Annotated in this window: 47 protein-coding genes (1 of these 47 running past the window's edge); 30 read left to right on the top strand and 17 right to left on the bottom strand. The window is 44.4% G+C overall.

The features are described from left to right. The 4 genes from ACYQ0Y_RS06085 to gndA all read right to left on the bottom strand — a co-directional run. Positions 1–1297, bottom strand: partial view of an APC family permease gene (locus tag ACYQ0Y_RS06085; protein ID WP_407884406.1) — the 5' portion only. The gene continues 8 nt to the left of window position 1, outside the view; 1297 of the gene's 1305 nt are visible here — the first part of the coding sequence; the start codon lies at positions 1295–1297; its stop codon lies off the left edge, out of view. A 215-nt stretch (positions 1298–1512) separates the two neighbouring features. Beyond that, positions 1513–1785, bottom strand: coding sequence for a branched-chain amino acid transport system II carrier protein (locus tag ACYQ0Y_RS06080; protein ID WP_459935473.1), 273 nt, complete (start codon positions 1783–1785; stop codon positions 1513–1515). Positions 1786–1931: 146 nt separating this feature from the next. Further along, on the bottom strand, positions 1932–2462 hold the full coding sequence (locus tag ACYQ0Y_RS06075; RefSeq protein ID WP_407884408.1) for a histidine phosphatase family protein: 531 nt from the start codon (positions 2460–2462) through the stop codon (positions 1932–1934). Between the two features lie 120 nt (positions 2463–2582). Further along, positions 2583–4025 carry an NADP-dependent phosphogluconate dehydrogenase gene (gene gndA, locus ACYQ0Y_RS06070; protein WP_407884410.1) on the bottom strand — a complete coding sequence of 481 codons (1443 nt, stop codon included), beginning with the start codon at positions 4023–4025 and terminating at the stop codon, positions 2583–2585. Positions 4026–4330: 305 nt separating this feature from the next. Between gndA and ACYQ0Y_RS06065 the strand changes: the two genes are divergently transcribed. The 4 genes from ACYQ0Y_RS06065 (at position 4331) to ACYQ0Y_RS06050 (ending at position 9447) form a co-directional block, all read left to right on the top strand. Further along, a complete protein-coding gene (locus tag ACYQ0Y_RS06065; protein ID WP_407884412.1) occupies positions 4331–5512 on the top strand; it encodes a thiolase family protein in 1182 nt (393 codons plus the stop codon). 269 nt (positions 5513–5781) lie between these two features. Continuing rightward, on the top strand, positions 5782–6006 hold the full coding sequence (locus ACYQ0Y_RS06060) for a hypothetical protein (RefSeq protein WP_407884414.1): 225 nt from the start codon (positions 5782–5784) through the stop codon (positions 6004–6006). A 168-nt stretch (positions 6007–6174) separates the two neighbouring features. Further along, on the top strand, positions 6175–6744 hold the full coding sequence (locus ACYQ0Y_RS06055) for a TetR/AcrR family transcriptional regulator (RefSeq protein ID WP_407884416.1): 570 nt from the start codon (positions 6175–6177) through the stop codon (positions 6742–6744). A gap of 120 nt (positions 6745–6864) precedes the next feature. After that, on the top strand, positions 6865–9447 hold the full coding sequence (locus ACYQ0Y_RS06050) for an efflux RND transporter permease subunit (protein WP_407884418.1): 2583 nt from the start codon (positions 6865–6867) through the stop codon (positions 9445–9447). A 156-nt stretch (positions 9448–9603) separates the two neighbouring features. On the opposite strand, the gene zwf is transcribed toward ACYQ0Y_RS06050, so the two are convergent. Both zwf and glpK read right to left on the bottom strand, forming a co-directional pair. Continuing rightward, positions 9604–11085, bottom strand: a complete 1482-nt coding sequence (gene zwf / locus ACYQ0Y_RS06045) for a glucose-6-phosphate dehydrogenase (protein WP_407884420.1) — start codon at positions 11083–11085, stop codon at positions 9604–9606. A 265-nt stretch (positions 11086–11350) separates the two neighbouring features. Beyond that, a complete protein-coding gene (gene glpK, locus ACYQ0Y_RS06040; RefSeq protein WP_407884422.1) occupies positions 11351–12874 on the bottom strand; it encodes a glycerol kinase GlpK in 1524 nt (507 codons plus the stop codon). Between the two features lie 1178 nt (positions 12875–14052). Here glpK and ACYQ0Y_RS06035 point away from each other — a divergent pair. Then, complete coding sequence (locus tag ACYQ0Y_RS06035; protein WP_407884424.1) at positions 14053–15402, top strand: FAD-dependent oxidoreductase; 1350 nt, start codon at positions 14053–14055, stop codon at positions 15400–15402. 121 nt (positions 15403–15523) lie between these two features. Here the strand turns inward: ACYQ0Y_RS06035 and ACYQ0Y_RS06030 are convergent, their stop codons facing one another. From ACYQ0Y_RS06030 to ACYQ0Y_RS06020, 3 genes are read right to left on the bottom strand one after another with little or no spacing between them, the layout of a single operon-like run. Then, positions 15524–15820 carry a PTS sugar transporter subunit IIB gene (locus tag ACYQ0Y_RS06030; protein ID WP_407884426.1) on the bottom strand — a complete coding sequence of 99 codons (297 nt, stop codon included), beginning with the start codon at positions 15818–15820 and terminating at the stop codon, positions 15524–15526. A gap of 27 nt (positions 15821–15847) precedes the next feature. Next, positions 15848–17179: a PTS galactitol transporter subunit IIC gene (locus tag ACYQ0Y_RS06025; RefSeq protein WP_407884428.1), complete on the bottom strand. Its 1332-nt coding sequence runs from the start codon at positions 17177–17179 to the stop codon at positions 15848–15850. A 23-nt stretch (positions 17180–17202) separates the two neighbouring features. Continuing rightward, positions 17203–17658 carry a PTS sugar transporter subunit IIA gene (locus ACYQ0Y_RS06020; RefSeq protein WP_407884430.1) on the bottom strand — a complete coding sequence of 152 codons (456 nt, stop codon included), beginning with the start codon at positions 17656–17658 and terminating at the stop codon, positions 17203–17205. A gap of 153 nt (positions 17659–17811) precedes the next feature. Between ACYQ0Y_RS06020 and ACYQ0Y_RS06015 the strand changes: the two genes are divergently transcribed. Both ACYQ0Y_RS06015 and ACYQ0Y_RS06010 read left to right on the top strand, forming a co-directional pair. Continuing rightward, a complete protein-coding gene (locus tag ACYQ0Y_RS06015) occupies positions 17812–18867 on the top strand; it encodes a PucR family transcriptional regulator (protein WP_407884432.1) in 1056 nt (351 codons plus the stop codon). A gap of 86 nt (positions 18868–18953) precedes the next feature. After that, positions 18954–20582, top strand: coding sequence for a hypothetical protein (locus tag ACYQ0Y_RS06010; protein ID WP_407884434.1), 1629 nt, complete (start codon positions 18954–18956; stop codon positions 20580–20582). Between the two features lie 441 nt (positions 20583–21023). On the opposite strand, the gene ACYQ0Y_RS06005 is transcribed toward ACYQ0Y_RS06010, so the two are convergent. After that, positions 21024–23207 (bottom strand): Tex family protein, encoded by a 2184-nt coding sequence (locus tag ACYQ0Y_RS06005; RefSeq protein WP_407884436.1) that lies wholly within the window; start codon positions 23205–23207, stop codon positions 21024–21026. Between the two features lie 305 nt (positions 23208–23512). On the opposite strand from ACYQ0Y_RS06005, the gene ACYQ0Y_RS06000 reads away from it, so the two are divergent. The 5 genes from ACYQ0Y_RS06000 to sfsA all read left to right on the top strand — a co-directional run bounded on the left by ACYQ0Y_RS06000 (position 23513) and on the right by sfsA (position 27776). Then, complete coding sequence (locus tag ACYQ0Y_RS06000) at positions 23513–24253, top strand: VTC domain-containing protein (RefSeq protein ID WP_407884438.1); 741 nt, start codon at positions 23513–23515, stop codon at positions 24251–24253. Continuing rightward, on the top strand, positions 24235–24912 hold the full coding sequence (locus ACYQ0Y_RS05995; RefSeq protein WP_407884440.1) for a DUF4956 domain-containing protein: 678 nt from the start codon (positions 24235–24237) through the stop codon (positions 24910–24912). Before ACYQ0Y_RS06000 ends, ACYQ0Y_RS05995 begins: the two co-directional genes overlap by 19 nt. A gap of 101 nt (positions 24913–25013) precedes the next feature. Further along, positions 25014–25607, top strand: coding sequence for a TetR/AcrR family transcriptional regulator (locus tag ACYQ0Y_RS05990; protein ID WP_407884442.1), 594 nt, complete (start codon positions 25014–25016; stop codon positions 25605–25607). Position 25608: 1 nt separating this feature from the next. Continuing rightward, positions 25609–26988, top strand: a complete 1380-nt coding sequence (locus ACYQ0Y_RS05985) for a CotH kinase family protein (protein WP_407884444.1) — start codon at positions 25609–25611, stop codon at positions 26986–26988. 44 nt (positions 26989–27032) lie between these two features. Continuing rightward, complete coding sequence (gene sfsA, locus ACYQ0Y_RS05980; RefSeq protein ID WP_407884446.1) at positions 27033–27776, top strand: DNA/RNA nuclease SfsA; 744 nt, start codon at positions 27033–27035, stop codon at positions 27774–27776. Between the two features lie 87 nt (positions 27777–27863). Here the strand turns inward: sfsA and ACYQ0Y_RS05975 are convergent, their stop codons facing one another. Beyond that, a complete protein-coding gene (locus ACYQ0Y_RS05975; protein ID WP_407884448.1) occupies positions 27864–28628 on the bottom strand; it encodes a flavodoxin family protein in 765 nt (254 codons plus the stop codon). Between the two features lie 311 nt (positions 28629–28939). On the opposite strand from ACYQ0Y_RS05975, the gene ACYQ0Y_RS05970 reads away from it, so the two are divergent. Further along, positions 28940–29395 (top strand): VOC family protein, encoded by a 456-nt coding sequence (locus ACYQ0Y_RS05970; protein ID WP_407884450.1) that lies wholly within the window; start codon positions 28940–28942, stop codon positions 29393–29395. A gap of 134 nt (positions 29396–29529) precedes the next feature. Here the strand turns inward: ACYQ0Y_RS05970 and adhP are convergent, their stop codons facing one another. After that, the gene (gene adhP / locus ACYQ0Y_RS05965) at positions 29530–30552 is read right to left on the bottom strand and encodes an alcohol dehydrogenase AdhP (protein WP_407884452.1); all 1023 of its coding nucleotides are present in this window, start codon (positions 30550–30552) and stop codon (positions 29530–29532) included. Between the two features lie 365 nt (positions 30553–30917). On the opposite strand from adhP, the gene ACYQ0Y_RS05960 reads away from it, so the two are divergent. Next, a complete protein-coding gene (locus tag ACYQ0Y_RS05960) occupies positions 30918–32126 on the top strand; it encodes an MDR family MFS transporter (protein ID WP_459935472.1) in 1209 nt (402 codons plus the stop codon). 112 nt (positions 32127–32238) lie between these two features. Here ACYQ0Y_RS05960 and nrdI read toward each other — a convergent pair whose 3' ends face one another. Next, positions 32239–32697: a class Ib ribonucleoside-diphosphate reductase assembly flavoprotein NrdI gene (nrdI, locus tag ACYQ0Y_RS05955; RefSeq protein ID WP_407884454.1), complete on the bottom strand. Its 459-nt coding sequence runs from the start codon at positions 32695–32697 to the stop codon at positions 32239–32241. Positions 32698–32841: 144 nt separating this feature from the next. On the opposite strand from nrdI, the gene ACYQ0Y_RS05950 reads away from it, so the two are divergent. Then, positions 32842–33654 carry an HAD family hydrolase gene (locus ACYQ0Y_RS05950; protein WP_407884456.1) on the top strand — a complete coding sequence of 271 codons (813 nt, stop codon included), beginning with the start codon at positions 32842–32844 and terminating at the stop codon, positions 33652–33654. A gap of 113 nt (positions 33655–33767) precedes the next feature. Then, positions 33768–35183: a 4-hydroxyphenylacetate 3-hydroxylase N-terminal domain-containing protein gene (locus tag ACYQ0Y_RS05945; RefSeq protein ID WP_407884457.1), complete on the top strand. Its 1416-nt coding sequence runs from the start codon at positions 33768–33770 to the stop codon at positions 35181–35183. Positions 35184–35290: 107 nt separating this feature from the next. Here ACYQ0Y_RS05945 and ACYQ0Y_RS05940 read toward each other — a convergent pair whose 3' ends face one another. Continuing rightward, positions 35291–36664, bottom strand: coding sequence for a hemolysin family protein (locus tag ACYQ0Y_RS05940; RefSeq protein WP_407884459.1), 1374 nt, complete (start codon positions 36662–36664; stop codon positions 35291–35293). Positions 36665–37000: 336 nt separating this feature from the next. Between ACYQ0Y_RS05940 and ACYQ0Y_RS05935 the strand changes: the two genes are divergently transcribed. The 8 genes from ACYQ0Y_RS05935 (at position 37001) to ACYQ0Y_RS05900 (ending at position 46023) form a co-directional block, all read left to right on the top strand. Then, complete coding sequence (locus tag ACYQ0Y_RS05935) at positions 37001–37858, top strand: aminoglycoside 6-adenylyltransferase (protein WP_407884461.1); 858 nt, start codon at positions 37001–37003, stop codon at positions 37856–37858. 12 nt (positions 37859–37870) lie between these two features. After that, positions 37871–39016 carry a low temperature requirement protein A gene (locus ACYQ0Y_RS05930; protein ID WP_407884463.1) on the top strand — a complete coding sequence of 382 codons (1146 nt, stop codon included), beginning with the start codon at positions 37871–37873 and terminating at the stop codon, positions 39014–39016. A gap of 134 nt (positions 39017–39150) precedes the next feature. After that, positions 39151–40002 carry a recombination regulator RecX gene (gene recX / locus ACYQ0Y_RS05925; protein ID WP_407884549.1) on the top strand — a complete coding sequence of 284 codons (852 nt, stop codon included), beginning with the start codon at positions 39151–39153 and terminating at the stop codon, positions 40000–40002. Between the two features lie 91 nt (positions 40003–40093). Next, positions 40094–40771, top strand: a complete 678-nt coding sequence (locus ACYQ0Y_RS05920) for a DUF975 family protein (protein WP_407884464.1) — start codon at positions 40094–40096, stop codon at positions 40769–40771. Positions 40772–41255: 484 nt separating this feature from the next. After that, the gene (locus ACYQ0Y_RS05915) at positions 41256–41582 is read left to right on the top strand and encodes a bacteriocin immunity protein (protein WP_407884551.1); all 327 of its coding nucleotides are present in this window, start codon (positions 41256–41258) and stop codon (positions 41580–41582) included. Positions 41583–41797: 215 nt separating this feature from the next. Beyond that, on the top strand, positions 41798–42322 hold the full coding sequence (locus ACYQ0Y_RS05910; protein ID WP_407884466.1) for a DUF1836 domain-containing protein: 525 nt from the start codon (positions 41798–41800) through the stop codon (positions 42320–42322). Positions 42323–42668: 346 nt separating this feature from the next. Then, complete coding sequence (gene adhE / locus ACYQ0Y_RS05905) at positions 42669–45305, top strand: bifunctional acetaldehyde-CoA/alcohol dehydrogenase (RefSeq protein ID WP_407884468.1); 2637 nt, start codon at positions 42669–42671, stop codon at positions 45303–45305. A gap of 136 nt (positions 45306–45441) precedes the next feature. Beyond that, positions 45442–46023 (top strand): hypothetical protein, encoded by a 582-nt coding sequence (locus tag ACYQ0Y_RS05900; RefSeq protein ID WP_407884470.1) that lies wholly within the window; start codon positions 45442–45444, stop codon positions 46021–46023. A gap of 698 nt (positions 46024–46721) precedes the next feature. Here the strand turns inward: ACYQ0Y_RS05900 and ACYQ0Y_RS05895 are convergent. Further along, positions 46722–47018: a hypothetical protein gene (locus tag ACYQ0Y_RS05895; protein WP_407884472.1), complete on the bottom strand. Its 297-nt coding sequence runs from the start codon at positions 47016–47018 to the stop codon at positions 46722–46724. Between the two features lie 106 nt (positions 47019–47124). Here ACYQ0Y_RS05895 and ACYQ0Y_RS05890 point away from each other — a divergent pair, with 106 nt between their 5' ends. Further along, positions 47125–47805, top strand: a complete 681-nt coding sequence (locus ACYQ0Y_RS05890; protein WP_407884474.1) for a CPBP family intramembrane glutamic endopeptidase — start codon at positions 47125–47127, stop codon at positions 47803–47805. Here the strand turns inward: ACYQ0Y_RS05890 and ACYQ0Y_RS05885 are convergent. Beyond that, the gene (locus ACYQ0Y_RS05885; protein WP_407884476.1) at positions 47788–48615 is read right to left on the bottom strand and encodes a sugar phosphate isomerase/epimerase family protein; all 828 of its coding nucleotides are present in this window, start codon (positions 48613–48615) and stop codon (positions 47788–47790) included. The genes ACYQ0Y_RS05890 and ACYQ0Y_RS05885 overlap by 18 nt on opposite strands. Before the next feature lie 224 nt (positions 48616–48839). On the opposite strand from ACYQ0Y_RS05885, the gene ACYQ0Y_RS05880 reads away from it, so the two are divergent. Next, positions 48840–49814 (top strand): DMT family transporter, encoded by a 975-nt coding sequence (locus tag ACYQ0Y_RS05880; protein WP_407884478.1) that lies wholly within the window; start codon positions 48840–48842, stop codon positions 49812–49814. A gap of 1146 nt (positions 49815–50960) precedes the next feature. On the opposite strand, the gene ACYQ0Y_RS05875 is transcribed toward ACYQ0Y_RS05880, so the two are convergent. Next, on the bottom strand, positions 50961–51767 hold the full coding sequence (locus ACYQ0Y_RS05875) for a Cof-type HAD-IIB family hydrolase (protein ID WP_407884480.1): 807 nt from the start codon (positions 51765–51767) through the stop codon (positions 50961–50963). Positions 51768–51952: 185 nt separating this feature from the next. On the opposite strand from ACYQ0Y_RS05875, the gene ACYQ0Y_RS05870 reads away from it, so the two are divergent. From ACYQ0Y_RS05870 to ACYQ0Y_RS05855, 4 genes are all read left to right on the top strand, one after another. Then, complete coding sequence (locus tag ACYQ0Y_RS05870) at positions 51953–52840, top strand: PPK2 family polyphosphate kinase (protein ID WP_407884482.1); 888 nt, start codon at positions 51953–51955, stop codon at positions 52838–52840. A 15-nt stretch (positions 52841–52855) separates the two neighbouring features. After that, the gene (locus tag ACYQ0Y_RS05865; RefSeq protein WP_407884484.1) at positions 52856–54385 is read left to right on the top strand and encodes a Ppx/GppA phosphatase family protein; all 1530 of its coding nucleotides are present in this window, start codon (positions 52856–52858) and stop codon (positions 54383–54385) included. A gap of 11 nt (positions 54386–54396) precedes the next feature. Beyond that, a complete protein-coding gene (locus tag ACYQ0Y_RS05860) occupies positions 54397–56565 on the top strand; it encodes an RNA degradosome polyphosphate kinase (protein ID WP_407884486.1) in 2169 nt (722 codons plus the stop codon). Positions 56566–56655: 90 nt separating this feature from the next. Continuing rightward, positions 56656–57585 (top strand): Ppx/GppA phosphatase family protein, encoded by a 930-nt coding sequence (locus tag ACYQ0Y_RS05855; RefSeq protein WP_407884553.1) that lies wholly within the window; start codon positions 56656–56658, stop codon positions 57583–57585. Positions 57586–57671: the final 86 nt, after the last annotated feature.

Below are 57671 nucleotides of genomic sequence, written 5' to 3'. Positions count from 1 at the left end.
GCGCATGTTGCTCACCCTTACGAAAGATTTGTTGGTCAACAACGTATAACACCAGGCCGATCACGATGCTGATGCCACCAAAGGCCCACGTTTTTAAAGGTGCGCCAGCTAGAATGTAGATCGAAAAGGCAATTGCTAGAATGGGGATGACCGGGCCGAGTGGTAATTGCCAGCCATCATCTCTGGCGTCTGTATCTCTTTGCGATTTAATCGTCGCTAGGGCAGTGGCCAGGTATTGAATGATCGCGATGATCACGACGCAAGAGGTCAGAAAAAGGTAATCGCCGCTGAACAATAAGGCAATGCTAGCCAAAGTTGTCAGCAGGATGGACATCCAAGGGGTGCCATTTTTCGTCTTTTTACCAATAATTGCGGGCAATAATTGTTCTTCGTTAGCCAATGAGGAAGCGACAAACGGCGTACTGAACGAAACGGAAATGGCGACCCCTAAAATTGAGACGAGCATGCCCAGCAAAATAACGAGTTGACCCGATTGCCCCAGTACTGTGGCGAAAGCAGCGGCGACCGGGGTTGTTCCATTAATGATGTTTGGTCCGAGAAGGCCAATGACAACTAGTTGGGCGGCACCGTAAATGACCGCCACCAGTACAGTCACCACAATCATCGCGATGGGGAGATTACGTTTGGCATTGGCCATATCACTAGCGGCAATCGGCAAAAAGGAAAAGCCGGCGAACATATAAAAGATGATATTAAAAGCCTGACTATAATTGCCAAAGTTATAATGGCTAGTTTGAACGAAGTTACTACCTTTCATGACCCAAATTCCAATCAGAATAAACGCGCCAAGGACTAGCAACTTAGCCACTGAGGAAATGTTGTCGGCCAAGCCAGACAGTTTATCGCCGGCAAGATTAATTACCGCCAACACGATGATTAGCACTGTACCGAGAAGATTGTATGGAAGCGTTTGTTTCAGCGAGGGCATAAAAAATTGCAAGGTATTCAATAACGCCGCAATTTCTGCCGCGATCGTAATGATGCCTTGAATCCACGCTAAAAAACCGATGATAAATCCGGGAAAGCGACCGAAAGCATGATAGGTGTATAGCCAAGCGGCTCCGTTACCTGAAACACGACTCGCCATATCCGCAAAACATAAGGCGATGGTTAAGGTCGCTAGTGCAGCCAGTAAAATGAGCACTAAACTAAAGTTACCAGATAATTTATACATTTTGCCCGGCAATAGAAAGATACCGGAGCCTAAAATGCCATTTAAACCAAGCAGGATCACCGCGCCAAGTCCTAATTGAGTTGCCTTTTTTGGATGAGTCATATCTTTCACTCCCATATGTGCGTCTAGTTACACCTAGAGTAGCGATAATGACTCAACTGAGGCAAATAATATTCCTCTGAATTAATGAGGGTCGCCGATGTTGGTGTGCCTTAATGTGTCACAATCGTAAACAGCCAGCTGCCGCCTAAACTGACTAGTATAAATGGGAAGCAGTCCAAGTTAACCTTGAACAAGGGGATGATGGTGAGCATGGTCTAGGCGTTGATCGTTTTGAATAGCGAAATGTTAATCAATAAAGGTGGTAAGGTATGGATCGCGTCTAAGAGTTCTAGGATAAAGGTAAGGCCGAGGGTGGTTTTATAAATCAATGGATTTTTGCCAATTAATGGCCGTAATAATCCGAGGAAAATAAGCAACGTTTCTAATGGATAGATGAAACTTAATAAAGGGGACGAATACAAGATGATGTGATCCAAGCCAAAGGTGGCTAGTCCCCAGTTATAATCACTAAGTTGGCTTGGTTGAATTGAGAAAATTAAGTTACCTAGCCCTAATGTTTACTCTGCTATGCATCGTTTTTATCTGTTATTTTGATGGTGTGAAGCTTACTCGGTTTAAAATGAGATGCCAATAATAAAGTAAGAATTAAGCTCATTTTTCGAATGTAATACACTTACTCAAAGAGGTGAATCGTTTTGATTTCACAATACTTGATCTGTTGCCAATCTCCAAATTGGCGCATCACTTCACCATGGGTGACACAGGCAAGACAATGATACTTTGAATAGGCCGACAGCACCTTTAGCGCTCGTGCTCTGACCTCTGTGGATGTTTCATAATCCCAATAGTTATCGTTTGTTCGTTGTCCATGATTTTTTTTATAAATTAACCAAGCATCGTAGGCTTGATTGCCGTTTTTTAAATAGCGGTCAGTTCGATCTGGACGCCATTCGTGTAAACCCAGTTCAATGTGTAGCGGGATATTATTGAAACGAACGATTTCGGCCGCAGTTGCTAGCGCCCTAGTATATGGTGAAGATAGAATTAATTCAACATTTTTAAAAATCGGTGATTGGGCGCATTGTTGAGCTAAGCTAATTCCGTTTGCAGATAAACTGCTTAAATCACGGCCAAATCCCGAAAATCCAGCTTCGGTTACCGCGGTATAGTCTGGCTCTGAATGGCGAATTAAAAAAACTTTCATCTAGTATTCCTCTTCTTTATGATTGTGTTTTTAATTGAAGTTAACATACTAAACAGAGATTGATCTTCAATTCAAACAAAAAAGCCGCGCAACTGCACGACTTTTCCCAAATCAATAAAATTATTGTTCTTTATACCAAGTGTAGTGGAAGTTACCAGGACGGTCAGTCCGTTCATAAGTGTGAGCGCCAAAGTAGTCACGTTGTGCTTGTAACAAGTTGGCAGGTAACACTTCAGCACGGAAGCTGTCATAGTAAGTGATCGCAGCAGAGAAGCTTGGTACAGGAACCCCAGCCTGAACGGCCATCGCAACTACATCACGAACGGATTCTTGATACTTCGTCGCGATGTCTTTGAAGTAGTCGTCGAACAGTAAGTTCGTCAGCTTAGGATCTTTGTCGTAAGCGTCCGTGATGTTTTGTAAGAAACGAGCGCGGATGATACAACCAGCACGCCAGATTTGTGCTAATTCGCCGAACTTCAAGTCCCAGTTGTAGGCTTCTGAAGCGACGCGTAGTTGTTCGAATCCTTGTGCGTAACTCATTAACTTACTGAAATAGAGGGCTTGACGAATCTTTTCGACAAACTCTTTCTTGTCGCCGATGTTAGCTTTGCCTTGGTTAGCAGCAGCTGGCAAGGACTTAGAAGCTTTAACCCGTTCGTCTTTCATCATAGAAATGTAACGTGCGTAGACAGATTCAGTGATCACGGATTGTGGTACTTGGATGTTCAAAGCATCTTCTGAACTCCACTTACCAGTTCCTTTGTTGTTCCCACGGTCAAGGATCATGTCAACAATTGGCTTGTTCTTGTCATCACCGAGGTCATCTTTACGCGTCAGAATGTCAGCGGTGATTTCGATCAGGTAACTGTCGAGTTCGCCTTCATTCCATTCTTTGAAGATGTCAGCCATTTCGTCAACGGAGATACCAGCAACGTTGCGCATGATGTTGTAACTTTCGTCGATTAGTTCTTCATCACCATATTCGATTCCGTTGTGGACCATCTTAACGTAGTGACCAGCACCATTAGGGCCGATGTAAGTGACACAAGGCTTGCCATCTTGGGGTGCTTTAGCGGAGATTTGTTCCAAGATAGGTGCAACCAAATCATAAGCTTCTTTTTGACCACCGGGCATCAAGGAAGGTCCTTGTAAGGCACCTAATTCACCACCAGAAACACCCATGCCGATAAAGTTAATACCAGACTTATCAAGTTCAGCATTACGGGCCATGGTGTCATGGAAGTTCGTGTTTCCACCATCGATCAACACGTCACCCTTATCGAGTAATGGTAATAATTCTTGGATAACGGCGTCCGTTGGGGCACCAGCTTTAACCATCATCAGAATCCGCCGTGGCGTTTCCAAGGAGTTCACGAAGTCTTCAATCGTGTAGCTTGGGATTAATTTCTTCTCACTGTGATCTTTCATCATATCGTCAGTTTTTGCCCGTGACCGGTTGTAAACGCCCACAGTGTAACCGCGACTCTCAATATTTAGGGCAAGGTTCTTACCCATAACTGCTAAACCAACAACACCAATTTGTGCTTTTTGATCTGCCATGATTAACCTTCCTCGTTATGTTTTTTGTGAAAATCATTATCATTATGAATCCGATGCTAAGCACAACGACAATGTTTCACAAGTGTGTGAAATTAAACACTAATACAGCTATCATGTTAGTTGATTCGCTGATTATTTTCAACCGGAATCACTTTTCAAAAGCAGTTAACGGTGAAATAAATTTACGAATTGATTTGCTAAGACTCAATTACATTATGGCAAGCAGCCAGCAAAATAATTGCTCGACTAAAGAAACTCGGGTACACTTGGTTTTTATTGCGAGATGGATAGAAAGAGGGCTCATCATGGACGACGTTGTGATTGTCAGTGCTGTGCGGACACCGATTGGAAAAATAGGTGGTCAGCTGGCTAGTTTCAGCGCGGTTGAATTGGGGATTTTGGTGGCTAAGGCAGCAATTGAACGGGCACAAATTGACCCGGCTGTTATCGACCAAACAATTTTTGGGAATGTCTTACAAGCAGGTTCTGGTCAAAATGTCAGTCGGCAGATTGGAATTCGGGCAGGCGTGCCCGAGCATAGCCCGGCGATGACGATCAATGAAGTTTGCGGATCAGGGCTTAAAGCGATCCGTTTAGGGCAAGCAGCCATTGCGATGGGGGACGCCGACACTGTCTTAGTTGGTGGCACCGAAAGTATGAGTCAGGCGCCCTATTTGGCGACCAACATGCGGTTTGGGACTAAATTTGGTGATACGACGTTAATCGATAGCATGGAACATGATGGTTTGACGGATGCCTTTTCCGGCGTTCCAATGGGTATGACAGCGGAAAATGTTGCCGAAGTTTACCATGTATCTCGTAAGCAGCAAGACGAATTTGCATTAGCGTCCCACCGTAAAGCGGCGGCAGCTAGTGACAACCACCGATTCACGGCTGAAATATTACCGATAACCGTCGAGTCTCGCCATGGGGAAAAGACCCTAACGCGTGATGAAACGATTCGTGAGGACACGAGTTTGGCGCAATTGGCGAAGTTGAAAACGATCTTTAAAGTGGATGGTACGGTCACAGCCGGTAATGCTGCTCCATTGAATGATGGTGCATCTGCGTTGATTCTGATGCGGCGCAGTAAAGCGACATCATTGGGATTATCCCCATTGGCAACCATTACGGGTTATCAAGAAGTCGGTGTTGATCCACAGTTGATGGGCTACTCACCAGTAACAGCGATTACAAAGTTATTTGCCAAAACAGGCCAACAAATCGCAGATATTGATTTATTCGAGATTAATGAAGCTTTCGCAGCGCCCAGTGTGGCCGTGGCGCGCGACTTGCAGATCCCGATAGATAAGTTAAATCCCAATGGTGGTTCGATTGCCATTGGTCATCCAATTGGTGCAACTGGTGCACGGTTGATCACGAGTCTGATTTACGCGTTAAAACAAACGCAACAGCAGACCGGACTTGCAAGCATGTGTATTGGTGGCGGATTAGGAATGGCGATGACGCTCAAAGTTGAATCGTAAGAATTAAGCAGATGGAGAGCTCGGCGCAAAATGCGCTCGAGCTTTTTTGTTGTGCAAAAAAACCTCATCGCCAAGATGGTCCTGCTAGCGTTACGTTTTCGAAACAAAAACGTATTGTTGCATAAGCTTAAGCTTGGGTAATGATTTAACCATCTAATTGCACTAACATACTGTCGCCAAGTAGAATTTAATCAGAGTGAGTTGACATTGATGGGTTAGCGATATGAGTTAATTTGAGCAAAAGTCACGGTTTAGGTTAGGAGGCAAATGTGAGACAGAGACATTTACAGGCATCATGCAGCCAGTCATTACAAGGACAAGATGATCAATTGGGGGCTTATGAAATTGATGTCACTGAATTAGGGAGTGGTTTTTATCAATTTGATGTACACAGTCCAGAATTCACAGGTTCAATTGTTGAGGCTCGCCGACACGACGGTTTATTCGCAACCGTCATTGATGGGAAACAACGAACAATCAAATTAGTTGATTAAGCGAAAAGAAGGCTAAAGTTAACCAATAGGATCGCTCGGGTTGCAAATCGAGGTGGCTAAGTGATTGATCATTATTGCGACAGATTCTTCAATTTGTTGCTCGTCAAGACAAGTGTTGGATGGTAGAGTGGATGCCAGACAGAGAGATGAAGATTGGAGAATCTACCGATGGTCATGTCACAACAAAACATGCGTATGCAACGACACTTAGCCTTGACCTTGATTAACTTACTTCAAAAAAAGCCGTTGGAAAAAATTACAGCAGCTGATTTAGCTGAAGCTGGTCAGGTCAATCGGAGCACATTTTATCGTTATTTTCATAATAAATTTGATTTGCTTAGTGACGCACTTAGTGAGTCATTATGGCAATCATTTGAGACCACGGAAAATATGACGGCCGATGACTTGATTGACGGACTAGTGGAGTGGGTCAATAATAATCGCCGGGTCATTAAGAACATCTTGATGAATAATACCAGCTTTAATTTTTACCAAGAAATTATCCATGAATTAACCGCAATGCTAGACAAACAGGACGACTGTGATTTTGTCCTTGATTTTGTGGCCATCCCCCTTGAGTCGGCGCCTAATCCGGCCTTTGCTAAAGAAGCGTTTGCCTCTTCGATTGTGGGAATGTTGATGACTTGGTTAAATCATCCCGAAATTGATGAAACTGATTTTAAGGCCTTTTTAAAAGCTGGACTGGCGGTTAAGGGTCCCATAATATCGAATTGGTAAGAGACGGATTGGCGAATCCGTCTTTTTTTGCGGCAATCGAGCTATTTTGATGCTGTCTATTTTAAGGCCAACTTTCTATACTGGTTCAGGATTCATTGCAACATTAGGAGGGAAAGCTAGATGACAGATTTGTTTAATCGTATTGGGCACTTCATTCATGATCATGCGGGACTAATGATGATTGTGACAGTTGTGTTGACAATATTGGTGGGGTTAGGGTTGCCACGGGTAACCATGAACACAGATAACAGTATTTTTGTGTCCAAATCCGCTAAACTAAGTCGTGATTCAACAAAATATGAGCGGCACTTTGGTGGTAGTACCTATTTAATTGATGTTTCAAATCAGGGTAAACGTGTCACGACACCCGCCACTTTAAAAAAGGTGGCCCGTTTCACGTCGGCCATTGATAAAGAACACGGCGTACATGCGACCACCAGTGTTGTCGATGTCTTGAATGCGTCACTGAAAGTGCAGCAGGCGAATCAGGGTCAACAGCAGGCTAATCCACAGTTGCAAAAAGCGATGATGGCACAATTGTCAGCCAAGCAACACGCTAAGTTGCAACGCCAATTAGGTCAGGCACTGTCGGCGACGCAACAACAGCAAATCGCTGCCTATACGAAAACGCTATTAACACCGGATCAGCAACAGACCTTAGCTACCAATCCAAGCGCAATCGCTGATCCGACAAGCATTACGGCAGTATTGACCACCGTCCAGCAGCAACAAGTACAGGCTTATACGCTCCAACAACTTTCACCCTTACAGCGAAGTCAATTTGCCAAGCAGATGTTAACCATGTTGCCCCCAGTGCAGTCGATGTCTCAGGCGCTGATCAATCAACTTGTGTATCGTGACCAGGGTAAAGTGCCACAACAAATGCGTCAATTATTACCTAAAAATGGCAAACATCTGCTGATTACGGTGACATTAAACGGGGATGTTAATCAAAATTCCTTTGCGCGGTACACCCGTAAAATCAACCAGCAATTAACGAAAGCTGGTCTTAAGCAGGGTTCGATGAATAGCGAGATTGACGGAATGCCAGCGATTTCCGCTTCGATTATGTCCTTAATGTCACAGAGCATGGCGATTATGTTAGTTGTCGGCGTGCTGTTGATGATTGGTATCTTACTGTTAGTCTTCCAGGTTCGCCGGCGTTTATTGCCGCTACTATTTGTTTTATTCGGTTTGATTTGGACATTTGGGCTAATGGGTTGGTTCGGGATCGAATTAACCATGGCGACGATGGCAACTTTACCAATTATTATTGGGTTAGGCACAGATTTTGGGGTTCAATTCTTGAATCGCTATGAAGAAGAGTTTGCTCATGATCACGATGGTATGCAGGCGACTACTGCAACCATTACGCATACTGGGCCGGCCGTTGGGACCGCTGTTATTGTGATGGCGCTGAGTTTTCTGACGATGCTGATCTCACGGGCGCCGATGATGCGCAATTTTGGGATCACGTTGGCAATGGGAGTCGTTATTTGTTACGTTGTTGAATTGGTCTTGATGTTCGCAACGCTAACGGTGTTAGATCGACGACAACTTGCCCGCGGACGCGTAGCTAAAGTGGCTGCCACAAATGATTCTTGGTTGTCACGTGGGTTAGTCCGTTATGGTGCATGGGTGACCGAACACAGTTTAATTATTATCACGCTGGGAGTTATTCTCGGCGGAATTGGTTTCTTTTTTGAAAGTCGTATTAACGTTGAGACTGATATGATGAAGATGGTTCCACAAGACATTCCAGCCTTGAAACGGACCAATCGATTAAGCGATATGGTTGGTTCAACGACTAACTTGACTTACTTAGTTTCATCCCCAGATACTCGTGACAAAGCGGTCTTAGCAAAAGCGAATACCTTTGGTCAGCAAGAGCTTCATAAATATGGTCATGGAAAGCTGCAAGCGGTGACCTCATTAGGCACGACCATGCATCAAAATGGCAGTGGTCAATTGAAGCAAACGCAAGTCAATGCCACGATTAAAGACATGCCCCAAGTCATGAAATCTACCTTAATTAGTAACAATCATAAATTTGCGACAATTTCATTTAAAGTGAATCCGCACTTAGATTCCGACGAAATGCTGCATTTGATGAACCGCATCTCCAATGATGCCAAACAGATAAATAAGCCAAGTGGCATGACAATTGTTGCCGCTGGCAGTCAGGCGATGATGCTGCAGGGGATTGATAATATGACGGCTAATCACGAACTAATTATTGTCGTTGGTTTGGTGATTATCGCATTAGTGTTATTGCTCGTTTATCGCAATTTACGATACGCACTATATCCATTAGTGCCGATCATCATTGTCTTAGGACTGTCACCCATGACCCTGGCAATTTTGGGCATCAGTTACAATCCAGTCACGATTGCCTTGAGTTCATTAGTCCTAGGTATCGGAACGGAATTTACGATTTTGATTTTGGAACGGTACATTGAAGAACTACGAACCGGACAGTCCACTATTCAAGCGATCGAAACGGCGATGGGTTCTGTCGGCAGGGCGATTACCGTTTCTGGTTTGACCGTAATTGGAGGTTTTTCGACACTGCTGTTTGTTCATTTTCCAGTTTTAAATTCATTTGGGTTAATTACTGTTTTAGATACGACCTATTCACTGATCAGCGCACTCACGATTTTGCCAGCAATGATGTATGCGTTTAGAAATCGCTCATTAGATTAGATTCAAAACAGTAAGCTGCGAGGAAACCAAGGCTGATCGTGAATGAACTGTGACAATTGAAGTCTAAATAATGAACAAAAAAATCTCTCCTAATCGTTTAGGAGAGATTTTTTACTGGTATTAAATTCTTATTTCTGAGTGCTTTAAAGCGAGTTATTATCGATTCAAACGGTAGATCCATGAACGGTGATCCCGTTGTAACAGTTCATCTGAAGCGGCAGGCCCCATTGAACCAGAGACATAGTTCGGGAAGTCAGGCGTTTCTGAATCCCACAACTTCTGAATCACATCGACAAATTTCCAGGCGTAAGAAACTTCGTCCCATGAAGCAAAGTTCGTTTGGTCGCCTTTTAAGGTGTCGTGCAATAAACGTTCATATGGTTCTGGTGTTTCTTCTTTTTGCGCAACATCTTGCTGGAAGTCCAAATGAATGGGTTCCGTTTCAAAGCCTTGACCAGCTGTTTTAGCGTTTAATTGTAAGGAGAAGCCTGAATTTGGTTCGACATAAATCGTTAAGACATTTGGTGCTAATGAGTTGTCTCGGTTCTGAGGGAAAGCAAAGATGTCGATCAATGGCTTTTTAAAGACCACGTCGATACGTGTAAACTTATCGGCTAGTCGTTTCCCGGTACGAACGTAGAATGGTACACCAGACCAGCGATAGTTGTCGAATAATAATTTACCGGCAACAAATGTGTCATTAGCGGAATCCTTAGGCACATTTGGTTCATCACGGTAAGCAGGTTCTGTATCATTAGCGCCATACTGACCACGGATGAAATTCTTGGCTGCTTCTGCGGGGCTGTACACCCGCAGTGAACGGAGCGCTTTGATCTTTTCAACACGGACATCAGAATCAGTAAACGATACGGGTTGTTCCATTGCCAATTGAGAGACAATTTGCATGATGTGGTTTTGGACCATATCACGTAAAGCACCTGCCGTGTCATAATAACCGGCGCGATCTTCAACCCCTAGCTTTTCACTTAAGGTAACCTGCACGTTGTCGATATAACGGTTGTTCCACAAGGATTCAACTAGCGTATTGCCAAAGCGTAAGGCTTGAATGTTTTGAACCATTTCCTTGCCGAGGTAGTGGTCGATGCGGTAGATTTGTTTTTCTTCAAATGCACCGGACAACTGCTCGTTCAACGTCTCAGCAGTGGTAAAGTCGGTCCCAAATGGTTTTTCAATGACTAAACGGTTTGAGCCGTCTTCTGACAATAGACCTTCGGACTTCAAGTTCAGGGCAACTTCACCAAAGAAACGTGGTGCCATTGACAGATAGAAAATTCGGTTGCCTTTTAAGCTATATTGTTCATCTAGCTTTTCAACTAGATCTTTCATAACAGCATAGTGGGCTTTATCAGTGACATCGTGGGCGAGATAGTAGAAGTGCGTGACAAAGACACTTGCGGCGTGCATATCTGCATCTGGTTGATCCTCGCGAATCGATTGAGTAACGACCTCACGAAATTGGTCATCACTCCAGCTATCACGGGCAGTCCCGATGACAGCAAAGTGTTCACCAAGATTTCCGCGAACATAAAGTTTAAATAATGATGGGTAAAGTTTACGTTTGGCCAAGTCACCAGTGCCGCCAAAGAACGTAAACAATGAGCTATATTCTGTTGCCACGTTTTTCACTCCTTAAATGCCTTAAGATGTAGGTTAAACGCAGTGTTACAAAGGCGAATTCCTTTATAACGTTGCCGAGGTTCATTATATAACAATATGAAAGCTGTTGCACCGCCTTACGCAACCGTTTACATTCATTTTACAAGTACGATTTTCAGTGAAAACGTATTAAATCAAGCTTTGCCATTGGTCTGGTCCATTAAAAAGAAAATTAAATTTTTTTCATGAATTAGATTTGTACCTGAAAAAAGTTTCCATTGCTTAGTTAGCCGTTGTTGTCTGGTGGTAGCTTAAATAAAGTCGTCGCTTTAACGGCCAGTTGCCAGCCTTGGTACAAACGTTGTCGTTGAGATTGTCCCATAGTGGGTGAAAAGGTTTTGCCGGCCTGATAAATTTTGGCTAAATCATCGATGTTATCCCAGAAGCCGACCGCAAGTCCTGCCAGATAAGCGGCCCCTAGCGCCGTTGTCTCTTCATCGGCAGAACGGTCAATTTCCATATTTAAAATATCGGCTTGAAATTGCATCAGGTAAGTATTGCGTGAGGAGGCACCATCTGCCTTAAGTCGCGGAATGGCAAGTTGGGTATCTTTTCGCATGGTTTCAATGACATCACGTGTTTGGTAAGCAATCGACTGCAAGGTGGCTTTGACAAAGTCATTTTGTGTGGTGCCCCGCGTGATGCCATAAACGGCGCCCCGAGCGTCCGGATCCCAGTAAGGGGCTCCTAAACCAGAAAAGGCAGGAACGACATAAACTTCATCATCGTCTGTAGAAGCTAGTGCAGCCCGTTTAGCAGCTGGCTCGTCAGGAATCATTTTCATTTCATCATGAAGCCAACCAATCGCCGAACCAGCGACGAAGATGGATCCTTCTAAGGCGTACTTAATCGTTCCGTTGGCACCGTAAGCAATCGTTGTGAGCAGGCCATTGTTTGAAATTAAGGGCTCTGTTCCGGTGTTCATTACGATAAAGGCACCTGCACCATATGTGTTCTTGATGACCCCTTTTTCAAAGCCCATTTGGCCGAACAGGGCGGCCTGTTGGTCTCCAGCTAAGGCAGCAATGGGAACTTCAGCACCAAAAAACTGATAGTTTTGGGTATGCCCATAGACTTCGGCCGAAGATTTAACGGCTGGCAACATCACACGGGGGATGTTCATCAGTTTGAGAATCTCGTCATCCCAATCTAACGTATGGATATTAAAGAGCATGGTCCGGCTTGCATTGGAATAATCGGTCACATGCAGAGCTGACCCTGACAATTTCCAGGCCAACCAAGAATCAACCGTGCCAAAACACAGTTCACCACGTTCGGCTCGTGTTTGAGCACCATCGACATGGTCTAGTAACCAGCGAATCTTGGCAGCTGAAAAATATGAATTTATAAATAGACCTGTTTTTTCATGAATCATGTCGCCATAGCCATCTGCGATAAGCTTTGGCGTGGTACTGTCAATTTGCTTGGACTGCCAACCGATAGCCGGGGCAATTGGTTCCCCAGTTTGGCGATCCCAGATAATGGTTGTTTCCCGTTGCGTAACGATGCCCACGCCATCAATTTGATCAGGATGAATACCGGCGTTGATCAGCACAGTGGAAATGACCGATTGGACCGAGTTCCATAGCAAATTGGGATCATGCTCAATCCAGCCAGGATGTCGGTTGATTTGTGGTAGTGGTTGTGAAGCCGCGGTAACACGCCGACCATGTTGGTTAATGACAACTGCCCGTGAGGCGGTGGTCCCTTGATCGACGGCTAGAATGTAGTGTTCAGTGACAAAAGCCATGTAAATAACCCCTTTAAGTAGTGAATGAAAACGGTTACTAATGCCGCTAGTATACCGAATTAGTGGGTGGACAACAAGCAGAGAGTGCGAGCAAGACCGGGTGATCTTGAGCACCAACGGACAGGCACGAGTGGGTGGATTTGGCCCAATTGTGCTTGTTGGTTGGGCACAGGGATCAGGTCTTGTGAGCACGTTTAAGAAAGAGATGAGCAAGACCGACATCTACTCTTTAGGTTTAGATTGGCTCGTTACAGTGTTATGCACTGCCGGCCAACCTGAACTCCACGGACATTCGGCTGGAACGCCGTGAGCCTGCTCTGAACCCGGAAGTGCACCGGTTTCACAGTCAGGCCTTATCGTAAGCGAAGCCCGCTAACGATAACGACACAGGCTGAGCCGATGCCCGTTACGTCCAGGTGGGCCTACTTTTCGGTTCACTCATTTTATATTTTAAAGTTGTGTGTGATCCCTTCTTGCCATAATTGAAGACGTCCTTGATCCCGTGAAACAAGCTGAGCACTGGGGCGAAAGTGAACCCCAACTGGCAATCGTAATTGGACGGTTTTAGCCCGTTTACGATCCTAGGGTGGGCAGTTTAGATTAGCATTAGTGTACTTAGATTGGCTGGTTACACGCTTGTTCACTGCCGGCCAACCTGAACTCCACGGGCATTCGGCTGGAACGCCGTGGGCCTGCTCTGAACCCGGAGGTGCACCGGTTTCACAGTCAGGCCTTATCGTAAGCGAAGTCCGCTAACGATAACGACACAGGCTGAACCGATGCCCGTTACGTCCAGGTTGACCTAATTAGCCTGCTAGTGACTACTAGCAAGCGACTCTTAAAATCCTTGCGTCTTCATACCATGTTATGGTGCTCGACTCTGGATTGAACAATCTATCGTAGACTGGATTTGGGACCGTGTTTATGTCCCTTCCTAAAATTGCGCCCGCAATGGCTGATTAATTAATCGGGTACTTCGGGTTCAACTGTACCAAGCATGCTATCAGGTTATAAATAAAAATTTCACAATCTTTTGCGATGCCATCGGGTGACGGATGATCGTCTAGTGAAGGCATTGAAGAGGTATGACAATAGCATTGACAGCGGTTTCTAAATCGATAAACTGTGGTTGTACACAACTTGATTTTACACAACCGTTTTTGTGAAGGAGTAGACTTATGAAAGTAATCATCGTTGGTGCCACGCATGCTGGAACTTTTGCCGCGCAACAAATTTTAACAGATCACCCAGGCACACAGGTGACTGTCTACGAAAAAAATGACACGGTGTCGTTTCTTTCTTGTGGGATTGCATTGTGGGTTGGTGATCATGTCTCTGATCCTGAAAAAATGTTTTATTCAAGCCCTGAGGCCTTAACTGGGCTTGGTGCCAACATGAAGATGAAACACGAGGTTACAGCGATTAATCCGGAAACTAAGACTGTTACGGTGACTGACTTAACCACGAATCAGGTGGCCACCGATTCTTATGATAAATTAGTGGTTACTACTGGTTCAGCACCGATTATTCCACCAATTGAAGGTATCGATAATCAAAACGTTTATCTGTGTAAGAACTGGGATGACGCAAAGAAGTTACAAGCGTCAGCGAAACAGATTAAAAGTGCAATCGTGATCGGTTCAGGTTATATTGGGGCCGAATTGGCAGAGCAATATAGCCTGACAGATAAAGAGGTCACCTTAATCGATGCGCTACCACGAGTATTGGCTAAGAATTTTGACCGCGACATTACTGACCAAGTTGAACAGGAATATCGTGATCATGATGTTAAATTAGCGCTTGGCGAAAAGGTCGTCAGCTTTAGCGGTGAGGATCAGATTACCGTCACTACTGACAAGGGTTCGTACACAGCTGATATTGCTGTATTGTGTACTGGTTTTCGGCCACGGACGGAATTGATGAAGGGCAAAGTGGACATGTTGCCAAATGGTGCTATTATCACGGACGATTACATGCGCTCTAGTAACCTAGACATTTTTGCGGCAGGGGATTCTGCAGCTGTTCATTACAATCCAACTGGTAAAAATGATTACATTCCATTGGCAACTAACGCAGTGCGTCAGGGGATTCTTGTGGGCCACAATTTGGTTGCACCGACCGAAAAATATCTCGGGACCCAAGCAACTTCTGCTGTTGAATTATACGGGCAAACGATTGCAGCATCAGGCTTAACTGCTGAAGGAGCGAAGGTTCGTAACGTTGATTATGAAACCGTCACGATTAAGCAAGATTACCGACCAGACTTCATGTTATCGACGACTAGTATTTTGTGTACGTTAACGTGGGATCCAAAGACTCATCAAGTCTTAGGTGGCGCGTTCTACAGTGCGCATGATGTTTCTGTTTCCGCTAACGTGATTTCTTTGGCAATTCAAACCAAGATGACAATCGAGACGTTGTCGATGGTCGACATGTTCTTCCAACCTAACTTTGATCAGCCATTGAACTGGATCAATGCATTGGCGATGGCGGCAGTTGCTAAGGAAGCTGAAAAGGTGACGAACTAAATCCTAAAAATCATCTTATAAGTTAGTAAAGCAAACGAAAAGATAGCTCCTCGATTAGGATTAAAACGCTAATCGTGGGGCTATCTTGTTTAATAAGTTGTTAACCCAATTTCACCAGCAATCAAGCTTCAACTTCTTTTTTGATTTCCTCAAATACGGAGTCGATGCCAATACCAGTTAACAAAGGCACACCTGAAATCACCTTGTCTTTGATGTTGCTTGGCACCATGGTGGTTGAAACGACAATATCGTAGTCACCATTGTCAATATTAGCGACTTCATCGGCAATCTTGGATTGGTGGAAGACAACTTGATCAATCAGTCCTTGATCTTCCAAATAGTCTTTGATTTTGCCAGTTGCGACCGTTGACGTTGCAATCCCAGTTCCACAGACAACCATTAAATCTTTCTTTGCCATAATTTGGTTCTCCTTTTATTTTAAAAACTAATCTACATTTGTTTGTTTATGAAATTTGTTGAGCCAGATCATTAGGGCCAAAGCAATTATACCCAGTCCGATAATTCCAAGCCACAAGAAACTCTTACCGAGGCCAACAATCATCCAAGTCGTCCACGCACCACCATCGGACAGGATTGAAATGCTGGAATTGCCTTTCATATTGAAGTGCGCTGTTTTTGCCACAGCGGTTAATAGTGGGGCGGCCCATGAAGCGATGAGTAACGAGATAACCATGTCAACGATGCCACCGATGACGATTCGGAAAACATTTCCGTTAAAGACGGCAGCCATAACCGCGATCATGAACGGAATGGTGGCCAAGTCACCAAATGGTAACACGGTGTTACCAGGTAGAATAACGGCGATAAGCAAGGTCAATGGAACTAAGATCAGTGATGCAGATAAGACAGCTTCTTGACCAACAGCTAAGGCTGAATCCATCCCAATATATAGGTTCCGTTCTGGAAAATGCTTTTGAACCATTTTGTTAGCTGCTTCAGAGATCGGTGTTAATCCTTCCATTAGCAGCGACACCATGCGCGGCATCAAGATTAGCACGGCCGCAGTTGAAACACCTAAGTTCAAGATCTTGGCAACTGGATATTCAGCTAAAGCACCAATGATAATCCCAATGATTAAACCCATCACCGCCGAATCGCCAAAGATCCCAAGTCGTTTTTGAATTCGTTCAGGGGTCCATTCGATGTTTTTGACCCCAGGAATGCGGTCTAATAACCAGTTAATTGGCAAAGCCAAGACAAATCCAGGTGCAGAAGCCCCTTGAGGAAATGAAATGCCAGCTAAGCCATAGTGACGTTGAATGGTTGGCGCAGCTAGATCGGCCAAGAAGTAGATCCACATGAGGTGAACGACCATCGTGACTAAACCAAGTGCAAAGTTTTGCGTAGCAGCGTAGACGAGTGAACCGGTAAAAGCAATGTGCCAGTAGTTCCACAGGTCAACATCCAGTGTCTTGGTTAAACCAACGACTAACAAGATGACGTTAGCCGCCACTCCAATTGGAATCGCCAAGCTCCCCAAAACCGTGCCGTATGAAATTGCCGAAGCAGCTGGCCAACCGACGTCAATCGTAGAGAGATGTAAGCCAAAGTTCTTGACCATCGCTTGAGCAGCTGGTCCTAAGTTAGATGTTAGTAATCCGATGACTAAGTTCAAACCAGTGAAACCAATCCCGACGGTTAAGCCCGCTTTGAAGGCCTTACCTGGCTTTAAGCCTAAGAGTAATCCGAAGATCAATAATAAAATTGGGAGCATTACCGTGGGTCCGGCGCTCAGTAACCATTTAATAACTGCCATTTTTTTGAAATACCCCTTTTAAATTAGTTAATGTTGTTCTCGTTTAAGATTGCTAAAACCGCGGCGGAAGTTTTTGCGTGGATCAGTTGACTCATAACCTCCGTGTTTTGAAACATGGTCATCAAATTTTGGAGCATAGTTAACTGGGCGTGTGGTTCCTTTAGCGCCAGCATAAAGATCATTTCAACTGCAACGGGTTGCCCATCACCCATTTGTTGAAACGTCACCGGCTGTTGTAGTCGGGCAACCGCGATTTTAGCAGTATTGACGTGTTCAGCGTCAGTATGCGGAATTGCCACTCCGATTGTCGCAGTTTGCAGGCCAGTGGAAAAATTTGCCTCACGGTTAATAATGGCATCGCGATAACTAGCTTTGACGAAACCATCTTTGTGCAAATGTTCAGCAATCTGACTGAGGGCGTCATTGCGATCAGTTGCTTGTATATCTAGTAGAATCAAATTCTCTTCAATCAATGCCATGGTAAACCATCCTCATTATCGAAATCATCACGGTTAAATTAAGCGCTTTCATTTAACTATGAGTTTATTATCAGGCCTGTGGTAGAATTATGCCATATACAGATAGACGGAGTTTATTGTGCATATGCACAATTTAAACAGGGGAGCGCGATTATGCTAAAACTAGCAGGTGATAGCCTGACTCGACTGATTAAGACCATCCAGATTGATTTACCGTATGAGTTGCAACTTTTTGATCATGATGGGAAAAATCTTCGGACACGAAAGCGCAATTCGGCTGCAGTGGAGGCGATCACAACCAAGACAACGACCGTTGATGATTGGGATGCTGCCAAAATGGGTGTCATTGCTCCCGTGCGAGTCAACATTAACGTGGGTGCCGTAGAAGTTATGGGTGAACCGACAGTCGTGGCACCATTCGTGCGAATCATTGTGGATAGTTTTGAATTTTTAGTTCAATCAGAAATTGAACATCGGCAGCAACAAATTGACTCCGAGGAACGTTCGATCTTCTATCATCAGTGGTTATTACTGAGTTCCTTGGATGATGCAGATCAACATTTTTTAGACACTGCGCGTAAATTAAAAATTGATTTATCACGAAAATATCAAGTGGCCTTGATTCGGATTCCCAATGATGAACATCAACGCCAAGAGCTAGCGGCGGTGTTGGCTCATTCAACCCTCTCGTATTTAACGTTTACTCATTTGGAATACATTATCTTTACGGATGATTTACGGGAGTTAGACGAAATCTTGAAGCAAGTACGACATCATGAGCAATGGCAAATGGGAGTCGGCAATGTTCGACAATCATTACATGACTCACTTCATGAAGCGATGCGAACCATTTTGATTGCCAAATATTTGCATTATACGGATATGTATTTTTATCAACAACTGGTCGAAGTCGACGAGTTGATGCAAAGCAATGTTGATGTTAGCGAAATTACGGACGCTATGATCGCTTTAGCGGCTGTGAATAATGGTCAGGTACTTTTACAAACCTTTTGGACATTTACGCAACTGAATGGTGATAATTCGTTAACGGCTAAGACACTACACATTCATCGCAATACGTTACGTTATCGCCTAGATAAATTTAGCGATGCGATTAACGTTGATCCACGTAACCTGTCAGAATATCCGCGCGTTTACATTGCCTACTTAAAATATATTCGACAGAGTTTTATTGGCAATCTGATTTAAAAGTCGGTCAATTCTGTCTCGTCACTAAAGTGGTCCTATGGTACGATACGTTCGTTATTTAAAATTAGGAAAATGGGTGAAACACGGTGGATTATCGAGCTTCTTTGGCACAACAGCAGCAGGCCTATGTTAAAACGGCCGGCTTTTATGGTTGGCTTCGCCAACATCGGCGGTTGTGGCTGTGGCTGACATTTATTAGCGTTGCCTTAGTGATTGAATTGCCTTTTTTATTAAACAATCAATTATTCGGTGGCTGGGATCAACAATTTCATGTAAATCGAATTGAGGAATTGTATCGGGCCGCACAACAGGGTGCGTGGCATAACGCGATTAGCACGTTTACTTTTCGGCAAGCGGGATTAGGTATTCAGATTTTTTACCCTTATCTTTTCTTGTATCCCTATGCGCTACTACGTCTGCTCGGGGTCCCAGGAATTTCGGCTTTATATTTGGGCAATTTACTTTACATTATTTTAGGGTGCTGGATCGCTTATTGGTGCATGTTGAAATTTTTGCAAGTTCGTCAGGCGCGCCGGCCGATTATGGGCGCTTATCTATTTGCCGTCTTGTACAACTTGTCGGGTTATCTCGTCTTTAATGAGATGGTGCGCTTTGATTTGCCAGAAGCTCAATCGATGATGTGGTATCCTTTATTGTTTCTAGGACTGTATTTGACGTTGAAACGGCATCGTTACGCCTGGTTGCTAACCACTTTGGGCGCTGTGATGTTAGTTTATACCCATGTACTTTCGGCTGCATTAGCCGCGGGGATGGTGATCGTTGTATTGGCCTTAGGCTGGCGTGATTTGCGTGATGGTCGAACGTGGGTCGATCTCACTCTAACTGGCCTAGCAACGCTGGTCGTTAGTCTGCCGGAATTGTTACCGATGCTAAAAACGAGTCAAGCGGTCACGATTGCCTCACCAAAATTAGGTTCCATGGCTGGTCAAGCGATCTCGCCGTTAGTCGCAGTTGGCTATGGTTTTGGCAATGTCACGAAAACTGGCCTGCTGACTCATGGCGTGACCTTAGGGACGATTGTGCTTGTTGCTTTAGTCGCAACGTGGGTTGGTTTTCGCCATTTAGATCGTTTTGGTAGAACGATGACAACCCTGAACACGTTGCTATTTTGGGCGACGACGAAGCTATTTCCGTGGCAGCTATTTGAACACACACCTGTCCGAATTTTGCAGCACCCATGGCGGTTCTACACGTTTATTAGTTTTTTCACACTGGTGGTTTTTGTTTTGATGGTTGATCAGGTCCAACTACGGCAATCTTGGCGCCGCGTTATTGTTGGCGGTGCGATGTTGTTAACGTTAGTAACGAGTATTGCCACCGTAGCCGTGTCTAAGCCAGTTGTGACGGCCAGCGGTTACCACCATTTTGCGACTTCTGCACGATACTTTGACTATGCGCCTAAACGAAGCTTGCCTTATCTGACAGAGATTTATCAGCATCAAGCCGTTATTTCACAGGGAAAACAGGTTATCACCAAAAAGACGGTAACGCTAATGCCACGGCCAGATGGAACCAAAATGGTCATACCAACCATTGCCCAAGGCCACCAAATTGACTTACCATTTTTTAACTATGGTACCGGTTATCGTGTGACAACTGATCAAGGCATTCGGCTTCGGCCGCAGATCTCAAAGCGGGGCACAATTCAAGTTACGCTGCCTCGACAAACTCGTTTCGTAACCATTCAATATTGATCACCATTGATCATCGCAATTGCGACGCTGTTAATGTCTCCAATCACTCAATTTATAAGTAAAAGCGCTTGGTCTAGGTAATATTAAAGCATTACCTAGACCAAGCGCTTTTTTAATGGATTTGGCCAAATTCTTGTTTGATAGTCAATAATTCTGAGCAGCTAGTGCTCAGGTTCAAAGCGGCTGACTGCACTCTGAGTCATTGTCGAGTTCCGTAAGCCTGATCCTTGCGCCTAGCCTGTTGGCAGCAATTGGTAAAGTCCACCAATCACTGCCAACTTGCTAGTACTCAGGTTCAAAGCGGCCGACTGCACTCTGAGTCATTGTCGAGTTCCGTAAGCCTGATCCTTGCGCCTAGCCTGTTGGCAGCAATTGGTAAAGTCCACCAATCACTGCCAACTTGCTAGTGCTCAGGCTCAAAGCGGCTGACTGCACTCTGAATCATTGATTCGGATCCAACATCGTCAGTTGAATGCGTTGCCGTTTTTGGTCAATTTCTTCAACCCAAACGGTGACAATATCGCCAACGGAAACAATTTCAGCGGGATTCTTAACAAAGCGTTTGGTTAATTTAGAAATATGCACCAGGCCATCATGTTTGACACCAATGTCAACAAAGGCACCAAAATCAATCACATTACGGACGGTTCCTTGTAACTTCATCCCCGGCTGTAAGTCTTCAATGGTCAGTACGTCATGGCGTAGTAATGGCGCTGGCATGTCATCACGTAAATCACGACCTGGTTTGAGTAAACTCGCGATAATATCAGTGATCGTTTCGACACCGGCCTTTGTTTCAGCTGCTAGTGCTTGCTGATCAAGGGTCCGCATCGTTTTAATAAACGTTGGTTCGCCGAGATGCGTCACGTCAAAACCGGTTTCGGTCAAAATTTGGTTTGCAGCTCGATAGCTTTCAGGATGAATATCAGTATTATCGAGTGGGTTATCGCCACCGATAATGCGTAAAAATCCGACCGCTTGTTCATAAGCTTTTGGACCAAGCCGGGGGACCTGCTTTAATTGACGTCGATCCGTATAACGGCCGTTTTCATTTCGAAAAGTGATGATATTGGTCGCAATGGTTTGGTTTAAACCAGAAATATGAGTTAACAGTTCGGCACTGGCCGTGTTCAGATTGATGCCGACTTGGTTAACCGCCGTTTCAACCACTGTATCTAATTGTGCCGTTAGGTCTTTGTTAGGCACATCATGCTGGTACTGGCCAACGCCGACACTTTGGGGATCGATTTTGACTAATTCAGCGAGTGGATCCTGCAAGCGCCGACCAATACTGATGGCACTACGTTCTTCAACGTGTAGGTCAGGAAATTCATCCCGGGCCGCCTGACTAGCGGAGTAAACGGAAGCGCCGGCTTCATTAACGATGACGTATGAAATGTCACGAGGGATGCCGCGTAATACTTCCGCGACAAACGTTTCTGATTCCCGCGAGGCGGTCCCATTACCGATTGCAATCATCGTGACTTGGTATTGTTCCAGTAAATCATGAAGTTGGCCTGCAGCGGCTTGACGTTTGGAGGTTGGCGCCGGCTTATGGGGATAGATGACTAATTTAGTCAAAAATTTACCATTAGCATCGATGACGGCAAGTTTACAGCCAGTGCGATACGCCGGGTCGAATCCAAGGACGACCTGGCCTTTCATGGGTGCCTGCATGAGAAGGTGATAAAGGTTTGTGCCAAAAACTTGGATTGCATGTGTATTGGCCGTGTCAGTCAGTTCACGCCGCAATTCGCGCTCAATCGCTGGGCCGATAAAACGCTTGTACGTATCGGTGTAGGCTTCGGTAACCAATGGAACGGCAGGGCCTTGATGATGACCGACAATTCGAAAACGTAAAAAGTTGAGAATCGCTGATGAATCAACAGCGATGTTAACTTTTAGAATATCTGTTTTTTCACCGCGATTGATCGCTAGTGTCTGGTAGGCGGCCATCTTGATCAAGGGCTGTTCAAAGTCGTAATACTGTTGATAGACGCCGTCCTCGTCGAGAGTGGCTCCTTTGGGTTTTACCGTGACGACGAGTTTTGCATGGGAGCGAGTATAGTCACGAATAAACGCGCGAAAGCTGGCCTCTTCGCCAAAGGCTTCTGCGAGAATCTCGTGGGCACCGGCGTAAACATCGGCCAGTGTAGCTAAGCCTTGGTCAGGTGCCAGATAGGTTGTTGCTACTTGATCAAGCGGTTGGTTAGCAAAAGTTAGCAACCACTTGGCGAATGGCAATAATCCTTTTTCTTTAGCAATGGTGGCCTTTGTACGCCGCTTTTGTTTATACGGCAGATAGAGATCTTCAACGGCTTGCAAAGTGGTTGCCGCAGAAATTTGCTGGGCAAGTTTAGGGGTCATCGCCTGCTGTTCGGTGATTTGTTTGGTGACCTCAGCCTTTCGAATGGCCAATTTTTCGAAATGTTGCCAGGTGTCTTGGATGGTTCTGATTTGAACTTCATCTAGGCTACCAGTCATTTCTTTTCGGTACCGGGCCACAAACGGAATGGTGTTGCCGTCATTTAATAACGACAAGGTGGCCGTGAGTTGGTGCTGAGTAATGTCAGATAAAGCGTCGTTGACTTGATGTAATAAGGTTGGATCTAATTCGCTGGCCATAGTACCTCCTAATTCGTGCAACTATAAAAAGTTCTTTAATCATTATACGTGAATTTCCCATTGCCTGTGGCAAGGATTCTTTTATCGCACAGTGTTCGATAGATTTGTAACAGTATTGAGTGTTTTAGTGATAATTATCAATTTAATTAGGCGGGCTAATCATCAAAAACATATAGATTGCGATTAGACCGGCGTTTCGACTCATCGAAACATTTGCGCACACTTACCTATTTTTAATGTACAGTGTTCGAGAGCCGTGTTATACTGATTCGGTTTTTAGATCACGAAGAAAGTAGGCAGTCAAAATGATGGCAAGCGTAGCGACAACACCAACCATACCAATGGTGTTTGAGCGACATGAACAAAAATATGTCATGAGTCAGTCCATTTATCAGCAATTATTAGTGGCGCTAGGTGACGAAATTAGCGTGGACCAATACGGACAGCAGACGATTTCCTCGCTGTATTATGATACCGCCGATTATTTATTTGCGCGGCGACAGTTAGATGACAGTAGCTACCGGGAAAAGCTTCGCTTACGGGTCTATGGTAGTCAGATTACGGCAAAACAAGCGGCATTTGTTGAATTAAAAAAGAAAGTCCAGGGTATTACCTATAAACGTCGGATTCAGCTGTCCTACCAGGCAGGCTGTGATTATTTGGGCCATCGAGGAATGCCAATGAGGCCCCAACACGAAATGAATTATCGAGAGATTGATCATTTTGTTCAGCAAACAGCCTTGCCGACGCGGACGGCTGTGATTTACGAGCGCACGGCTTACTCAAGCCAACGGGGATTGCGGGTAACTTTTGATGAGAATATTCGTTGGCGATCCGGCGACATTGATTTGACCACGACTGCACCGACGAAAGCGTTATTAGCACCGGGAATGGTCGTCATGGAAATTAAAATTCCGCAGGCATTACCTTTAGCTTGGAGCCAAGTTTTTGCGAGATTACATCTGTATCCACAACCATTTTCAAAGTATGGCCTAATTTATAAGTACGGTATTTTGGGGGGCAAACAATGCTTATCAGCTATTTAGGAAAGGCTCATCACTTGGTGACCTTTGAACAGATTTTAATTACAACATTAGTGACATTGGTTTTGGGGCTGATCGTGGCTTTTGTCTATATGTATCGAAACCACTACTCGCGTCATTTTATTTTTGCGGTTGCGATGTTGCCCATTCTCGTCCAAGCGACGATTATGATCGTGCATGGCAATTTAGGGGCCGGGATCACAGTTGCCGGTGCGTTCAGCTTGGTTCGATTTCGGTCAGCACCTGGGAATGCGCGTGAGATGGTGACGATCTTCTTTGCAATGGCAATTGGCCTAGCCACCGGGCGTGGCTATTTACTATATGCCATCTTTTTCACCGTGATCGTTAGCCTCGCCATGCTGTTATATACCATGATTGATTTTGGTTCTGGAAACGAGAACGAACGATTGATGAAAATCGTGGTGCCTGAAGACTTAGAATATGAGCACGCGTTTGATGATATTTTTGAGCGTTATACCAAAGAAGTTGCTCTGAATAACGTACGTACGACTAATTTAGGCAGTTTGTTTGAGTTACAATATCGCGTTATTTTGAAACAAGCGGACCAACAAAAAGCGTTTATTGATGAGCTACGTGAGCGAAATGGCAATTTAGAAGTGGCTTTACGAGCAGACATTTCTGACACTAACAGTGCTTTATGAGTGACTAACGGTGTTGGAGATTTCATGAATTGTCGTGCTGTGCCAGCGCTCAGCTCCTTTCGCACTGGTTCCACACTGATTTTAAAAAAGGAGATCACTTCATGAAGCGAACCTTATCACGAGAATTGATCGTTGCCGAAGCGAATAAACTGGCTGAAAAAGAAACCCTGCACAACTTATCATGGCGAGGAATCGCCCGCCACTTACAGGTTCAGCCACAGACTTTATATCATTATTTTCCTAGTCTAGGCGATTTAAAAGCGGCTGTCGCCGAGTATCAGCGCGGGCAACTGGAACGACAACTGTATGCCAATTTAGTGCCAGTGTCCGGGGCGGATGCATTATATGTTTTTGCCGAAACAATCTTCACCTTTGCGCAAAATCATCCCTCGTTTACTGAAATTATGACCGACCAAATTCAGGGGCGAAATTCGTCAGAGTGTGTCACTGACCAACAAAGTACCGTCGTTAAAATTCTCGATGATATTTTGAAACCAATGATTATGGATGATGATAAACGCTTACAGGTGAAGCGCTTCTTACTAAGCTCGTTGTTTGGGTACGCAAAGCTTTCTTTTAGTGGTTTCTTTGCCGAACAACAGGCGACCGCCGATTCTTTAAAAACAATTGTGACCTTTTTAATTCGAGCGATTCCAATTGATGGGCAAACCCCAACTTCTTTACAAGGAGATTAGCATGTTTCAAACCAAAAAGCAGCGACATCGCTGGGCACTAGCCACTTTGATTGTGGTCATTATTGGCTTACTCATTGGGGCGTTTGTCTGGATTAGGGCGACTTCGACGCGCCAGTTACCCTTAGGCACCCCCCAACCCAGCCACAAATTAGCGACGGTTAAATTAACTGGGCCATTATCACAGACGACTGACACACATCCAGTGGCGACCTTTAAAATAACAGATGCTAAAACAGGTATTAAACAAAAGGCCTATGTCAAAATGCAGTGGCAAGGGCAGAGTTCACGGCGTTATGATAAGAAGAATTGGAAGTTAAAGTTCTATCGTGATAAAAAGCTGAAACATAAATTGAAGTGGCGCGCTCAGCCAGGATGGAAGAAGCAGAGCACGTATGTTTTAAAGGCAAATTATATTGATGCCACACAAGCTAGAAATTTGGTGAACGCTAAGTTGTGGTCATCAATGGTGGCAACGCGTGATGGTGCACCCAAGCAACTGGCAGACGCGCAGAATAATGGTGCAGTGACTGGTTTTCCAGTTAAGGTCAAAACTAACGGCAATCAATGGGGTGTCTATACACTTAACACTGCTAAGAATGCTAAGCTATGGCATATGGACAAGCACAATCGCGAACATATGGCATTGTCGAGTAATGGCTGGACTCGTAGTGACTTGTTTCGAGCAGATGATGTCGACTTTAATGCCACGGGGTGGACGCCTGATGTGCCAAAGACACTAAGTACCGCACAAAAGGATGAATTTCGGCGGTTAGTCCACTTTGTCAACACGAGTGATGACCATCAATTTAAAGCAAAAGCTGGCAACTATTTGGACGTTAACTCGGTGATTGATATGTATTTGTTCACCAACTTGATTCATGATCAAGACGGTCTTGGACGCAATTTTGAATTGGTCACTTATAATGGTCAACGGTGGTCAGCGACCATGTATGACATGGATTCAACTTGGGGATTATACGAAAATGGGCGTCATCTATATCCATCTGGAACAGCTGTCTCACATAATTATCCTAATCACGGCGATCTCAAGACAGCGGAAGGCAATCGGTTGATTCAACGGGTCGTTCAGGCCTATCCCCAGCGGGTACAAGCACGCTGGCGACAACTGAGGAAGCAGACGTTAACGCCGACGGTTGTTAATCAGGATTTCACCACGCTGATGACCCAAATTGGGGAGCAAAACTATCAGCAGACGTTTAAATTAACACCTGGAATTCCATCAAAACGACTGACTAGTTTAATGCAAGTGCGACGTTCAATTAAGCGGCAATTTAAAGACAGCGACGCATTGTTCAATAATTACACAAGTAATGTTCAGCACTTAAAGTTTAACTATGTGCCGCCAACGCCAGTTCAGTAAGAAAGCCTACAAGTTACTAAAGTTAGTCAAAGAAGGTGATGGGGATGCTTTATCAAGACTCACAATTAGCCACATATATCGATCGACCAACTCGGTTTACATGTCGAGTGCGATTATATGGCGTGATGCTTGAGACTCATTTAAAGAATACTGGTCGTGGCGCAGACGTGCTCTTAGCAGGGGCGATTGTGGTCATTGTGCCAGCCATCAATTCAACGCGTAAGACGCATTGGGATCTAGTTGCTGTGCGGAAGCAAACAGAACGCGGTAATTTTTGGGTGAATGTTGATAGTTCAGCTCCCAACCAAGTCACCAAAGAAGCGGTTGCGTCCGGATTGCTGAAATTTCCTGGGTTAACTGGCACGATTACTGAGTTTCGCCCAGAGGTAACCTTTGGCGATTCACGGGTCGATTTTAAAGGTAGTACCAGTACCGGAGAGGAATTTTTTGTCGAAACAAAAGGTTGCACCTTGGAAAATCAAGGGGTAGTCGCCTTTCCTGATGCGCCGACGGTCCGAGCAGTTAAACACGTCTATAATTTGGACAAAGCGATGGCGGCTGGGTATCGAGCCTACCTAATGTTTGTAATTCAAATTGATAACATTGATTTATTGACCTTAAATCAGGCAATGGCACCTAAATTAACGCAAGCGATCCGCGACGCACTTCCACAAGGCTTACAAATTATGGCTTATTGTTCAGCCGTTGATGAATTCGGGATTGCGCTGCATCGTCCAACGCACTTTGAGATTGATGCGCCTTTTGTTGATCCTCAAGCGGCTGGCTGAATTTTTCAATCATTAATTGAATTGTTTAAAATAAAACGATCGCATGTCCCAGATGGGCAATGCGATCGTTTTAGGTTAGTTAAAAAATTAGTGACGGCGGTGCACCATAAAGGTGACAACATGCAAAATGATTGCTAGTAAAGTAAAGAAGATGATGACAAAAACCGCCCAGTTGAGCCAAAAGTTCGTTTGGGCAATGACCGGCGCCAAACCAGTCTGGATTCCCATCGTGATTAATGACATGATTGCAATCATCATAAATAGTTCGACATAGCGCTTCATGGTATTGTCATCTCGTTTCGCTTTGTTTGGAAGTTTGACGCCCCATTTGCGACAGGTGTTCAAGGTTTGTTCAGGAATTCGATCGCCATTTTTTAAGGTGCCAGGGCATACGATTTCATGAATTTTGATCAGACCAGCCGCATTCATCACCGTATCAATTTGTCGAAACGTGGCGTCGGTGACACCCGTAAAGAGGTTATCCAGCGGACTAATATAACAATCGGTGATGCTAAGGTAATGCTTATTTTTAAAACGATCAGGGTGCGCGTCACCAACATGATCAATGCGGACTAAGCGCCAACGAAGGCAGTCTAAAAAGTGCTTCATGATTCCTGATAGGCCACCCCAATAGGTGGGTGCTGCAAAAATCCAGACATCACTAGTCAATAATTTTTCAGTTAATGCATCTAAGACAGGATTAGGAATCCCAGTATCGGGGTGGATGTCATAGTCAGCCAAGTAAATTAATTCTGTTTCATGCGGCGCTGGAACACTAGCCAAAGTGGCCGTCAATAATTGCGCGGTGACACCATGTTCTTTATGGGCGCCGAGGATTCCCAAGACTTTCATGAATGACCTCCGACTGCTTTATTTATCTAATGATAAATAAATTTAAAAAATTAACTATGTTTCTAGGATAGCATAAAATATTGGTAGCTGTCGGCTACTTTGGTAGGTGGAAAAGTGGTTTGCATCCCATAAATCTCGACAATGGTTTATCGGCTAATGGTGTGTGAACTCACCCGGTCTGGCTCACGCTCTGTTTTTAAATTGACACTTTTGTCATTTTTCATTATACTTTGTCATGCATTTGAAATGGGGGACCGACTATCGTAACACGTATACATCCTTATATTCACTTCCCCAACGCCAAAGCCGCAATGAGCTACTACCAAGAAGTTTTTGGGGCAACCGATTTATTTCGGATTCCGGTTACGGAAGCAACTGCGCGGGAATTGGACTTAATTGATCCTAATCTAGAAGATTCAACAATTCATGGTGGTTTTCGCGTTATGGGTTCACAGATTCTGTGTGCGGATGATTTCATGGATCAGCCACAGCACGCAACAAATATTGCGATTATGCTGGACTTTAACGCTGACGACAGTGAAGAAGTTGTGCAAGCACAAAAATTCTTTGATCGAGTGGCAAACTCGGGGCGCGTGCGGGTAACTAATTCGTTTAGTGCTGCTTATTTCACTGGCAAACGTGGTGAATTTACTGACGAGTACGGCGTTAACTGGATCGTTAGTTGTCGACCACACAACTGGATTGAACACACTCCGGTGATTTCTGGCGATCAGAGTATTGCCCCAATGCAGGACACGCCTAGTTAGGGCTAACTAAATAAAGCAGAAGCAAAAAGAGAGCGGGACATAAGTCACTTGACTTATATCCCGCTTTTTGACGATTTAGATTGGAAATGAAATTTAGTTTTTGGTTTTGTCCCAGACTCTTTTATAAATGAGCATTAGTTGTTGTGAACAAAGTCAACCACATTACGCCCAACCACTGTGTTGTCCTTTAATTCTTGAATCATATCGTTGATTTCTGATAACTTGCGGGTGCGAACGATTGGGTGAACCAAGCCTTCAGCACCGAATTGGAATGTTTCAGCTAAATCTTGACGAGTCCCAACGAGTGAACCAGCAACGACGATACCGTCGAGCACTGTCTTAGCAATGTTCAATTGCATGTCACCTTGTGGTAAAGCAACGGCAACTAGCTTACCATCTGGGCGCAATGAGTCAACGGCTTGGTCAAAGGCTGAAGTTGTAACGGCAGTCACTAAAGCAGCGTGAACTCCACCGACTTTTTCTTGAATTTGTTCGTCAACGTTGCCATCGTGACGGTTAATTAAGATATCTGCGCCAGCTTGTTTAGCGGCTTCCAACTTGTCTGGGTTCCCATCAACAGCAATGACGTGCGCGCCAAAAACGTGTTTAGCGTATTGGATGGCCAAGTTACCTAAACCACCGGCGCCAACAACAGAGACCCATTGGCCTGGCTTAACGTCAGCCACTTTAATGGCTTTGTACATTGTTACCCCGGCACAAGTTAAGGAGGTGGCTTCCACTGGATCTAGGCCATCGGGCACCTTAACGGCGTAGTTGGCATCCACAATGACCTGTTCAGCCATGGCGCCATCAACGGTAAAGCCTGAATTTTGCACCTGACGGCAGAATGTTTCGCGACCAGTTAAACAATATTCACAATGACCACAGCCCTTGAAGAACCAAGCGATAGAGACCCGATCCCCTACTTTAACGGCGTCCACGCCATCGGCCACTTTAGAGACGATCCCAACGCCTTCGTGTCCAATGATTCGTCCAGGCTTGTCACCGAAGTCACCGGCGGCAACGTGTAAATCAGTATGGCAAAGACCACAATATTCAACATCAACAAGTGCTTCACCAGGTTTTAAATCACGTAAGGTAACATCTTTAACATCGACGAAGCCATCAACATTATCGCGAACAACAGCAGCTTTCATGAATTGATCTCCTTTTGATTAGAACTAATTTTTGCTTTCAACAGTTTAATCATATCAGGAAGACTCTGAAAATTAAAGTGAATTGATGAGCATTTGCAAACTTTTTTCATCATTTATCTGTCTGTGAAAAACAAAAATGTGGATAAATCGTTTTTTTAATCACAATTAGTAAGGAATTTTCATTATCGAATTTGTGAATAACACTTAAAAGACTCTAATCCACAATTGACCAAAGCTTGGTAGATCTGATTATGATTGTCGACCGAAATCGATACGCACCGCTAGTTTTAAGGCCCAAACTAATTATCCGCGACTGGAATGTGTATGGCGTGATAGAATGGCCTTAAGGACGCGAATCGTGCAAAATTAAGGAGCGGATTTTTCTGAAAGTCCAACGCAAAGACATCAAATTTAGTTGGTTATTTGTTGCCTCACTGTTAAACAATGCGGGTGCGAGTTTTCTTTGGCCATTAACGACCATTTATTTACATAACTACCTCCACGAATCATTAACGTTAGCTGGTTGGGTATTATTAGGAATGTCGCTTATGATGATCGTCGGTGACTCAGTTGGTGGATACTTATTTGATCATTGGAAACCTTGGCAGACTGGGATTATGTCGGCGGCGCTAGCGACCCTCGGCGTCGTTGCCTTGATTTTTTGGCACGGCTGGCCCGTTTATGGCTTGCTACTGTTGGTAATCGGGTTCGGTGATGGCGTCAACATGACGATTTTAAACTCTTTGGCAACGTGGGTGACGACAACTTCAACGCGGCACGTGTTCAATATGCTCTATGTTGCGATGAATATTGGGGTGGTGATTGGCACCTTAATCGTTGGTTACGCGATCAAATTCGGCATCACCACGGTCTTTATCATTGCCGCGGTATGCTATGCTGCGTTGACGTTAGTGGTAACGTTACATTTCAATGTAGCGCCTAAGACACACCGTGCTAAAAGCCAAGTTGCAAGCCAACGTCGCACCCAGATGCCTTTACTGGTGGGCCTGATTTTGTTGCTGCTATTGGCAATTAACTTAGCATATTCCCAGTGGGAGAGTGTTATTTCCGTGCACATGACCAATCTGGGGATTCCCGTGTTGAATTACAGTTTACTGTGGACGCTAAATGGCCTGATTATCGTGATCTGCCAGCCTTTTATCACACGGTTTAGTGAGCGTTTCCGCATTGAAAATGTCATTTTGGTAGGAATTACATTATTTGCAGCTTCATTTTTCATGCTGATTTTTGCTCGCAGTTATGTAGCGTTTATTGTGACCATGATCGTGCTAACGTTCGGGGAAATGATTGGTCACCCAGCTTTACCGGCGTGGATTGCGGTCAAAGCCCCCGCTACCGAGGCTGGAAGATATCAAGGCTTCTCTAACATCGCGATTGCTTTTGGCCGGGCAATTGGCCCCTTATTCGGTGGACTTATGCTGGACTATGCGACATTTTCGAAGCTGTTTTTGGCTGTCGGAATTGTTCAAATGATCGCGCTATTTGCGGTCTATGGCCGGGCGCACTTTGAACGGCAACGAAAAACAGATGTGGCTAAGAATGCCCGTGACTAATCAGGTACCATTGAGAGTTAAAAGAAGCTTAGTTTGGATAACGTTAAAATCGCCGCTTCCCCAGTAATAAGGGAGCGACGATTTTTGGCGTTAATTTAATGCAGCGATAGCTTTAAATCTGATTGGTTCGATCAACTAAAACGTTATAAACTCGTTTAACGTCAGCATTAGTACCACGGAGTTCATAATCGGCCAAGAACGGGAAGCCATAATCATTTGCGTATCGACGCGCAGTTAAACAATATTGCTCGTTGAAGTTACGGTTGCCGGATCCAACAACGCCAAGGCAGTGCTGACGATTGTTACCGTAAGCAATGTATTCACCTAGCACGTTGGTCATCAATTCCTTAACGCCGTTATCAATGCCATTTCCACCGTCTAAATAGGTGGGAACAAAGGCAAAGTAAGGCACTGTTTCGTGTGTAAAATCTGTTTGTTCAGAAATTTCTACAGCGTTAACTTCTGGTTGATTAGTGTCGGCGATATGTTGTTGTTTCGCATATTCAGTCAGGTGTTGGATGAAATTGCGTGTATTTCCTTCGATTGAAATGTAGCGAATGTTTAAAGCCATCGTGCCACGCTCCTTTGCAAAAGTTCAGGACTAATTGTTCAAAGTTTACAGCACGATGTTTTTAGAAACCAGTCTTGACGAAATTAAATCCATGGTCAAGTCATGGTCCAGATGGCGTAAACTGGGTGATAGTGGAGGAATGACATGGAACAATATTTAATTGTGACCGATATCGATGGTACCTTGATTCCTAAGACGCAACAAGTCTCTGATTTGACGCAAGCAGTGTTTCGTAAATTACAGGCACAAGGGCATGAGATTTACGTGGCAACGGGGCGGATGTTGGCCTTGGCACGGTCAATCACCGACCAGTTCACGATTCCGATGGGAATCATTAGCGCTAATGGTGCTGTTATCGCCCAGGATAATCAAGTTAAGACGCACTTATTAGGGCAAGCTGCTGCGCTAGCTGCATACGACATCTGTGATCATTTAGATTTAACGATGCGGTTATTTACGTTAACAGATACGTATCACAACTCTCGCGACGAATCAGCATTAGCACACATGCGATTTTTGCGTAAACGGGTGCCAACTTCAAGAATGATTCCACTGAAATCACGCACCGATGTCTTAGTTATTGCTGATCAAGTGACAAACGGTCTGGCGGTCAATCGGGCAGTCGATAATCGTTTAATTCAAGCCCGTCGTGAGTTTATGGAAACGGGCCTATTTTCGTTATCAGCATCAAGTGAAACCAACATTGAGCTGATTCCCAAAGGGATTAGTAAAGCGACGGCGTTAAAACAAGTGCAACAACAATTAGGGATCGACGGGGATCATACGATTGTTTTTGGTAATGGGTTAAATGATGTCCCGATGTTTAAGGCGGCCACGACCAGCGTTGCCATGGCCGATGCGCCACAGGCGGTTTTAGACGCAGCAACTGCCATCACGGAACCGGTCAATCAAGATGGGGTACCGCGCTTTTTGATGAACCGGTTCAAAATGAATTAAGCCCGTAGACGAAATTTATGCAAACGCTGCCATATTTCTATGTCATACTAGTAAGTGAACTACGGCACAAGGCCGTAGAGCGGGTTTAAATATCAACTTGAGAGGTTACAACAATGATTAATCCAACAGATTTAGATGACGGTCGGACGATCTATTTAGATGGCAGACGAGTGGAAAAACCTTCGTCGGTTAAGTTGTTTACTGATACCTTGACCTATGTAAATGCGTATTATCGTTTGCAACAAGAGCAACCAACCACTCATTTATATGATGACCATGGGACGCCAACCGACATCGTCTTCAAGACGCCTAAGACAGCAGCGGATTTAGCCGCTAAACGCCGTGTCTATCAAGAGATCGCCAGCGTTGCCTATGGCATGTTGGGTCGAACCCCAGATTTTATTGACTCAGGAATGGCCACGCTAGCAGCACATAGTGAGTTTTTAGGCCATAATCAATATACGGACTTTGCGGCTAATGCTAAGGCTTACGCGGAGCGGATTAAACGCGATGACGTGTTTGTTTCTCATGCGTTGCAAAACCCACAAATTGATCGAGCCCAGGATTTGCATGAAATTACTCAAGGCGCACCTGGTGTTCATGCCACTGAAGTGACCGATGAAGGAATTTATGTCAGTGGCGCCAAAATGGTAAATACATTGGCTCCATTGTCTAATGAACTATTGATTTTTAATACGCCTAGCTTGGTTACCGGCGATGATGACTATGCTTTGGCTTTCTGGCTGCCAAATAATGCAAACGGTTTGAAGATTGTGTGTCGCAAACCATTTAATCGACCCGGACACAGCACCAAAGACTACCCACTGTCGAATGCATTTGATGAGATTGATGCGTACATTATTTTTGATCATGTGTTTGTACCATGGACGCACGTCTTTGTCTTCCAGAATGTTGCGATGTCAAACAGATTCTTTATTGACAGTGGGCTATTTCAACACACAACGCATCAAGATCAATCACGGGGGGCCGTCAAATTTGAATTTGTCACGACCCTGGCAATTGAATTAGCTCAAAAACTTGGCGTTGACCGTTACTTGAATGTCCAAGAGATGTTAGGCGGACTGACCGCTAATCTAGAATTGGTGCGCGGCGCACTGATTAATTCAGAATTGACAGGGAAGGTTGACGAGGCTGGGTTGTTTGGGCCTAATGTTCAACCGTTACTGGCGATTCGAGCGCAGTTGCCGAAGATGTATCAGGAGGCAATTCTAACGATTCAAAAAATTGGCGCGGGCTCGATGATGGGAGTGCCCGATTTCCGTGATTTTGGCGGGGATTTGGGTGAAACGTTACGTGCTGTCATGGGAAGCCATTTAATGGATGCGCAAACTCGGGCAAAACTGCTCAATTTAGGCTGGGATGTCACCGGTGAAAGTTTTGGCCAACGCCAATTGATGTATGAATACTATCATGGTGGTGATCCTGTACGGATTCGTGCTTCGCATTATCAAGATGAAGATCTCACAAATGGCCGGAAAATGCTAGCTGACGTGATGAAGAAAAGTTAACGTAAGCAAAAAGAGAGCGGGACATAAGTCACTTGACTTATGTCCCGCGTTTTGACTATTTAGATTTTAGTTTTGTCCCAGACTCATTTTCGATTAGTTAGATTAAATTATGCATCATGTTCATCCGTCGAAGAGTCAATTGCCTCACCTTGACTAACCGGCTTTCGAATCACTTCAAACCAATTGATATAGGCGTTCTCGTAATCAAGGGCAGTAAACTGAAAATCACCAATTTGGTAATGATCACCGGCTTTGATATCAGGTTCTTTTTCGATAATGTAGCCGGTCAAAGTGACCACTTCTGATTCTTCAAAAGCTTTGATATCCGTCTGGAAGTAACGTTCGAAATCGTAGAGTGTCATTTTACCGGAGACGTGATAAGAACCATCGTCTTGTTTAAAGATATATTCATCAGAGACATCGTCGATTTCATCATGAACGGTGCCAAACAATTCTTCGTAAATATCTTTGTCTGTGACAATCCCAGAGGTCCCCCCGTATTCATCGACGACGACGACGATTGGCGTCTGTTTGATAATCATTTGTTGTAAAACATCTTGGATCGGCATCGTTTCAGGTACAGTAATAATATTACGTAAAATCTTGGCAACACTGATGCTGTCATCAGCCTGACTCTGTCGAATGAGGTCGTAGTTGTAGACATAGCCTAGGATTTTATCCTTATCGCCGTCCGCAACAACTGGTAGGCGGCTAAATTGCTCAGTTAGATAAACCTGCAGGGCATCTTTAACCGTGTCGGTAACATCAATCACTTCCAGCTGAGTCCGATCGATCATGATGTCGCGGGCCACTTTATCATTCATTTCAAACGCCCGTTGCATGAAGACGTAATCTTCCTGATCTAATTCACCACCCGTGACAGCATTACGCGACAGATTTAAAATTTCTGCCTGGCTAAAGGCTTCATCACTTTCCGATGCTGGTTGCATCCCTAACATGCGAACAATCCCGTTTGCAGAGGTGTTCAATAGCCAGACGAATGGATAGAAGGCGACATGAAAATACCGCAAGGGAGTTACCACCACCATCATGACCTGAAACGGTCGATCGATGGCGATATTTTTGGGGACGATTTCAGTGACGACGACTTCAAAGTATGTCAACAGAATAATCCCTACGATAGAACCAATTGCATGACCAACGGTGGCGTTTAAGCTCAAATGAGCAGCGCCAAATAGATCCATGAGTAGCTGAGCGACGGTTTCTTCACCGATCCACCCTAAGATAATGCCACACAAAGTTGTCCCGACTTGAGTGGTTGATAAGTATTCATTTAAGTTGTGGACCATCCGTGTGGCCACATCAATTTTCTTAGATTTCTTGTCGCGTTTATCTTGCTCTTCTTCGAGGACACTAGGCCGCGTTTGGACTAACGCGAATTCAGCGGCAACGAAGAAGGTGGCAAACACGAATGTAATTAGCATGATGATCAAATTACTAATTATCTGACCACTATCCAACGAATATTCCCCATTTCTTGTTACAAACCATACAACATTATAACGCGCAAGCAGTGTCGTGGCTATCATGTCAGCAATTAAATCGGGTTCGTTTGATTTTATGGTTGAAGGCTAGGTACATATCCACCGGTCGGATGGACGCAATCTGACCGATCATTTGTAAGCGTGCATGATGTGGGCGAGTTGTTTTGATTCGCGTCAGGGGCTAGTTTGACGAGCGTTTGAATCTAAGATAGACCTGATTTTCAGTGGCCTTTCATGCGGGAAAACAGGTTTTGTGCGGTATAATGCCACTAAACCGGCGTGATTGTGGATCAGTAGAAGGGGGTATTGAAGATGCAACAGCGTAGTGCGGCAACCATGATGCACTTGATTCGGCAAGTTGCTGAAGCAGATGAAAATATTCGAGCAGTTGGCATGGAGGGCTCGCGAAATGATCCTCAGGCCCAACAAGATGAATTTTCTGATTTTGACATTACTTATTTTGTCGAAGACCCGACACCATTTCGACAAAGCGATGATTGGCTAGCAGTATTTGGTGAACGAATCATCATGCAAAAGCCCACGGAGGCCATGTTTTCTGGAACCAAACTGCCATGGTATCCCTACTTAATGCAATTTAGTGATGGTAATCGACTGGATTTAAAGATCGCCAGTGTGAATGACAAAGACGCTTATTTAGCTGCAGAGCATTTGAATCAATTGATTTTAGATAAAGATGTTCCAATTGTCGATCAGCCAGATTTGTCAGATTGGGACTTTCATATCATGGCGCCCTCTGAAGAAGATTATCAGAATAGTGTCAACGAGTTCTTTTGGGTCAGTCTATATGTCATAAAGGGGTTGAAACGTGGCGAACTTCTTTACGCAAATCAGTTTTTTGAACGTCCAGTCCGTGAAGAACTGTTGAAAATGTTGGAGTGGTCAGTGGGCATTAATACGAATTTTCAACTTAGTGCGGGAAAAAATGATCGTCAATTACAAAGTGCGTTGTCAAAAGACGATTACGACAAGTTAATCGCGACTTATCAACTTGAGTCATCAGTAGCAACGTGGCATGCACTACAAACGGCAACGCAACTATTTCTCGCCACTGCCCGAGTCGTAGCAGATCAACTAGGTTTTGATTTTCCTGATTACCCGGCTACAGTAATTGCCTACGAAACTAAGCTGATGGCTGAGCGCAGTGAGTGAGGAACATAAGCGATGACAGAACTACGACAACGTCCCGAGGTTACCAATCTTGAGCTGTTTTATGACTTGATTTTTGCTTATGCGATTAGCCGGATTACGACAGTCTTACACCTCGTGCACCATGAGGTGATTCCTGGACGGTATCTTTTAGAATATTTGATTATGTTTTTTATGTTCTGGACAATCTGGACCTATCAAACAGTACTGGTAAACCGATTCTTTCAGGAAAATGTCCAACATAGTTTATTCATGATTTTTGACATGTTTGTGGTCATCATTTTGTCGCAATCGTTGAACCCTAATTTTGAATCGACGCATCCTACATTCGCTGGATCTACGTCGGTATTACTCTTTAGTATTGCGCTCCAGTACTGGCTGCGAGCACGACATTTGCATGATGATAAGCAGTTGGCGGTTGCTAAGGGACTGGCTAGAACGCTGCTTATTAGTGGCATCATTGGTGCGTTGACGATTATTCCTTGGGCTCCATATTTAATTCGCGTCACGGTGTACGTTGGTTCAATGATTTATGCTAATGTTGGCCCAGCCTTTTTAAAACAAGCGCTAACGGAATTTCCAGCGCTCTTTGAACATTTAACGGAGCGTTATTCATTATTTACGTTGCTGTTATTTGGTGAAGCGATTATTGCGGTTGCTAGTATGATAAATGTGCATCGCTTTAATTGGCTAGTGATCCCTTTCTTTTTAACCATCGTGGCACTGTTCTTGGGCTACTTTGCGATGTACCAGCAGGGCATTGATCGTCATCAGAAAACAGCAGGTATTACGTTAATTAACATCCACTACGCCATTTTTGTCGGTTTGGATTTAGTCACGGCATCGATGGATCTCTTTTTAAACGGTGAACTAATTGGCTGGCAGTTCGTTAGCCTAGTTACGTTGGGATTATGGGGATTTAGCGGCGGTGTCTTAGTGGTTCTGGCCACGTATCCGAAACATGGTTTACAAATTTCTCTAGGCAAGGCGCTTAGTTTGCTGACGGTCGGATTAGTGTTGCTGGGCGGCGTCTTGATGTTAATTAAAGCGCACGTGGCAGTTACGATGGTCTTGCTAGCAGTAGTGACACTTTGCGCTGGCGGGATAACATGGCAATTTTTGCATCATGGCTTTGAGCAGCATATTGAAGATAATGTATAAGGAGGCTAGTCGTGAGTAACGAAGAGAATCGACCGATTCGGATTGGTGATGTTGGGCAACCGCGCCGTTCGGCACCTAAAAAGCAGCCGCAATCTGGAAAAAAGATTGCGGCTGACTTATTGAAACAAGCCCAAATGAAACAAGTTCAATCCAAACAGTCTAAATCACAGCCTGAAGTCAAATCGGCCCGTGTCGTGACCATGATCGAGGCGCAAAAACGCGCGGGTCGATATAATATTTACCTAGACGGGCAGTATGCTTTTCCGGTGAGCGAATCAGTCCTCATTGAATTTCGCTTGTTTAAAGGCATGACCATTACGCCAGAATTGCAAACGCAAATAGGCGATGCTGACGATGTTGCCCGAGCTTATAATCGGGCGCTCGATTATTTATCTGGGCAATTACGATCAGAGCGTGAGATTGTGACAAAATTGACCAGCTTAGATATTCCAGCCGACGTTATTGACGCGACGTTACAACGATTACGAGAACTCCAATTAGTGGATGATTTGGCTTATGCAAAAGCTTATGTGCGAACAATGATTAAGACTTCTGATAAAGGGCCGGTGGTGATTCGCCAGCATCTGCGGCAAAAAGGAATTGGTGAAACCTTGATTGATCAAGCGTTGGTCGAATTTTCTACCGACGATCGATTAGCCAACGGCATTGCGACAGCAACCAAATTAGCGAAGCATTACGCGAACAAGCCTTTTGCGATTCAAAAACAGAAGGTCCGTCAGAGTCTGATGCAAAAGGGTTTCCAACAAGCAATCATTGAACAGATCCTAGCTGAGGTCACCTTTGAACGGGATGATGAGCAGGAAGACGCGTTGTTGCAGCGGGAAGCGACAAAGGTTTGGCAACGTAATCGGAGCTATACGGGTCGCGAGCGTCAGAATCGTACTAAGCGAACGCTATACGGAAAGGGCTATCAACTGACAGATATTAATCGTGAATTAGAACGATTGATCAACGAAGAAGATTAAAGAGCAAGTAAGTTGTGCCACTTCTGCTTGGTTTAGTAAGATCTAATTGAAACACTTATGATAAGTAATGTTAGTAAGGAGATGATTGACCATGAAAACAAGAGCTGAATTAAAGCAGTCAGCTAAAGATGTGCTTCGAGGACATTGGGGACAGGCAGTCGGGCTGAACGCGTTGACGGTAATTTTAGCGTATGGCAGTTTTGGCGTGTCAATGCGACAACAATATGCGAATTTTAACGTGAACGGTCAAGTTGGCAGTAGCAGCTTTTTAGTTAGTGTGTTAGCTGTAGCGATTAATTTTGGGGTCTGGTTTACTTTTTTGAGTTGGATTCGCCAGCCAAATCGTGAGATTCGACCATTGCGGGATGCCTTTAGTGTAATCGCGACACCAGCAGTCTTTGCCTTGTTATTACAATGGCTGATAATTACTTTCGTGGTCGGGATTGGCTTGTTTTTGTTATTGATTCCCGGAATTATTGTTGGTTTAATGTGGAGCCAAGCCGTTTATGTCTATAAAGATCTCCATGATGCCAATCCTGATGCCAGCGTTTGGCAAGGCATGATGCCTGCCTTATCAATAAGCGCTCAGTTAATGCGTGGTCACAAATGGGAATTCTTCGTGTTACAGCTTAGTTTCTTAGGCTGGATTCTGCTAGGAATGGTGAGCTTGGGTATCGGATTCTTCTGGATCACCCCATACATCAATGCGACTTCGGCAGCTTATTATGATGAGTTGGAAGCAAGCAGCGACGTTGACTTAACGATGTGATGTTTCTGTGGCTGAATTTTTTAAACTTTTTGACTAGGTCATAATGAACAGTATTTAAACAAGAGAGTGGGAAATGACGCCGAATTGAGAGCGAGCACAAGCGAAAAAGTGAGCATCTTCCGTACTTTGGAAGGTGAAGTGAACCCCCAGAGTTGGACAAAATCCAACTCTGGGGGTTTTACTATGACCAAATATAATGATGAATTTAAAGCAAAAATTGTCGCAGAATACTTAGCAGGCGTTGGCAGCACGTTTTGACCATGGAGACGTGGTGCACAAAAAACGAAGCCCGACGCCTTTTATAAGTTATGTCCCAGACTCTTTATATTGGTTTTCAGTGAAACTGACCCTAGCAATTAAAATTGCCGAGTTGACCTCAATTGACGTAAGCAGTAAGGTAACTTGTGAAACTGTTGTATTTTTAATATATACATTGGGGGACATAAAATTGACCAAAACAGATGTTTCAGCGACTAAATTTGATATTCAAGCGATTTGTCGTGACCTTTACCAAGTGCTTGATCAACGAAGCAGTAAAAATTCACAATTATTAGATATTTTGGACGTTTTACAACAGGTTACCAAAACAGTTTCAGACACATCGAATCCAGAAGCGCTAGTCAACCGGTTAGTCAACTATATTAGGATTGTTGCTTCAACGGGCAAGCTCCATTTTTCTGGGCCCGCTGAAAAGTTAATGATTCAACTGAGTGGTATTGGACAAAAAGCCGGGTTGAACGGTGCATATATGGCTGATTTTTCAGATAAATCATACTTCTATCGGCCATTTGAAAAATATCCACAACACTAAAAATGATCCGCAACCTTGTGAAGGGCAACAATGACTGAGTCGACTCAATTCTATGGGCGATTCATTTAAAAGATGGTCATTGCCTGAATCAAATGAGCTGAATGACAAGTGATCGTATCAATGTGGTTTTTAGTATCACCTAGTTTACAACACTAGATGATGGTGATATCATTTGCTTAGACGTAAACAGCCAATGATCAGCGGAGGATACAGTGATGGCAGATTCTTTTGAACGGTATCATAAGTGGGAACAACATTTAGCTGAAGTGACCTTGCCAAAGTGGGATGAGTTGCCGAAATTTGATCTGTATATGGATCAAGTGGTGGCCTATGTAAACGATACGTTAGGTCCACTGGACGTGGATTCAGTGACCCCCGCAATGATTAATAATTATGTTAAACACAACATCATCTTGGCGCCAGTGAAGAAAAAGTATCAGGTCATGCAGGTCGCGGATATTTTATTGATCGGCTTGCTGAAACCGACGTATGCGATGGACACGATTCGTCAAGGAATGGATCAAGTCACGGCTAGTCTTTTTCCTAAACGAGCCTATGACACATTTATTGACTTGATGTTATCCGGCTTACGTGGTGACTTACCAGAAGCGCCGGCAGATAATTTGAACGATCAGATGATGGTGACGGCTGTTCATGCCATTCTGGATAAAATGAAGTCAGAACAATTGTTGAGTTTGACCAAAGAAATCGTGACACCTAAACCAGTTGAACAGAAGTAAATAAAATTTTGTCATTCATTAATTGATAATTAACAGGGTGGTCTTTTCTTTTGAGAGAAGGCCTTTTTTTAGTTTGTCGTGAATGCCGATTGTGATACAGCTGCTTAAACCAAGGTTACTAGCGAGAGAAAGTTTCTGAATTCACAATTGGAAAATAAACGTTTTTTCGATAAAATAGAAAAATATTTACAACATAGCAAGCGCATTATCATAGAGTTAAGCGCTTACATTTTTCTAGGTATCAAAAACTTGGATCAAAATGCTTGAAAAGTTTTTACAACGTGTTAGACTACTAATTGTGAAAGAGATAACAAACAGACATCAATCTGATGGAGGCAAACAAAGCATGGTTGTAAAAGTTGATAAAAAAGCTGAAAAACAAACCACGAATGTCGCAAACATGATCCAAAAGTTGGTCGATAAGGGCCAAACAGCGCTCGCAAAAATGGATGGCTACGACCAAAAACGCATTGATCATATCGTGCACGAAATGGCAATGGCTGCCTTAGACAAACACATGGAATTGGCCAAACTGGCCGTTGAAGAAACTGGCCGTGGTGTCGTAGAAGATAAAGCAATTAAAAACATTTACGCGTCAGAAAATATCTGGCACAAAATTAAGGATGACAAGACAGTTGGTATTATCCGTGAAGATGATGTAGAAGAGATCACCGAAGTAGCTGAACCACTTGGCGTGATTGCCGGAATCACTCCCGTCACCAACCCAACGTCAACGGTAGTCTTTAAGGCTGAAATCGCCGTGAAGACCCGTAACCCGATCATCTTTGCATTCCACCCACAAGCTCAAAAGAGTTGTGTAGCAGCTGCGACGATTGTTCGAGACGCAGCAATTGCGGCCGGTGCGCCAGAAGGTATGATTCAATGGATCGACGAACCTTCCATTGAAGCAACGGATGCCCTAATTAACAATGATGGCATTGCTTCAACGTTAGCAACTGGTGGTCCTGGCATGGTGAAGGCAGCCTACTCAACTGGGAAGCCAGCTTTAGGCGTTGGCCCTGGTAACGGTCCCGTGTACGTGGAAAAATCAGCTAATATCAAACGGGCGGTTAACGACATTACGTTGTCGAAGACGTTTGATAATGGGATGGTTTGTGCATCCGAAAACTCAGCGGTGATCGATGCAGAAATTTACGACGAAGTAATGGCCGAATTTCAGCGTTTAGGTTCCTTCTTAGTTAAGAAGGCCGATCAAAAAGCCTTAGCTGACGCTATGTTTAATCCAGTGACACATGGTGTTAAGGGGCCAATCGCTGGTAAATCAGCTTATGATATTGCCAAATTAGCTGGTATCAAAGTCCCAGAAAACACGAAGGTTCTATTGGCAGAAATTGATGGTGTCGGTCCAGATTATCCATTGTCAGCTGAAAAGCTATCACCAGTCTTATCCGTCTACAAAGCAGCTTCTCGCGAAGAAGCCTTGAAGCGCTGTGAAGAATTGTTGAACTTTGGTGGCCTTGGCCACACAGCCGGCATTCAGACAGAGGATCAAGATTTGATGACCGAATTTGGCGTTCGCATGAAGGCCAGCCGGGTATTGGTTAACACACCATCAGCTGTTGGTGGGATTGGTAACATTTACAACAACATGATTCCTTCCTTAACATTAGGAACCGGTTCATGGGGTAAGAACGCTGTTTCGCATAACGTGTCATCCTTTGATTTGATCAACGTGAAGACGATTGCGAAACGGAGAAATAATATGCAATGGATTAAGATCCCAAGCAAAGTTTACTTTGAAAAGAATTCCGTTCGCTATCTAACTGATATGGAAGGCATTGAAAAAGTCTTCGTCGTTGCTTCACCTTCGATGGTTAAGAACGGTTATGTGGATATCGTGCGCGATCGGTTGCGTAAACGACCAAATGGCACAGACATTCAAATCGAAGTCTTTGATCAAGTTGAACCAGACCCATCAACGGACACAGTTGATCGTGGGGTTCGGTTAATGAACGAATTTAAGCCAGACACAATCATTGCCATTGGTGGTGGTTCGCCATTGGATGCAGCTAAGAACATGTGGATGTTCTATGAGCACCCAGGTGCTGACTTCTTCGGTGCTAAGCAAAAATACTTGGACATTCGTAAACGGACTTATACGTTTGAAAAGCCAAACAAGGCGAAGTTTGTCGCGATTCCAACCACTTCAGGCACCGGTTCTGAAGTGACCCCATTTGCCGTTATCACGGACTCACAGACCCATGTCAAGTATCCATTAGCTGACTACGCATTGACACCAGATGTTGCCATTGTGGACCCGCAATTCATTATGACGGTACCTAAGAAGACGATTGCCTACTCAGGCTTAGATGTCTTCTGCCACGCCTTAGAATCTTACGTTTCTAGCTTGGCCTCTGACTACACACGGCCATGGTCATTACAAGCCTTGAAGTTAGTTTTGAACAATTTGACCGCTTCATACAACGGTGACACGCATGCCAAAGAAGAAATGCATAATGCGTCAACGTTGGCAGGAATGGCCTTTGCTAATGCTTACCTAGGCATTAACCACTCGATTGCTCATAAACTTGGTGGGGAATTCGACTTGGCTCATGGACTATGTATCGCCATCACGTTGCCTCACACGATTCGGTACAATGCACAAATGCCAAACAAGTTGGCGATGTGGGCTAAGTACGAATACTACCGTGCTGATGAAGACTACGCTGATGTTGCTCGTTACCTTGGCTTAAAAGGCAACACGACTGAAGAATTAGTTGAAAGCTTAGTCCAAGCCTTTATTGACTTAGCACACAGTGTTGGTGTTGACTTGAGCCTGAAAGCTAACGGGGTCGACAAGAAGCACTTTGATAAAGTTGTCGATCATTTAGCAGAATTGGCTTATGAAGATCAATGTACAACAGCCAACCCGAAGCAACCGTTGATTTCCGAATTAAAGGAAATTATGGAAGAAGACTATGACGGCAAGGGTGTTGAAACAAAAACTCGTGGTGCCTACTAAAAGACATCAGTGGTCGGTAATAAGATAAGTTAAAGAGAATGATCGGGTTCACTCACAACGCTGTGAGTGAACCCGGTTTTTGTTATAATAAAAGTTCATTGAATTATTGGTCAGTCAGATGTCGAGGAGGGCGGTCATGCGTAGCCGAACAAACATTATTTTTATCGTTATTGCGGTATTGGCAATCGGGGTCAGTGTGTTAACAATTCACCCAGTTGCTCGCCAAACTGAGGCGACCCAGCCGTCGACATCAACTAACAAACCTCATTCAACGGTCAAAAAGCCGGCTAAAAATCAGACTCAGCGACCACGAAAGGCGGCCGTCAAACCTAAACCCGCTAAAAAGACTGCTGTCGCGACCCAGACTGTCGGTGGATATACGCTAACCAAGCGAGCAGTTGATTTGCCGACAGGCTTAGCTAATGGACAAGCGACCAACGAATGGTCGTCGCCAATTACGCTAACCTTGTCGACGTCGGCGTTAGCAAGCGGTAGTGATGGCAATTTGGTCCGTTTTGACGGTTTACAGGTAGGCCAATCTTATCGATTGTGGGTGCAACCTTCTGGTAGCGATCAGGCTTATGAAATTAATTACCAGCCAACCAGCGCGTCGCAATATGTTCCTACACCACTATTGCGAACGGTTTATGAAGCAGCGCAAAAGACGTCACCAGATGTTAGTCAACTGACAATTTATAATAGTCGTCGAGTTAATTAGACTGACAAAGCCAAAATCAAACTCCTATCAAGGGGGGATGGCTGCCGACCAACCTGGACTTCACGGGCATTCGGCTGGAACGCCGTGGACCTGCTTTGAACCCGGAAATACGCCGGTTTCAAAGTCAGGTCTTATCGTAAGCGCGTTGCGCTAACGATAACGACACTGGCTGAGCCGATGCCCGCTACGTTCAGGTTGATCTGTCTGTGGTTTAACTCGCTTATCTTTTGGCTTGATGCGTGATCTTATTTTGACACGTTCATTCTCGAATTATCTTGATCTGATCGAGCTTGTATATGCTGTAAAAGCCGCTTACTCTGGTTAGAATTAAGAACACCAAACACTGTTTGTCGGCAAGCAACGAACGAGTAGACTTATCAAGTGAAGTGAGCGTCTCGGTAATGATCGGCCGGAATATCGATGACAAGCGTGATTCCGCCAGAGTGTTGATGACTGATGTGCCAGCGTTAGCGGAATCGTGATTTTAACCGCAAAATGAGGCGCACTTAAACTTTATGCCAACGTATAAAAACGACTTTCACATGATGGATAAACCCCTCATCATGCGAAAGTCGCCTTTAATATCGGTTAATTACCAACTTATGCTTTGCGCTCGTTTTGTCGATTAGAAATCAAATTTATAGTTTACTGTTGATGCCCCAAATGCGTGTTTGCTGTCAGAGCGAATGTTGTTCAAGTTACGGCTTTTTGTGAGTAGCTTGATCGGCAAGTTTAGCAGCTTCTGCTCGCTGAGCTTCGAATTTACGCGCATGATCTGCTGCAATATCTAACTGTTTGTCAACTAGTTGTTTAGCTGCAATCTCGCGAAGATCATGTTTACCAATCGCGGCCTGACGTGGGCCGTCGTCGGCGTCTAAAATGGCTTGTGCGTACGCGGCAAAATCACTTTTGAATTGAGCGGTTACTTTGAAATGGGGACCAAAATACGCGTCCACAGTTTGCCAAAGCGTTGTAATTTCATTTTGAGTCATCATTATCGCCACCGTTTCTATTAGATTAGGCTCATTATAAGTCCGAATTATGGCAGAATCACTAAAACAGGCTTATCATTGGTCGAATTATAAAGGGGGAGATTTGAATATGGCAGATCGAATGCGACGCTATCTATCTGGAGTGGGGGCAATGCTTGGATTGTATCTGTTGGAGCAGTTGGCCATTGCGCCAACTTATTTGCCAACATTATTAAAACTATCCTCCTGGCCTGCTCAATTAGGTATCTGGATCATCACAACAGTTTTATGCGGCTTGGTTTTTTGGTTACTTTGGCGATTGTATCAACATGGGCTAGCTCATCGACAGCCCTCCTATTTTAGGCCACGGCCTACTAGACCACGGCAATGGCTGATTTTTGCTCTAATGCTCGTGGTATTGTCAGCCTTAATTATTAGTCAAGAGCTCATTCATACTAGTTCGTCTGAAAATCAAAAAGCGGTTGAGCAGTTGTTTAATGGCACACCGTGGTTAACTAGTTATTTAGCAGTTTTCATCGGGCCGGTATTGGAAGAAATGATTTTTCGCGGTTTATTTTTCAATTACTTCTTTATGAAGTTGACGACACCATGGGTTAAAGTGCTGGGTGTTGTGATTAATGGCCTTTTATTTGCGCAGATACATACTTCTCTGTGGTCACCAGGTGCATGGGTATACTTTGCTACAGGAATGATTTTGGCGACCACATACCTTGAAACTAAGGATATTCGGTATGACATTAGTTTACATGTCTTAAGTAATGCTTTTTCAACTTTATCGATGTTGTTCTAGTTGGTGCGCTAGATTAGTCAAGTAGCGGTGGGAAGCTAGCATTTCCCGGTCATTTGTTTGATCAGCTAGGTTCACTTCATAGATACTGCTTGCTTGTGGATTTAATCGCGGTAGGACGCGCGCCCAGTCAATCCGCCCAGTTCCTAATGGCAGGCTATCGTGTGTGAGTCCGAATGAGTCCACGAGATGGTAGTGAACGACGTGGGGTGCTAAATGTGTCAATGAGGCCATCAGCACGTCATTGTCACCATGACTTTTGATAAAGCAATGACTGGTGTCAAACGCAAGCCGATAGTGGTGGTTAAAGATCATCTGATCCATGGTTGGGTCACCATAGAAAAATAACGGTGAGATCGAATTTTCAAACATGATGTGAGTGCCACCTTGTTCGGCATATTGATCAAGACGTTCAAAAACGACGGCCTGTGCAGTGGCTAAATCTGGGTACATGTCGATAAATTGTTGAGTTTGGCGCGAATAAGAACCATGCAGTAACAATTGAATGTCATTTGCTTGCGCAAGCGCAATTAGCGTGTCGGAACTATACCGGAGAAATTGGTAGAGTTCCGGCATTTTTTTGGCCGGGGTGACCATCTCCACGAACCAACCCTTGTAACGCATTGGTTGATGTAACACGATTCGGTCCGTGACTTGTTTAACTTCATCAATAGCGGTCTGTAAATGCTTAAGGCCGGCAGTCGTTAAGTCATTTTGATCTAGAAAAAATTCAAAGACATCGGGGTGATCGGCTAAGCGTTGCCGATACTGATCAGGATTAGTACTTCCCTTTAAACCTAACAATGGTTGCATGGTGAATCAGACCTCATTTCTTAAACTGACGCTGATCATTGCGGATACGTAATTGGTCTCAATGATTTCAATCGTCATTCAAGCCAGTTTTGTTAACGTACCGCAGTATGCGGATCAACTTACGCTGCTTTACTGGTATGGTATGATGAAAAGGTAGTTTTTTAATCATCACGGACGTTCGGCAACGCCCGCTTGGCATTTAGAGAGGGGAATTAGATTTAACCGTGAAAGTTAAAACGCTCGTCTACGTCTTAATTTCAACTTTTTTATTTAGCTCAATGGAAATCGCCTTAAAGATCGCTGGGGGTAGCTTCAATCCCATCGAACTTAACTTTATTCGTTTTCTTTGTGGCGGTCTAGCTTTATTACCAATTGCAATTCATACATTACGACGGCGCCAACAACACTTGCATTGGCGAGATTGGTTTGCGTTTAGTGTCACTGGGTTTGCTTGCGTCGTGGTTAGCATGACGTTGTACCAGATGGCGATCCAAGCGACAGCAGCATCCACGGTGGCAATTTTATTGAGTGCGAATCCGGTGTTTGGGATGTTAATTGGCTTAATTTTTCTTGGTGAACGCATGACGCGAACGAACACGATTGCGGTTATCTTGACCCTGATTGGTTTAATTGTCATCATTGATCCGTTTAAACTTACTAATCCGTTGGGGATTGTATTAGGGCTGGCCTGCTCAATCACCTTCGGACTTTACGGGGTGATTTCACGAGTCAACGCCAATCAACGCCACTTTGATGGGCTGACGATGACCTGCTTTTCATTTATCGCTGGGGCCTTTGAATTAGGTGTCTTGATGTTATCAACGCATATTCCCATTGAAGCTAATGTGTTACGCGGGATTAAGGGCTTTAGCGACGTGCCTTTCTTTGCTAATTTAAGCTGGCAAGCACTGCCACTGCTGGCTTATGTCAGCATCTTAGTGACGGGGGTCGCTTTTGGGCTCTACTTTATCGTGATGGATGAAGCGGGAATTCCCGTTGCCTCATTGATCTTTTTCATCAAACCAGCATTGGCCCCGATTTTAGCACTGATTGTGTTAGGTGAACCGATCTATGTGAATACGGTCATCGGAATTGTCATCATTTTGATTGGTTCCGTGGTCACGCTCGTTGGTGAAAAGATTGCGCTTACGATGAGCGATTGGTGGCATCCATTTGGTCATGGACATTCGTCGCATTAGCAAAACTTAACTTTTGAAAACGGCTGAATTGACGCTAAAAAGCGATCTTCCTGAAGTGAACCCCCCGAGTTGGACAAAATCCAACTCGGGGGGTTTTACTATGACCAAATATAATGATGAATTTAAAGCAAAAATTGTCGCAGAATACTTAGCCGGCGTTGGCACTTAATGGTTCGGGGATATATATTGCGGTGGACTTTTGTTCGTTGAGCGGATTGCGTAATGGGGAACCGACTTGGAGTTGGTTGCCTATCCCGCAAATATAAAGTGTGCGACGACCGGCAATGATTAGTAATTTGATCCGAAAATGGACCCACGAACAGACATAGCCAACGAGCAATCTAACAATTACCAACTTGCCACAACAGGTGTGGCATCCCAAGCTAAAAATAAGTCTAAAGCTTGCTAACGCATAACGAACGCGTTACACTTTCAGTGAAGAATTTACAGGGATATGTTCCCTTCAACTCTCGTGTCTTGCAGCACGAGAGTTTTTTTGTATTTAAAAACGCCCCTAGCTTGCAGACTAGAGACGTCATTCGATTACTTAGCAGTAATCGTCGTTAAGCTCAAACAAACTATAATCACAAGGACTACAATCGGTAAGAACTTGAAGAATTTACTAAGGGTAATGTTCACCCTCTTTAGTCAACTTTGAGTTAGTGCAAACTGACCGGACACAATCATACCATGATCGAATAATTAGTAGTTTAAATACTTTTTCGCAAGCGCGTTTCACGAGTGATAATGACTGGTAAAATCACCTAAACTACTGCTTAAAAGTCAACTTCACAAACTTTATAGAACAAAAAAACGGCTTGCGTCCTATTAGATGGGAATTCGCAGGCCGTTCTGTTTTGTTTACTCTGTAATTGTCCCCGTTCATTTTTGGTCTGTCATTCCAATTGTGGATGTTGTTTCCTCTGATTTTAGTCTGTATCCAATTCTCAACTTGGCTGTCTCTGACTCAACGTTTTAGGAGTCCCAGGTCTCGGTTGCTGGAAGTGGTTCCCCGTTTTGGCGATTTAGATTGGAAATGAAATGTAGATTTTAGCGTCGCCCCAGATTCTTTTTGTGAGGCGGGTAAAAATGATCAAAATTTAGTGAGGTTAGTTTAATCAGGCAATAACAAAATTTACTGCTAGTTTACCGACTAAAATCAAACTGTTCTAGGAATTGGGCGACACCGTCTGCATCGTTGGAGGTGGTCACTGCATTGCCCGCCGCCTTGATTTCCGGCTTACCATTACCCATAACGACACCGATGTTAGCGGCTTTAAGCATGCCTAAATCATTTTCAGCATCACCAAAGCTCATCAGGTTATCGAATGTCCAACCATAATGGGCGAGTAGCGCGTTTAGGCCCACACGTTTATCCATGTCTTTAGCGAGAAATTCGAGAATTTTAGGTTGCGAACGCACCACGTGATAGTGATCGTTCATCGTCTGCGTGAGGTTTGCCACCGCTTCATCCAAGACTGGTGCGTCAAAGGACATGACGGCTTTACTGTAGTCGGCATCAGGTAATTGTTCGAAGGATACGTGAGTGAAGGTTAGGTTAGCGTTTAACATCTGCTGATAATAAGAAGGGCGTAGATCAGATAATGGCCAAACCTGCTCAAAGTCCAAGACATCTAGTGGGTAATTATGGGCCACACAGTAATCATGGAGGGGAATTAAATCAGCCTTGGGTAGTCCTTGCTTAAATAGTTCAGCGTGACCGACATTTTGAATCACGAGCGCACCGTTAAACGTAATCGTGTAATCGTCAGGTTGTGTCAGCTCGAGTTGTTCAAGGTAGTGCCAGATGGCATTGATCGGACGACCAGTGCACAGCACGATTTTTAGCCCTTGTTGGTGTAGCTGCTTTAAAATGCGTTCATTTCTGGAACTGATTTTTTTATCACTGGTCAACAGTGTCCCATCCAGATCTAATGCAATCATTTTAATCATTTGAAAGTTCCTCGCAATCATTCATTTTGGTCAGTTTGGCGGCGTTTCATTCTAAGGCTAGCCTAGCATAATTTGCCGAGTAGCGACGCCGAGATCATAAAATTGTGATGTTTCACGCATGATTGATTTATCTTTGCCATGCAAGTCGCTAGAATAAAGGTAATCACAGAGAGGAGCGTGGCGACATGGATTATGAGAAGACTTATCGGTTTGATGAGGGACGACATTTAGATTTGAAGCATGTGCCAACTAGTGTCTCCGAACCGGCACCGGATAAGGAGACTATTAAGCGACAACTAGAAGCTAATTTAGTGAAGCTAGACGCCCTTCAAAGTAAACTTTACGCGCAGGCAACAAATGGCGTGGTCATTTTATTACAAGGGATGGATGCAGCTGGAAAAGATAGCATGATTCGCCACGTTATGAGCGGGTTAGACCCAGAAGGGACATCGGTGGTCAGCTTTAAGCAACCGACCTCAAACGAACTTGCGCACGATTACTTGTGGCGGATTTCAGCTGCGTTGCCGCGTCGTGGTAGTATTCAAATTTTTAATCGCTCACAGTATGAAGACGTACTGATTAGTCACGTTCATCCGGAAATTCTGACAAGTCAGCATATTCCAGGCATTAACCGGGTTGAAGATGTCACCAAGGCATTCTTTGATCAACGCTATGACGATATTGTGCATTATGAGGATTATTTAGCCCACAATGGGTTTGTGATGTTGAAATTTTTCTTGCACTATTCCAAGGCGGAGCAGAAACGTCGGTTTGAAAAACGGATTGAAGTACCGGACAAGAACTGGAAATTTTCGGCGGCCGATATTAAGGAGCGTGGTTTTTGGGATCAATATCAACAGGCTTATGAAGAAATGTTGACGCATACGGCAACTAAAACCAATCCATGGTATATCGTGCCATCAGATTCGAAATGGTGTTCACGGTTAATCGTTTCAGAAATTTTAACGAAACGCTTCGAGGCCTTAAAACCTGAGTATCCAGTGGTGACAGCGGCCCAAAAGCAACAACTTCACCAGATTTTAGATCAATTACAAGCCAATCAAGATAGTTAGGAGATTATCGGCGCGATGGCAAAAAGTAATTTATACGGTGCGATGGTTCTCACTGCGCAAGATATGCAGTTAATGATTATTGATCAAAAAAGTCAGGTCGTTTTAGAGCGGATTAGTGCACCACTACATTTAGGCGCTGACTTATTTGAAGGCCACCGGCTAGATCCGTCCGTCGGCGACGAAGTGATTGTGATTTTGGAGCGATTTTTACAAATACTGCGCGATTATCACGTCACGAATTATCGCTTGGTGGCCAGCCACACGATTGCGCGCGCCGAAAATATTGATTATATCCGTGATCATATTTTTATTATGACCGGTGAAACACTCCATTTCATGACGGTGAATGAAGAATCGTTGTTTGCCTACGAGGCTGCAGCCCAGCTACTACCGGATTTTGATAAACTCATCAGTGGTCATACGGTGCTAATGCAGATTGGGGCCAGTATGGTCCACTTCATGTTGTTTATCGATGGGCAATTGTTGTTAACTCGAGAATTGTTCTTAGGTCCGATGCAAGTGGCGACGCAACTGCAAGATTTAGAGCATCGGGTAGAGTCCTATCAAGAAATGCTTAGTGATTATTTGCATTCAAAATTGGTCAGTCTCTATCAATTCTTACCAGAACAGCGTTTTGATCGCGTGATTTTGATGGGTTCTAAGCTGCACTTGTTAGATCATCTGATTCCGCGCGGTCAACGTTTTGTTGAGTTGAGTCTGGCTGATTTTGATCAACAATTTCAACGAGTGGTGGAGATGACACCGCAAGATTTACTGAACGAAAGCAACATTCCGGCGGATCAGACCAACGAGGTCCTGCCATTATTTCTGTTATTGGATGAAGTCTTCGATCATTTACAGGTGAAGCAAATTGAATTAACGGACTTTAAAGTTATCGACGGCTGTGTCATTGATGAGGTCGGACACCATCATCAAAATGCGCATAACACGGATCCAACCAGTCAGGTTATGTTGAGTGCGGCTTATGAATTGGCCCGACGCTTTCACGTGGACGAACAGCACCAGCAGTCAGTCGTTAAATTTGCGACACAGTTATTTGATCGTTTGAAAAAGTTACATGGGTTAGGCGCCCATGAGCGATTATTGTTACAATTAGCGGCAATCTTACAAGATAGTGGGCTCTTCATTGATAGTACTCGCCATGCGTTTCATTCTGAATACATCATCAATCATTCAGAAATGCTGGGGTTACGAGCAGATGAACAGGTCGCCGTTGCCGCGATTGCACGGTATCACAGCTCTGAAACCGTATCGGCTGATTTGAGTCGATTTAACATCAGCATGGCTAATCGGATGGTCATGGTTAAGCTAGCAGCGATTTTGCGGCTCGCTGATGCGCTAGATGACAGTCGGTTACACAAAATTTCAAGTATTAGCGTTTCGATTAAAAAACCGCAAGTTATTATTCGGGCAACCGCCAATGATGATATTGAATTAGAGACCTGGACCTTCAATAAAAAAAGACGCTTTTTTGAGGAAATTTACGGGTTCACCCCGCAGTTACAACGCACGGGACGCTTTTAAGGAGGATGACCATGGCCTATACAGAGCCAAACTTATATGTAAATCGTGAATTGAGCTGGGTGGATTTTGATGACCGGGTCCTAGAAGAAGCGCGTGATAAAAACAATCCATTGCTAGAACGCGTGCGCTTCTTAGGCATTACGCAAAGCAATTTGGATGAATTTTATATGGTGCGCGTGGCGTCGTTACGAAAGTTGGAAGATGTTAACTACACGATACCTGATGCTTCGGGGATGGATGCGGCGGCCCAATTAAAGGCCATCAGTACCAAGGTTCATCAATTAGTTGAGAAGCAATATAGTACCCTGAATCGTTCATTATTGCCGCAATTAGAAGCGATTGGTGTTCATCTGCGAACCTTCGATGAGCTGACGACAACGCAAATTAGCTACTTAACCCAATATTTTCGGGAAGTCTTGTATCCGGTGTTAACGCCGATGGCCGTGGATGTTTCGCGACCATTTCCATTCGTCAGCAATAATACACTTAACATCGCGATTCGATTGATTAAAAATACTAAAGACGAAGCAAGCGGCAAGCGGGAACATCGGTTTGCGACGATTCAAGTGCCAGACACCTTTGATCGCGTGGTGACACTGCCGGGAACTAATGAGTTTATTCTATTGGAGGAAGTTGTTAAACACTTTCTTGGCGAGCTGTTTACGGGTTTTAAGATTAAAGAAGCGCAGGCCTACCGGGTGATTCGCGACATGGACTTTGACGTTACCGAAGAAGATGCTAGTGATTTGTTGAAAGAAGTCGAGCATGAGTTAGCGGTGCGTGACCATACGCAGGTGATGCGTTTGGAAATTGAAGCGGATATGTCCAAACAACTGCGTAAACAGTTAATCAAGGATTTAGAGACTCGTGATGCTGGCGTGTTTGACATTAATGGTCCGATTGATTTGCGTTTCTTAGGTAAGCTGGTCAAAAAAATCAAGGGACATGATGATCTGTTGTACCCTTCATTTAAGGGCTATACGCAACCCGCATTGCGGCAGGCGGATTTATTCGCAGCGATTAAAGCACATGATATCTTTGTTCAACATCCCTATGACAGCTTTGAACCTGTTGTGAAGTTTGTCCAACAAGCGGCGACTGATCCAGACACACTGGCGATTAAAATGACATTGTACCGGGTGTCCTCGCAATCGCCAATCATCAAGTCCTTAGCTCAAGCAGCGCGCAATGGTAAGCAAGTCACAGTCCTAGTGGAATTAAAAGCGCGATTTGACGAAGAAAATAATGTTAAGTGGGCTCAGATGCTTGAGCGTGAAGGTTGTCATGTTATTTACGGGTTGGTTGGTTTGAAGACCCACTGCAAGCTATTACTGGTTGTACGCCAGGAGCCAGATGGCATCAAGCGCTACATGCACATGGCGACTGGGAATTACAACGATGTCACGGCCAAATTGTATACGGATATGGGGTTGTTCACGGCTGATCCCTTGCTGGGTGTGGATGCCTCTAATGTTTTTAACATGTTGTCTGGTTTTAGCGAACCAGACCATTTCGAACGCGTGGCCATTGCACCAACAACATTGCGCAATTTCTTATATGATCGAATTGATGATGAAATCAACCATGCCAAGGCGGGGAGACATGCCGCAATTCGAATGAAGATGAATTCATTGTCAGATCGTGGCATGATTCAAAAATTGTATGAAGCGTCCGCGGCTGGCGTGTCAATCGATTTATTAGTTCGTGGTATTGTCTGTCTTAAGGTGGGAATTCCTGGTGTTTCGGATCATATTACCGTGCATTCGATTGTCGGACGCCTGCTAGAACATAGTCGAATCTACGAGTTCTACGCGGATGGTGAACAGCGTACGTATTTGGCTTCTGCCGATTTGATGACGAGAAATATCAGTCGACGTGTGGAATTATTGTTCCCCGTTTTGCAGGATGATGTCAAAACGGAAGTTCAGCGTATTTTTGACCTAATGTGGGCCGATAACGTCAAAACGCGTGTTTTACATCCGGATGGTGTTTGGCAAAAGGTCGATCGTCGAGGTTTAGCGCCTTTAAACGTGCAAGAAACGTTGATTAAAGAGGCTGCTCAAAAAAGCACCGCGTTAAACAAGACAGTTGCTCAACGTCCACAGACACCTTTCGTTCCATTGATGCGGCCGTTAGATGAGTTATTAGATGAGGATGAAACAGATACTGACGATGAATGACTTGAACAACTTGACGATTTCTGAGAATGAAAGGGGCCAATTCGAGTGGAAAATTTTGCGGTGATCGATTTAGGATCAAATTCATGTCGTATGACAGTCACTGAAATTGAAGAGGATGGTAGTTTCAAACGTGGCCAGATGACAAAAGCCTTTGTTCGCTTATCAGAGGGCATGGAAGCCAGTGGTGAACTACAAGAGCTACCGATGGCACGGACGATTACAGCTCTGCAAGGCTTTTATGCGGTTTACTCAAAATTAGAGAATCTCACGTTGCGAGCAGTCGCCACAGCGGCTGTTCGTGGTGCTAAAAATCAAGCCGATTTTCTTGAACGAGTGAAGCAACAGGTTCACGGGTTAGAAATTCAAGTGATTACGGGTAATGAAGAAGCTAATTATGATTATTTAGGTGTGATTAACACGCTGCCGGTAACGAATTGCGTCATTATGGACACTGGCGGTGCTTCATGTGAACTAGTTTTGGTTCAAAATGGCCGGGTCCAGAATTTGGTCAGTCTGCCATTTGGCTCGGTTAACCTATCGGAAACATTTTTAGTGCATGGTACCGATCAAGTAGCCGCAGTGGATCTGTTCCGGCTGTCCACAGCTGTCCAACGATTATTTAACGGAATTTGGTGGCTACATCGTGGACAAAATTTGCCAATCGTCGCATTGGGAGGTTCCAACCGGACGATAGCTAAAATCCGCCGTAAAGAAAAAAAGGTTGCTGATTATGAAGATATTCATGGCTTTCGAATGACAGTGGCCGAAGTCGATGATGTATACGCCAATATTATTGGACGAAATCTTGCTCAGCGTAAGGCAATTCCGGGATTGTCTAAGGATCGTGCCGATATCATTGCGGCTGGGATTACCCCGATTGTGACGATTATGCGGACCTTGGATTCGGGGCGTGTCGTTTTCTCAGAAAATGGGGTGCGTGAAGGAATTCTATATGAGCACCTAGCCGATTTGCGCGCGCATGGTCGCATTGGCGAGGTAGATAAATCGGCAAAGAAATGATGGTTGATTGCATTGATCACGGTGTGGTTCGCCGACTGGCTAAAGCGACGACACCGGAAGTAAAATAGTTCAAGCAGCCTTTAGCC

Source organism: Furfurilactobacillus curtus (assembly GCF_054657915.1).
Note: the sequence above shows the minus strand (reverse complement) of the source record. Positions and strands in the feature narration are given on the sequence as shown.

Excerpts from the sequence above, each read along its gene's own strand:
- ACYQ0Y_RS06075 (WP_407884408.1), bottom strand. The coding sequence starts at position 2,462 with ATGAAAGTTTTTTTAATTCGCCATTCAGAGCCAGACTATACCGCGGTA.
- gndA (WP_407884410.1), bottom strand. The coding sequence starts at position 4,025 with ATGGCAGATCAAAAAGCACAAATTGGTGTTGTTGGTTTAGCAGTTATG.
- ACYQ0Y_RS06065 (WP_407884412.1), top strand. The coding sequence starts at position 4,331 with ATGGACGACGTTGTGATTGTCAGTGCTGTGCGGACACCGATTGGAAAA.
- ACYQ0Y_RS06055 (WP_407884416.1), top strand. The coding sequence starts at position 6,175 with ATGGTCATGTCACAACAAAACATGCGTATGCAACGACACTTAGCCTTG.
- ACYQ0Y_RS06050 (WP_407884418.1), top strand. The coding sequence starts at position 6,865 with ATGACAGATTTGTTTAATCGTATTGGGCACTTCATTCATGATCATGCG.
- glpK (WP_407884422.1), bottom strand. The coding sequence starts at position 12,874 with ATGGCTTTTGTCACTGAACACTACATTCTAGCCGTCGATCAAGGGACC.
- ACYQ0Y_RS06035 (WP_407884424.1), top strand. The coding sequence starts at position 14,053 with ATGAAAGTAATCATCGTTGGTGCCACGCATGCTGGAACTTTTGCCGCG.
- ACYQ0Y_RS06030 (WP_407884426.1), bottom strand. The coding sequence starts at position 15,820 with ATGGCAAAGAAAGATTTAATGGTTGTCTGTGGAACTGGGATTGCAACG.
- ACYQ0Y_RS06025 (WP_407884428.1), bottom strand. The coding sequence starts at position 17,179 with ATGGCAGTTATTAAATGGTTACTGAGCGCCGGACCCACGGTAATGCTC.
- ACYQ0Y_RS06020 (WP_407884430.1), bottom strand. The coding sequence starts at position 17,658 with ATGGCATTGATTGAAGAGAATTTGATTCTACTAGATATACAAGCAACT.
- ACYQ0Y_RS06015 (WP_407884432.1), top strand. The coding sequence starts at position 17,812 with ATGCTAAAACTAGCAGGTGATAGCCTGACTCGACTGATTAAGACCATC.
- ACYQ0Y_RS06005 (WP_407884436.1), bottom strand. The coding sequence starts at position 23,207 with ATGGCCAGCGAATTAGATCCAACCTTATTACATCAAGTCAACGACGCT.
- ACYQ0Y_RS06000 (WP_407884438.1), top strand. The coding sequence starts at position 23,513 with ATGATGGCAAGCGTAGCGACAACACCAACCATACCAATGGTGTTTGAG.
- ACYQ0Y_RS05995 (WP_407884440.1), top strand. The coding sequence starts at position 24,235 with ATGCTTATCAGCTATTTAGGAAAGGCTCATCACTTGGTGACCTTTGAA.
- ACYQ0Y_RS05990 (WP_407884442.1), top strand. The coding sequence starts at position 25,014 with ATGAAGCGAACCTTATCACGAGAATTGATCGTTGCCGAAGCGAATAAA.
- ACYQ0Y_RS05985 (WP_407884444.1), top strand. The coding sequence starts at position 25,609 with ATGTTTCAAACCAAAAAGCAGCGACATCGCTGGGCACTAGCCACTTTG.
- sfsA (WP_407884446.1), top strand. The coding sequence starts at position 27,033 with ATGCTTTATCAAGACTCACAATTAGCCACATATATCGATCGACCAACT.
- ACYQ0Y_RS05975 (WP_407884448.1), bottom strand. The coding sequence starts at position 28,628 with ATGAAAGTCTTGGGAATCCTCGGCGCCCATAAAGAACATGGTGTCACC.
- ACYQ0Y_RS05970 (WP_407884450.1), top strand. The coding sequence starts at position 28,940 with ATGAGCTACTACCAAGAAGTTTTTGGGGCAACCGATTTATTTCGGATT.
- adhP (WP_407884452.1), bottom strand. The coding sequence starts at position 30,552 with ATGAAAGCTGCTGTTGTTCGCGATAATGTTGATGGCTTCGTCGATGTT.
- nrdI (WP_407884454.1), bottom strand. The coding sequence starts at position 32,697 with ATGGCTTTAAACATTCGCTACATTTCAATCGAAGGAAATACACGCAAT.
- ACYQ0Y_RS05950 (WP_407884456.1), top strand. The coding sequence starts at position 32,842 with ATGGAACAATATTTAATTGTGACCGATATCGATGGTACCTTGATTCCT.
- ACYQ0Y_RS05945 (WP_407884457.1), top strand. The coding sequence starts at position 33,768 with ATGATTAATCCAACAGATTTAGATGACGGTCGGACGATCTATTTAGAT.
- ACYQ0Y_RS05935 (WP_407884461.1), top strand. The coding sequence starts at position 37,001 with ATGCAACAGCGTAGTGCGGCAACCATGATGCACTTGATTCGGCAAGTT.
- ACYQ0Y_RS05930 (WP_407884463.1), top strand. The coding sequence starts at position 37,871 with ATGACAGAACTACGACAACGTCCCGAGGTTACCAATCTTGAGCTGTTT.
- recX (WP_407884549.1), top strand. The coding sequence starts at position 39,151 with ATGAAACAAGTTCAATCCAAACAGTCTAAATCACAGCCTGAAGTCAAA.
- ACYQ0Y_RS05920 (WP_407884464.1), top strand. The coding sequence starts at position 40,094 with ATGAAAACAAGAGCTGAATTAAAGCAGTCAGCTAAAGATGTGCTTCGA.
- ACYQ0Y_RS05910 (WP_407884466.1), top strand. The coding sequence starts at position 41,798 with ATGGCAGATTCTTTTGAACGGTATCATAAGTGGGAACAACATTTAGCT.
- adhE (WP_407884468.1), top strand. The coding sequence starts at position 42,669 with ATGGTTGTAAAAGTTGATAAAAAAGCTGAAAAACAAACCACGAATGTC.
- ACYQ0Y_RS05900 (WP_407884470.1), top strand. The coding sequence starts at position 45,442 with ATGCGTAGCCGAACAAACATTATTTTTATCGTTATTGCGGTATTGGCA.
- ACYQ0Y_RS05895 (WP_407884472.1), bottom strand. The coding sequence starts at position 47,018 with ATGATGACTCAAAATGAAATTACAACGCTTTGGCAAACTGTGGACGCG.
- ACYQ0Y_RS05890 (WP_407884474.1), top strand. The coding sequence starts at position 47,125 with ATGGCAGATCGAATGCGACGCTATCTATCTGGAGTGGGGGCAATGCTT.
- ACYQ0Y_RS05885 (WP_407884476.1), bottom strand. The coding sequence starts at position 48,615 with ATGCAACCATTGTTAGGTTTAAAGGGAAGTACTAATCCTGATCAGTAT.
- ACYQ0Y_RS05875 (WP_407884480.1), bottom strand. The coding sequence starts at position 51,767 with ATGATTAAAATGATTGCATTAGATCTGGATGGGACACTGTTGACCAGT.
- ACYQ0Y_RS05870 (WP_407884482.1), top strand. The coding sequence starts at position 51,953 with ATGGATTATGAGAAGACTTATCGGTTTGATGAGGGACGACATTTAGAT.
- ACYQ0Y_RS05865 (WP_407884484.1), top strand. The coding sequence starts at position 52,856 with ATGGCAAAAAGTAATTTATACGGTGCGATGGTTCTCACTGCGCAAGAT.
- ACYQ0Y_RS05860 (WP_407884486.1), top strand. The coding sequence starts at position 54,397 with ATGGCCTATACAGAGCCAAACTTATATGTAAATCGTGAATTGAGCTGG.
- ACYQ0Y_RS05855 (WP_407884553.1), top strand. The coding sequence starts at position 56,656 with ATGACAGTCACTGAAATTGAAGAGGATGGTAGTTTCAAACGTGGCCAG.